Genomic DNA, 57,671 nt, shown 5'->3' on the forward strand with positions numbered 1-57,671 from the left:
AACGCCGTTGGCGTAGAGATCGAAGTAGCGATTTGCCGATCCATTCGAGTTGAACCGGCAGTTTAGCGCAACATCATCACTTGCGCGTCGTGCTGTTGGTGATGGTCGGCGCATAAAAAAACTCTGCGGTTGAGCGCCGAGGGGGCTCAAGCACGCAGAGTCTTGATGTGCCGGTGAAGGCTGGGAACAGGTCGAACTACTTCAGTTCAACGCTACCGCCAGCTTCTTCGATTTCGGCTTTGACCTTTTCAGCGTCTTCTTTGGAGACGGCTTCTTTCAGGGTCGCGGGGACGCCTTCCACCATCTTCTTGGCTTCCATCAGCGAAGCGCCGGTCAGGTTTTTGACGACCTTCACAACGTTCAGCTTCTTGTCGCCGAATCCGGTCAGGATGACGTCAAATTCGGTTTGCTCGACAGCTTCGGCAGCTCCGCCGTCGCCACCACCAGCAGCCATCATGACACCACCGCCAGCGGCGGGCTCGATGCCGTGGACATCTTTCAGGTAGTCGCTCAGCTCTTTGGCTTGCTTGAGGGTCATTTCGGCGATCTTATCGCCCATTTCTTTTGCTTCGGCACTGAACTCAGCGACCGCAGTGGCTTCATCAGACATGACAGGTTTCCCTTAAAAAACGAATGGTCGGTTGTTTGTAAAACGATTTGGGGGTTCGATAGCTGCGGCGGCCGACTACTCGTCGCCTTCGCTGATCTTTTTCAGCTGGCTGTTCAGCATCTTCCCAGGTCCCAGCATCGCGGCGGATAGCGTGGATCCTGGTCCGAGAATCTGTCCGACAAGAATCGAGACTTGTTCTTCACGGCTGGGCCATTTACTGACCGCTTTGACACCATCGGCATCAAGCTGTTCACCGTCCATGACGGCGCCGCTAGCGACAAAGTTCTCGTACTTCTCGCCGTCCTTGTCCAAACGGACAACTTCCTTGACCAGCGACACAAAGTCTTCGCCGCCGTAGCAAACTGCCACGGGGCCACTGGCGCCTTCGAAGGCCGGAGCCAACGAAGTTCCCTCTGTAGCGCGCCGAGCCAGAGAGTTTTTCACGATAAACATCGTGATGTTCTTCTCGGCCAGTTCGCTACGAAGTTCATTAGTCGTGTTCGCGTCCATCCCGACGGTGTTGACCAAAACGGCGTCTTGGACACCATCAAGCCGCCGCTGGATGTCGCGGGTCACGAGTTGTTTGACGTACTTACTCATCAGATTGATTCACTGGATTGAATGTTCGAAATCGCCGACTAGCAAGTCACTCGCACACTCGGGCTCATTGTCCCGCAGATAGCGACGCCCTTGAGATAGGTGCCCTTGACGGCTTGCGGCTTCATGCCGTTGACGAAATTGACGAATGCATTGATGTTGTCGACTAGTTTGTCGGCATCAAAGCTCATCTTTCCGACCATTGCATGGACGTTGCCACCCTTGTCATTACGGAACTCGACCTTCCCGGCCTTGTATTCCGCAACCACTTTGCCGACATCCGGCGTGACCGTTCCGGCGCGAGGACTGGGCATCAGGCCACGCGGGCCGAGCACACGTCCGAGCGGGCCGACTAGGCCCATCATGTCGGGAGCAGCAATACAGACGTCAAAGTCTGTCCAGCCGTCTTTGATCTTCTTGGCCAAGTCGTCTTGGCCGACTTCATCCGCACCGGCTTCTTCGGCCGCTTTGGCCGCGTCACCTTTCGCGAAAACGACGACACGTTGCTTTTTTCCGATTCCATGCGGCAAAACCAGCGAACCACGAATGATTTGGTCAGCTTGGTTGGGATCAACTCCCAATCGCATGTGGACTTCGACCGTTTGATCAAACTTGGTCGAGTCGTACTTCTTCAGCGTCTCAACAGCTTCCGACAAAGGAAGCGGATTGGCTGGTTGTTTTTCGAGTGCGGCGCGATACCGCTTTGATTTCTTACCCATATGGTCACGACTCAAAGGAGGTCGGGTGGTGTTAGCAAAATCACCGGGCCCGAGGCATTACGAACCTCGGCGGCAAATTCTCCCACTTCTCAAAAACCTAATCGGCTTTCGAAGAGTCGAGAATATTGAGAAACTCGGCGAAATCGTCAACGCCAATTGTGCAACTTGCCAAGAAGTTTTTTTTAGCTGCCATGGGATCGACCCGGACAGCCCCCGTCGGTCACTTGTCTGTGGCACCGCGGCGGAGCACCCGGACGAGCGTGTCGATCACCGCCTGAGCCGCCTCGCGTTGACGTCCGACGCGTTTATTGGCCTTCAGCTCCAGCTGCCAGGTCCGCGGCGACTGGCCGCGAAGCCCGACGCCTAAGAAAAAGACCCCGTCCATCCCCGGCGGCGCATCCGGTCCAAGGTGACCGGTCACCGCGGCGGCAATGCCAGCCTGCGGCGTCTGGTGCAACGCGCCGCCCACCATCTGATGGGCCACCGGCGCACTGACCGACGTGTGCCGCTCGATGATATCGGACGCGACGCCCAGCCATTTGACCTTGGATGCGTCTTGGTACACCACCATCGAACCGCTCAGCCACTGGGAAACCCCCGGCACCGTCGCCAAAGTCGCCGCAACCAACCCCCCGGTGCAGCTTTCGGCCAGCACCAGTTGCTGCTGCTGTGCCGCCAGCAGTTCGACCAATTCGACCGCAGCGCTCTCTAAATCCATTTCAATTCTTTCTCGACGGAATCACGATCGGGTGAAAAATATGCGTTGACGAAAACCCGTGCCAAAGTGTGTGCCTTGCTGGCTCTTCTGAACAGCACCGGCAAAAGATTTGCACGCCGAGTGGTTTGTCGCACCAAAATCCCTGCGTTTGCGACCAAAGGATTGACGCATCCGGTGTATCCTGCGGTGCTCCACTGCGACCCTGTTTTTTGGTAACCCGACGCGTCACTTCAACGGCGCTGGTGTGGAGGATTTATCCGACTCGGGTGAGGGTTTTCTGCGAAGAATCAGGCCGGTCGGATAAATCCTCCACACCAACTAGCGACCGGCTAATTAAATCAACAGCCCGGTCGGGTTACCATAAAAGCGCAACTTCAAAACGCACACAGCGCCGCCTGCTTTCCATGCAACACACCGCGACAGCCCCCCACGCCACAACACAGCACGCCACACCGTCACACCACTTGGCGACGATCACGCCCATCGCCGATCGCGATGCCGGCCAAGTCCTGTCGTTGGGCTGGAAACTGTTTCTGAACGCTTGTCTGTTGCTGATCCCCACGCTGCTAGTCGGTTCGCTGATTCCGGTGCTGGGCGTCGTGTTTTGGTTCGCTCCGGTTCCCGCGCTGTGGCTGTTGGGTATCGGGTTGGTGTTAGTGCTGGTGGTGCAAGTGCGCTGGGCGACGGCTTATCCCGAATGGCCGATGAACCGTGTCCTGGTGCGGCGACTGCGGTCGGTGTGTAAATCACGCAGCGGCCAGTCCTGGATCGACAACGCCCGCCTGGTCGAGTGGGTGCCCCGCGAGAACTGGGCGGCGAGCAAGCTAGAAACGGCGGAGGACGTGATGTTGATCCGAGTCAGCGACGATGGCATTGAAATGGAAGGCGACTTTGCTCGCTACTGGTTTCCGCCGGAGTCGATCATTGATGTGGAGACCGAATCGGTGCGTCCGGCTGGCTGCGTGCACGCATTGCACTATGTGATCTTGGTCGTTCGCACCAGCGATGGCCCCCAAGAGTTCCCGTTGTCGTATCGCGATCTGGGGCTAGGCCAACTCTCGTCCACGCGACGCTATCGCCAGACCATCGAATTGGCCCATCAGATCCGTGGCATCGCCCGCGGCGGTGATCTGACCTATGGCGACCCGGCGGCGCGAAGTCACCCAGCGCATCTCCAGGTCAGGCCACGGGCGCGCTCTCAGGTCAATCCCTATGCGGCCCCGCGAGCGGTTTAGGAATCCTGGCCGGCGACCGCTAAACGCGATTGAATTGCTGGTCGACGGAGTCGTCGACCGGGTTCGGGTCGGGAACGGCGCCGTTGGCTTGCAGCACGGTTTGGACCACATCGACCAATTGATCCAGCCGGAAGGGTTTGAACAGTTTGGCTTTGGGGTGCAGTCCGTTTTGCAAAGCATTGACGATCGAGTGCCCGGGGTCATAGCCGAATCCGGTCATCAAGATCATCGGCACCGGGTCGATGATGGCTTTGAGCCGCATCATCAATTGAAACCCGCTGTATTCGGGCAGTTTGATGTCGCTGATGATCACATCGTACTGGCTGTCATCACCGGCGTTGCGAACCATTAGAACGGCCTGATCGGCGCGCTGCGCGGTTTCGACGATTGCCCCGTAGCGTTCCAGCAACGTGTGCGCGTCTTCGCGAACCGTGCCATCTTCGTCAACGACTAAGATCCGTTTGCCTCGCAACATCGCATGCTCGTTCGATGCGATCCCCGGCGGCACCGCTTCCAGTGGCGTCATCCGCTGTCCGATTTGTTGGATCGTTTGTTTGATGTCGCGGGCGTTGCGCAAGATTCGGCGGATGCGATCGACCATTTCCGGCGAATGGCCGATGTAGTCTTCCATGACATTGACCGCGTCGTTCAGGATCTCGTCGACCGGCATCGCCACGGCACTGTGGATTGCATTGCAGCTCTGTTGAGCGGTGTCGGCTTTTTGGGCGACCAGCAACTCCAGCGTGTTCAGTGCAAAGCTGATGTCGCGGGCAAAGATTTCTAGAAACTGCAGGTCGCTTTCGCTGAACGCGGCCACGTCGGGGCTTTCGACGTTGATCGTGCCGAGCACTTGGTCATTTAGAATCAGTGGCACAGTCAACGAGCTGCGCGAGTTGGCCACGCCGGGCAGGAACAAGGGGTCGTTGACGACGTCGTAGCACAGGTAGCTGGTTCCACTTGAAGCGGCATAGCCGGTGATGCCATTGCCCTGTGGGTGGGCAAACAATTGTCGGTCGGCGGCTTGTTGATCGATGCCGACACTTAGCAGCGGCACCAGATTTCCGCTGGCCTGTTCCAGCAAGCGAATTTCGATGACGTCGAAATTCAATAGATCGGTTAGATAGTGACGGATGTTGTCTTTGAGCAGATCGATGCGTTCGTCGACGCCCATCTGGTAGATTTCGGTGGGCCGCAGATCGGCCAGTTCGCGCCCCGCGCGGTGGATCGCCGCGAGCTTCTGTTGCTGCAGGATTTCTTCGGTGATGTCACCGACGGTGACCACCAACTGCGTGGCCGGTGAGTGGTCGCCGACCGGCGCCGCACGGACTTGAAAGAATTGGCTGTCGGAGGTCTGGAAGGTGCCGCTGGTTTCTTCGCCGGTCGACAGGGCGGTCTGGAAGGGACAGGAATCGGATCCCATGACACCCGGATTACCGAGTAGTTCGTAGATCGTTTCGCCGACCGGATCGTCATCCAATTTACCGGCCCAGCTCTTGAGCCGGCGGTTGGCCCACAGCACACGGAGTTTTTGGTCAAGTAGCGCAGCGCCCTCGGGCAGATCGCGCAGCATCAAACCGCTTTGGCACAGCCCCCGCAATTCTCCCAATTCGGGCAGCAGTTCGCGGGCAATCCAGACTCCCTCGATGGCAGGGTCCGACAACTGATCCAAGACCGTTTGCGACGAATCGAGCAAAAGCACGTCGTCGTCGGAGAACCCCCGCGGCAATGTCTCGGCGGGGCCGACACAAATCAATCGCTTTGACTGCTCAGCCGAAGCGGAACCACCGGATAGGTTGCCGGTGCCGGAGGGATGAGTGGATCGAGTCATAGGACGTCTCTGACCACGAAAGTAAAAACGGGTTGAAACGGCTCGCCTTGGGCCGTTCCTGAGTGTTCACCGATCAATCTGTCTGCACAACACGGGTGTTCATCGGCAAGACTCCACTTGGAATCATACGAGAAAACGCGTGATCAACCACCTTTACTGCGCGCCAAAACATCGGTTTCCTCCGCCAAACCGGTTCAGCTGCCTGTCAACCCACATTGTGGTCCGTTCATCTGCCCGTAGTTCGGGCGGTGCGATCGCAGTCCAACGCCTCCATTCGGGCCCGAAGCCCATTGTTGACCTCCGCGGCGTGATCCGGCTTTCTTTTTTGGCTGCCAAGATTAATGCGACAGCCAGCCGGAAATACCGCAACAATTCATCTTTATGCATGCCAGCGAAGTAATCTTCGCAAATTACCCAATCTGTAACAGGCGGATTGTTGACAGGGGTATGCGCAGGTCTAAATTCAAGGGGCTGGGCCGTAGCCCAAACTACGCAGCCGTTAAAAACTCTCTCGTATTTCCATCGCTGGCTCACTGGCTGTGAGACTAAAATTGGAGGACTCCCTCGAATGACTACAAACATGTTTCGATCCATCGCAGGACTGTGCGCCGCGCTCCTGTTCGCGGCTAACGTTTCTGCCGGATGTGGCGAATGCGGCGGCTGCGCAAGCGGTTCTGGCTGCGTCTCCGGTGGCGGTGTCGCCAGCGGTAGCGGCAGTGGCGCCGTTGTCGACGGTGATTGTGGTGCGGCCTGTGGGCCGACCGTGACCTACCAAACGCAAACCGTCATGCGACCGCAAATGACGACGGAAACCCGCATGGTTCCGACCACGACCTATCAAACCGAAACACGCAGTCGTATGCGTTCGGTAACCCGACGCGTTGCCAAAGTGCAAACCCGTCAACAGACCTACACGGTCAACGTACCGACGACTCAGACCCGTACCGAGTCCTACCAAGTTCAAGTGCCCGTCGGCTACACCGAAGAAGTGCCTTACACGGTGCAGGTCCCGGTGACGACCGAGGTCGAACAACAGTACAGCGTCTGTGTTCCTTACACCGACACCGTCGAACAGACCTACTGCGTGCAAGTTCCACAGACGACGGAAGTTCAACAGAACTACACCGTTTGCGTGCCTTACACCGAACCGCAAACCTACACGGTCAACGTTCCTTACACCGAACAAGTGCCGCAAGAGTACACCGTTTGTGTGCCCGTTCAAAAAACGCGAACCGAGACCTACGACGTCCAAGTTCCGTACACCGAGCAGGTCGAACAGCAGTACACCGTTAGCGTGCCCGTTCAAAAATCGCGGACCGAGACCTACCAGGTTCAAGTTCCTTACACCGAACAGGTCGAACAGGCCTACACGGTGTGCGTGCCGGTCACCTCGACCCGCACCGAAAGCTACCAAGTCTGTGTGCCCTACACCGACACGGTGACGCAAACCTACGCCGTTCAAGTGCCTCGCACCGAACAAGAAACCTACACGGTCCAGGTCCCTTACACCGAACCGCTTGAGCAAACCTACACCGTTTGCGTTCCTTACACCGAGCAAGTGACGCAAGAATACACTGTGCAGGTTCCTTACACGGAACAGGTCGAACAGACCTACACCGTGCGTGTTCCGGTTACACAAACACACACTGCCACTCGCAGCGTGACCAAGTGCGTGCCCGTGACGACGATGAAAACCGTCACCGAAGACCACGGTAGCTACCAATGCCAAGCCGTCACCAGCAGCCCCGCTGTCAGTGCCGGTGCCGGATGTGGTGGTGACGCTGGTTGCGGCGGCGGATGCGACGGCGGATGCGGTGCTGCTAGCACTGGATGCGGCGGATGCGGTGCTGCCACTAGCGGCTGTGGCGGATGCGACAGCGGTTGTGGTGGATCGGCTGGTATCGTCGGCGGTGCCGGCTGCAGCAGCCCCTGTGCTCCGACCGTGAGCTATCGTCAGGTTTACGTGCCGAACTTGGTTTGCAAACAAGTTCCTGTCACGACCTACCAACAACAGGTCACGCAAGAGCCGTACACCTACACCACGACCAGCTACACCTGCGAAACGAAAACGCGAATGGTGCCCGTCACCAAGTGCCGTACCGAAACTCGCACGCGTACGATCAACGTCACCAAGTACCGCAACGAGCAACGCAGCCGAACCGTGCAGGTTCGAAAGTGCCGCACCGAAGAACGTACCCGTGACGTCACCAAGTACAGCACCGAAACTCGCACCCGCGAAGTCCCGGTTCAACGCACTCGCATGGAAACTCGCACCCGCGAAGTCCCCGTGACGACCATGACCACCGAATCGCGCACCCGCACGATCAATGTTCAAAAGTGCCGCACCGAAGATCGCACCCGCGAAGTTCCTTACACGGTCATGACCACCGAAACCCGCAGCCGCATGGTTCCGGTCACCAAGTGCCGTACCGAAACTCGCACCCGCGAAGTTCCTTACACCGAAATGAGCACCGAAACCCGCACCCGCATGGTTTGTGTTCAACGGACTCGTCAGGAAGAGCGAACTCGTAACGTTACCAAGTACCGTAACGAAACTCGCACTCGCACCGTTCCGGTCACCACCATGACGACCGAAACCCGCTCTCGCAGCGTCCCGGTTCAACGGACTCGTATTGAAACCCGCACCCGCATGGTTCCCAAGACGACCTACACGACCGAGCAACGCACCCGCACGGTGAACAAGACTCGCATGGAAACGGAAACCCGTCAGCGCGAAGTCAGCTACACCGTTTGTGTCCCAGAAACTCGCACCCGTACCTACAACGTCACCGTTTGCGAAAACGTGACCGAACAGGTTCAGGAAAACTACAACGTCTGCGTTCCCGTGACGACGATGAAAGAAGTTCAAGTGCAAGTGTGTCGACAAGTTCCGACCACCATCCAAGTTCCTGTGTGCAGCTACGGCACTTCGGTTGTCGCACCAGCAGCAGCTGCTGCCCCGATGGCGACCGGCGCTGGATGCACCAACTGCGGAAACTAATCTGGTCTCCGATCGCCGACCCAGACGATCGACGACAGTGAAACGAAACGGCCCGCGCGAGGAAACTCGTGCGGGCCGTTTTTTATTGGACTCGCGGCAGATCGGGATTTGGTATCTTGGTGACTCTTGTCCACCGATACCGTTGAACCAGCTGACATGTCTGACCCCGTCGCAGCCGAACCGATCCTGCCAAAAATTTCGCTGAGTGGGTTGATCGGGTTGGTCACCGCCAGCGCCGTCGCAATGGGGATCGTGCAACAGGCTGTCACCAACGGCCAGACCTGGGCCGTGCTGACGACGATCGCCTTGGCTGCAATCGTGGTCCCCGTACTGATGTATGTTGGCACGTTCTCTGCCGCCAGCTTGTTCTCGACCATCGGGTCCGCAGCAATGGGACCCGACGCACCACAAGTCGTTTACGTCCCGACCGCCGTCATGCCGGTCCGCAAGATCGTCGGCGACGGTGATTCCGACACTGATTCCAATGCCCCTGGCGCCGCATCCGTCCAAGCCATCCCAACCGACGAGACCAACGAATGATTCGAGTATGGGTGCTGGTTGTTGCGGGGATCTGGATGACAGCCTTGCAACCGCTGCGTGGTGAAGAGATTCAGCTTGGTGTGGCACCCTCGAATCCCGCCGCCGCTGGATTTTCGATGTCTGTGTTAACCGAACGTTTGGGCAACGAAGGTTTTCAACCGGTCACCCTGCGATTCAATGCGATCGGCAAATCATTTTCTGCCCAGCGGCAACTGCGGATTCAATTTCGACCGCGGACTCAATATCACACCGAACTGGATTTTCAGTTCACCTGCGACGTGACCGTTCCTCAAGGCGTCAAAACCCATGACGTTTCAATTTTGGTGCCACACTTCTATCGCTGGGAATCCTGTTGGGTCGAGATTCAGGAAAATGGACGGCGGGTCGGTAAATTCCCTTCGTCGATGGGGATTTCCCAGTTGGCCAAGGATTGGGGCCAACACGTGTCGATCGGGATCATTGTGCCGCGCGACGCAGCTAGTTCCGGCCAACCCTGGGCCACGTTCCCCGACGTCCGCTCGATCGTGACTGTCATCGGCGGCGGACCGATCGACGACCAGGCGGATGTCAAACGCTTGGACGACAAACAGTCGCGGGACTACATCGACAAACTCAAGCACAGTTGGGTCCGCTTTCGAATTTTAGACGAAGACGAATTGCAAACGTCATGGTTGGGATACAGCCAACTCGATCTGATCCTGGCTCCGTTTCCTGTGTTGAAGCGAATTCAATCCGACCAGCCCCGGCACAGCGATGCGCTGCAGCGATGGGTTTCCGCAGGCGGCCAGATTTGGGCCTACGCCGCACCGCCGCAATCCACTGCGACAAAGTCATCGGATTGGTTGACGGTCACCGACAAGCAATCCAGCGCTGCATTGCAGTTCCCGGTAAAACCCGCACGCAATCTATCGCTGGGGACCAACAACGACACCTCGCCGATCGAGTACCAACCGTGGAGCTATGGCAGCTACTACCAAAACTCCTATGCCTATAACGCGTCGGGCAATAACGAAACCACTCGCAATGCCGTCTACAAAGATCTGATGTCGGCAAAAAACCCGATGGTCGAAGTGCTCAAACCCGGCGAACTGCAAGCCAAAATCGGCGTCGTCTCTTATGGGCTCGGACGCGTCGTTTTGATCGACGATCCAGATCCGTTTCCCGGCTCGTTTCAACTGTGGCAGGGACTGGAAACCGATCAACAAAAATGGTCGCAGCGAAATGGCGTGGATTACTCCACCGGCAACGACAGCTATTGGGCTTGGTTGATGTCCGCGGTCGGCCAGCCACCGGTCACCGCATTTGTGATCTTGAACGGTTTGTTTGTGCTGGTGATGGGGCCCGTTCTGTACTTCACGCTCCGGCGACGGGCTCGATTGTACCTGCTGTATTTCCTTGCCCCGGCGATGGCTTTGGTCGTGACCTTGGGGTTGTTCCTATACGCGTTTCTGTCCGATGGATTTGACAATCGCGCTCGGGTACGGCAACTGACTTGGCTGGACGGAAAACACCCGACACAAAATGCGGCGGATGACCAGTCACATTATCCAGCGATCAACCAATCGCGTCAGACGTACTACACCGTCGTCGACAACCAACAAGGATTGCGTTTTCCCGACGACACGATGGTCTTACCGGTTCACCATTCGGCATTGATGAACAACTACAACTACAACGTCGCCAGTGGGCAGCGACCGGGCGACTACCTGATTCAACAACAGGGCGACCAGCGGATTTATTCGGGCGATTTCCTGCCGACTCGATCGCAGGTCCACTACTTAGTGACACAACCCAGCGAGCAAACGTTTCCGATCGACGTGCAATTCGATGCTTCCACGGTCACGTTGACCAACCGGCTGTCCACCCCACTGCACCGGGTGATGGTTCGCGATCCGGACGGGATTTACTGGCAATCCAATCATGTTCCGCCCGGTGCGACCGTACAGCTCAATCGCGAGAACAAGAATCTGTTCCCGCAGATCGCCAACGACGTGATCGATCCCAGTACGTCTGATTTGCCGGTGCCCTATCAGGCGCGCACCTCGCTGAATGATCGGACCGGGATGGAGACCAAATTCAGCGACTTTGTCCAAACACCGCCGACACGCTCGTTTGTCGCGTTGACCGATGTTGCGGCCGATCAGTTCGCACTCCGCCAATGCGTCCCAGAAGATTGTGTCCAGCTGATCGGAGGCATGCTGCCATGATCGAATTGGCCAACCCAACCGCCGAAACGGTCACGGCAACGCCGCACCTGTCTTGGCAGGGGCCGATGATTGAACTGCAATCGTTGACGCGACTGTTCGGTACGACCCGTGCGGTCGACAATGTGTCGTTCCTGGTACCGCGCGGCAGCGTGTTCGGCTACATCGGTCCCAACGGTGCCGGCAAAACGACCAGCATGCGAATCCTGGCAACACTGGAATTGCCGACCAGCGGCGATGCATTCGTCGAGGGGCTGTCGTCGGTCAACGATCCGGATCGCGTCCGCCGTCGACTGGGGTTCATGCCCGACAGTTTCGGTTCGTATAGCGACACCAACTGTGCCGAATACCTGGACTTTTTTGCCCGCTCCAACGGGCTGATCGGTCGCGAACGGACACGGCGAATGCGCTGGGTGATGGACTTCACCGGTCTGCGTTCGATGGCCGACAAACCGATCACAGGACTGAGCAAAGGAATGCGCCAGCGATTGTGTTTGGGCCGCGCGCTGATCCACGACCCATCCGTATTGATCTTGGATGAACCCGCCGCAGGCCTGGACCCACGAGCGCGCATCGAATTGCGGCACATCATTCGATCCTTGGCCGCCGATGGAAAAACGATCCTGATCAGCAGTCACATCCTCAGCGAATTGGCCGAGATGTGTGACCGCGTCGGCATCATCGAACAAGGCCGATTGTTGGCCGATGACACCGTCGCCGGTTTAAAGAATCGCTCGCAAACACACCGCGATCTGATTGCGGTCATCGACGGTGAACTGACACCCGCGATCGACGTCCTATCCGAATTGGATTTTGTTTCGGATGTGATCCAGGCCGAACACACGCTGCGATTTCGCATCACCGGCGATCGCCGCCGACAAACCGAAGTCCTACATCGCTTGTGTGATGCCCGCGTGAGCGTGCTGGAGTATCGGTTGATCGACGAATCGCTAGAGGATCTGTTTTTGAAAGTCACATCGGGGCGTGTGCAATGACCGATCACAATTCGTCCAGCCCGCCGCTGGCCGCCGGCGCAAATGGCAACTCCAGTGCAGCGGTCGCCGGCAGCGCCCTGGGCGACAGTTCCTTAGGGGGTGGTGGCGAATCGATTCCCTATCCCGCGCTGGCGCTCGATCCCGACGGCCACGGTTTCTGGGGCGGTGTCGACCGCATCACCGAGCGTGTGACACGCGTCTTGAACCCGATTCTGGTCAAGGAGGCCCGTCAATCGCTCAAGAGCAAACAGTTTTTATTCACCTTCTTTTGTCTGCTGGCTGCGTCTTGTGCATGGACGATCCTGGGGATCGTTTTCAACGCGCCTGATGTCTACTACATCCCCAGCGGCGACACGTTGATGATCGGTTATTTTCTGATCTTGTCGGTGTCGATGTTTGCCTTTGTACCGATCGTCGCCTTTCGTTCGCTGGCTGCCGAACTGGACGAGGGCACCTACGAGATGCTGGCGATCACGCGTCTGTCTGCCTGGCGAATCGTCTCGGGCAAAATGAACAGCGCCGTGCTGCAGATGATGATCTATTTTTCTGCCATCGTGCCCTGCTTGGCGTTTTGTTATCTGCTGCGCGGCATCGGGCTGTTGACCATCATCTTGGTGGTGGCGATCGTCTTCATCGTCGCTCTCGTGTTGACGTCGCTGGGACTGTTGCTTTCGACACTGGCGACTGGTCGCACCCTGCAAACATTCCTGTTGGTCGGGCTGATCGCGTTCATCACGTTCGTCGAATTCACCTGTTGTGGAATGGTGTTCTCACTGGTGTTGCCGGAGGACTGGAGCGGTACCTGGTTCGGATTTCTGATTTCGTTTGTGATGGCCGGTTCCTTTGTGGTGCTGTTTCTGTCGGCTGCAGCGGCCCGCATTGCGCCGATCACAGAGAACCGATCCACACGGTTGCGGGGAATCCTGTTCGCGCAGCAAGTGCTGTGGATCATCACGATTTCCTACGCCGCTTGGTCGACCGGCGAACCGGACTGGGCCAACGTCGGTGCGATGCAGTTGGGGATTTTCTGGTTGTTCGTCGGCATCTTCATGTGTGGCGAATCCCCTGAACTCAGCCCCCGTGTCCGCCGTGGTTTGCCGTCGACCTATGCCACACGGATGTTGTTCACCTGGTGGACACCGGGCCCGGGGACAGGATTCATGTTCGTCGTCGCCACCGGCATCGCTGGGCTGATGGTGCTGGCCGGTGTCGGTGCCATCAGCATTCAATCCGGGCTTGGCAATCGCAGTTCAGCGGACACGCCGCCGGTGTTTTTTGCAGCGATCATGGCGGGTTACTTGTTGGGTTACCTTGGTGTGATCCGCTTAGTGTCGATGCCGTTTTTGAAGCGATTCGGCCCCTCCTTTGTCGCGCCGCTGCTGGCCGCCACCCTGGTTTTCTTTGCCGGAATCATTCTGCCGGCGATCTTTGATGTGGCCATTCAAGGCCGCGTGCCCAACAACTACACGGTGGTGCATGCGAGCAACTGGATGTGGACGTTAAGCGAGGCGTTTAGTGGTGGAGTCGCCGGCGAGATTGCAATGCTGATTTTTGCCGTCGGCCTGTTGATCCTGGCGATCAATCTGATTTCGCTCTTTCGCGAATTCCGCATCCGTCGCATCGCCGTGCCACGCCGGGTCAGCGAAGACCGCGCCCAGGCCTAGCCCGCCAGGATTCAACGCCTTGCAGCGGCTGATTCGCCACCATGGGACGCGATTTGGTGACGGTTCTTTTTTTCGTCGAGTGTTAGCGGAAATCTCGGGAGCGAATCGTCAGCCCTTGGACCTGGGTCGACAAATCGGTGATTCGCCCACAGATCACATGGATCACGCCTTTCTTGTTTTCCAATTTTCCGTCGACCAACCAAGCATTGCTGGTCTTGGCAACCTTGAAAAAACGCTCCCAGACTTTGGGGAATAGCACCAGATTGATCGGCCCGGTTTCATCTTCGATCGTCACAAATGTGATCCCCTTGGCCGTGCTGGGGCGTTGTCGCATCAACACCAAACCGGCCACTCGCACGTGACGCCCGTCACGCAAGTCCGGCAGTTCTGCGGCGGTCGCACAGCGCAGCCGAATCAATTCTGGGCGGGCAAACGAAATCGGGTGGGCCTTGAGACTCAGCCCGGTGGTACTGTAGTCGGCATAGACTTCCTCCAGCGGTGACATCGGCACCAATTCGTCCGGCAGCGGTTCGTCGTCATCAACGGCATCCAGCAGCGGCGTCTGGCCGGGGTGGGTCGCTTGCCCCAACGATTGCCACACCGCCGCACGGCGATCGCCCGCAACACTCGACAGCGCGTCGGCGTCGGCCAACAGTGCGATGACTGCGGCGGAGCTGCCGCTGCGCCGCGAGAGGTCTGCAATGTCGCGAAACGGGCCGCTGGTCTGTCGTGTCGCCACGATTCGCTGGGCCGATTCGTTTGCCAGCGAGTGAATCGTACCCAGGCCCAATCGCACCGCCGGGCCGCTGCGGTTCGGGTCCGGTTCGAGCGTCGATTCGACATCGCTATGATTGACGTCGACCGCTCGAATGCGAACGCCATGAGTTTTGGCGTCGGTGATCAACTGTGCGGGGGCATAAAATCCCAGTGGCTGGCTATTCAGCAGCGCGCAACAAAACGCAGCCGGGTAGTGACACTTCAGATAGCACGAGGCGTACACCAGCAGAGCGAAACTGGCGGCGTGCGATTCGGGAAATCCATAATCGCCGAAGCCACGAATCTGGTTGAAGACCTGTTCGGCAAATTTCCCGGTCAACCCGTTCTGTTTCATGCCGTCCAACAATTTGACGCGGAATTGATCGATCACGCCGGGGCGTCGCCAGGCGGCCATGGCCCGGCGCAACTGGTCGGCTTCGCCAGGGGTGAACCCGGCGGCAACCACGGCCAGACGCATCGCTTGTTCTTGAAAGATCGGCACACCCAGCGTCTTTTCCAACACGCTGCGAATCGCTGGACTGGGGTAGACCACCGCGTTGGGGTTTTCTCGCGCCGTCAGAAACGGGTGCACCATGTCACCCTGAATCGGTCCCGGGCGAACAATCGCAACCTCGATCACCAAATCATAAAAGCAGCGTGGTTTCAAACGAGGCAGCATGCTCATCTGCGCACGGCTTTCGATTTGGAACACACCCATCGTGTCGGCGCGACAGATCATGTCGTAGGTGGCCCGGTCGTCCGGCGGCAATGTCGACAGGCTCCAGTGGTCGCCGTGATGTTCGCGCACCAAGTCGAAACAGCGGTGCAGCGCCGACAGCATCCCCAGGGCCAATACATCGACCTTGAGTATCCCCAATTCGTCCAAGTCATCTTTGTCCCATTGGATCACCGTGCGTCCGGCCATCGCGGCGTTTTCGATTGGACAGAGTTCGCACAATCGCTCGGCCGACATCACCATCCCGCCGACGTGTTGCGACAAATGCCGTGGAAATCCGACCAGCGTGCGGACCAAATACTCAAACCGCTTGCCGACGTCGGAATCCGCCTCCAGCCCGCATTCGCCCATGTCGGCGGTCAGCCCCTCCTGGGATCGATGGCTGCCGGCGATCTTGGAAAGTGAATCGATCAGGTCCGCCGACAATCCCAACGCTTTGCCGACTTCGCGAATCGCACTCTTGCTGCGATAGGATGTCACCGTCGCCGTCATGCCCGCTCGATCACGCCCATACTTTTGATACAGATATTGCAGGACCTCTTCACGCCGCTGGTGTTCAAAGTCGACGTCAATGTCAGGTGCTTCGTTGCGTTCGCGGCTGATGAATCGCTCGAACAACAATTCGTTCTGACTGGGGTCGACGCTGGTGATGCCCAGGCAATAGCAGACGGCCGAATTGGCCGCACTGCCGCGACCTTGGCACAGAATGTCACGACTGCGGGCAAAGCGAACGATGTCCCAAACGGTCAGAAAGTAGGCTTCGTAATGCAGTTCTTCGATCAGTTGCGTCTCGTGTCGCAACATCTCAATCACGCGTTGCGGCACGCCACCAGGCCATCGCTGTTGGGCGCCTTCCCATGTCAATCGCTTGAGATGTTCGATCAATGACATCCCCGCCGGCGCGATTTCTTCGGGATACTCATACCGCAATTCGGACAGGCAAAATCGGCATTGGTCGGCGATCTCAATCGTTCGTTCGATCGCGTCTGGGACCGTGGCAAACAAACGTTGGATGTCATCCAGACTGCGCAGATGATGCTGGCTGTTGGAAAACCGTTGCTCGTGGACTCGGTCGATCGTGGTTCCGTTGCGGATCGCTGTCACACAATCGTGCATCAGCATCCGCTCGGGCGTGTGGTAGTAAACGTCACCCGAGGCGACCAGCGGCACACCGGATTGGTCAGCCATGTTACACAACCGCGCGAGTTGCCCCCGGTCGTCGACGCCCTGGTGAAGCGAACCGAGCAGGTATCCGGAGTCACGAAACAGCTCGCGGAACGGGCCGCGCAAGAATTCGGCCTTTAACGAGGGCCGATTGAATTTGTCAGGCGGATCTGCTTTTGGGATCGCCTGCTCAGACGACTCATAGGCACCGGCCAGCATCCCTTGGCTGAACTCGGCAACGTCATCCCAGTGCAATTCACATTGGCCCTTCTCGACTCGCTGGCGGCCGCGAGAAAGCAATTGGCAAAGGCGACCATAAGCGGCTCGATCGGTCGGCCACAGCACCAACGATGGCGCATCGGTCGGATGGATTTCCGCACCGACGATGTATTTGAAATCCAAGTCGCGGGCGGCACCAAATCCACGCACCACACCGGCCAGCGTTTCCGAATCCGTGAGCGCAATTCCGCCGTACCCCAGCGCGGCGGCGCGGCGGACCAGTTCATCGGGATGTGAGGCCCCGTGCAGGAAAGAAAAATTGCTTTTGCAGTGAAGTTCAACGTAGCGCATGACGCAACGTTAGACAGTTATCGCCGACCGGGCAACTCGCTAGCGGATGTCCTGCAGCACGCTTTGCGCCCGCTCGGTGAAATCCTTTTGGTCGATCAATCGCAATACCGTTTGGCTGCTCATCAGACGCACCAATGATTCGCGGTCAAGCGGTCTGCCCTGTGCGATGATTTCTTTAAAATCTGGATCCTGCTGCAGCTCCTCGATCGCCGACTGGATCTGAGGATCGTCACGCAATTCGGCAATCTTGGGATGGTGCAATAGCTGCTCCATTTTTGCCGGATCGCTCAATTGCCGCACGGTTTCGCGATAGCTGCCGACTTGTTTGAGCGCTTCGACGCGCTCAAACGGATTGTATTTTTTGGCGATCGGGCCGAACGCACTCTGACGCGTCTCGCTGGCCCAATGGTCAATTGCCACGGCAATGCGATTGGGGGTTTGGTTGTCGCCACGTTGCCACTGCTGGACACTCATCAATCCACCACAGATCAACAGGGCAATTGCACCGCCCTCGACCAGCCCGATCGTGAATCCGCAGTAGCTGTTCAGGACGTTTAACTTGCGGCGTTTGGCTAACACCATTCCGCTGGAAAGCGAGATCACAAGCGTCACAATGAGGGAGATCATCAGGCCGATGGATCCGATGCACAACAAGCGATTGGTCAACCCGGTGGTGCCGAACTGTGCCGAAAATTGGTCTTCATAACGAAGCCCAATCCAGGGGGCGATCGCCACTGCCAAGATGAACGCGACCACCGTGGCGACGATCCGACCCAATCCCATTTTGAAACCGCTCCAACCGAACATCGCAATGCCGATCACGGTCACCGCAGCGACGGTGTCGCCACTGCGATAAAACGCAAAGCCCGAGGCCAAGGCGGCGGCCCAGAGTGGATAGAACAGCCAAATGGGCATCGAAATCCGATCGCCGGGATCTGGCGCGTGTGGATGAGAAGCGGGTTCAGGTGGTCCAGGCATGATGGATTCATCGCGAATCGAGTTGCGCCAACAATACAGCTTGTCTGCAGTATAGGTTGCAAAGATTCAGCAGGACGCCGGTTTTTTCAAAGTCCAGCGAGGCAATCCATCAACGCGCCAAATCCCTCGCCGACCGGGCCGTTGATTTAGTGAGCGAGACGCGTGAATCTTGAAGCGGTGTTTTTGCGTGGGGCATTGGTTTTTGGTCACCCGATGCGTGAGTTTTGAAGTTGCGTTTTTGCGTGGGGCATTGGTTTTTGGTAACCCGAAGCGTGAGCGAGGGATCCCGTTAACACCCTAAATCCCTCGCTCACGCTTCGGGTTACCGTAAAAGCGCAACTTCAAAACGCGTGAGCGAGGGATCCAGCGAACACCCTAAATCTCTCGCTCACGCGTCGGGTGACCATTCCCGCGCTAATTTGCCTACGAAGATTGACGCAACAGCTCGTGATGGGTTGGGTCGCGACAAAAGCGCAACTTCCCAAACGGCCAAGTCGCGTCTTGCCCCCATTTCGAACTAGGCGATCAAAGGCGTGACAATGTCGGTGCTGTCGGCAAAGCGATCGATTTCCAGTCCCATCATCCGCGCTTGGGTCAGCCATAGATTGGCCAGCGGTGTTCCGTCTGGCAGGTTGATGTGCTGGCCCGATCGGACCCGTCGTCCGCCGCCGGCGACAATGATTGGCAGATCGTTGTACTGGTGAGTCGAGCCGTCACCCAATCCCGATCCATAGGTAAACAGCGTGTTGTCCAACAGTGTCGTGCCGTCCGGCTCTTGGATCTGATCCATTTTTTCGACCAGATAAGCAAACTGTTGCATGTGAAAGCGATCAACCTTCAGCAGGTCGTCGATCATTTTGGTTTGGTTGTGCGACATCTGGTGGTGGCTGCGCGGTGTGTCGAACAAGCCTTCGAACTGATACGGTGTATCCCAGCGTTCGGGACCGACCATCAACGTGGTCACGTTTGTCAGTCCGGTTTGCAAGGCGACAACCATCAAGTCGCCCATCAGGCGGATGTATTGGCCACGCGGCAAATAGGCTTCTGGGGGTTCTTCAAAACTGACGTGTGAAAGTTCCGTCTTCATCGTTTCCAATCGATCCATCTGGGTTTCGATGGTGCGGATCGACTCTAAATACTCGGCGAATTTGTGTTGATCCGCCTGGCCAAGATCTCGCTTTAGTTCAGCAGCATCCTGCAGAACCAAGTCGGTGATGTCTCGGTAGCGATCGATTTCTTGTGTCGAGAACAGACGCTGGTACATTTTCCGTGGGTCGCGAATCGATGGAGCCAGGTGGCCCGTTCCGTACCAGGAAATGTTGTCAAAGTAGATCGATTCTTTGTTGTCACGGTGACTGTTGCAGCTGAATTCCAACGTGGCGAACGGCGTTGTAGTACCGATCTTGTCGGCGACCAAATGATCCAGTGTTCGATCGAGTGGCCATGCCGAACCGCTGATCGTGTACGGCACCGCACTGCTTAGATAGCAGGATGCACATTGGGCATGAACATCGGTGCCTTGCTGGAACGTGCGGTCCATCCCGGTGATCAAGTTGATTTTCGATTTCAGGTTTTCCAGCGGTTGCATCGTTGGTGTCAATTCTGACAGCGGAGTGACGCTGTAGAACGGGTTTTGTTTGCCCAGCGATTTCATCACATTGCCCAGGTTTCCTTTGGGGATCACATGGTCAGACTCGCCGGGAAAGAACCCTCGTCGGACGACTCCGATGGGCACATAAAAATGCGCCATTCGCTGGGCAACGGTGGTCGGCGCGGCGGCAACGGCCAGGCTTTCCAGCCACGGCAACGACAGTGTCGCGCCGCCGATTCCACGCAGGAACGTTCGTCGTGTGGAAGTCATTGTCATCGTCAATCACTCGCCCGCCATAGATGGGTTTGATTTACTGAGAAAAGGTTCGCTAAGTGCAACCTGTCGGATCAGCGTTTGCATTCGGTAGTCGTCCGCCGCCGTGGCGTCGACGATTTTGTCCAGTGCGATCTGGTCGGCTGCCCCCAGGGGACGTGCCAATGCGAACGACAGTAAGTGTGCTGCCAAGCCGCGTGCGAAGCGATTCTTTTCGGCCAAGATCGCATCCTTGAACTCGACGACGTCATGAAACGCGTGTTTGCGGAACAGGGTTCCCGACATGTCGACTTGGCGGCCATTCTCGTACGTCTGTCGCCAAACCCCGATCGGATCATAGTTTTCCAGAGCGAACCCCAGCGGATCGATCTGTTCATGGCAGCCTTTACAGTCCGATCGCTCGCGGTGTAGCGATAGACGCTCACGCAGCGTCAGGTGTTCTTCACCAGCCACCGGTTTCTCGTCCAATGCGGGGACGTCGGCCGGCGGTGGTTCGGGTGGGTTGTTGAAGATAACGCCAGCCATCCAGGCTCCGCGCGTGATCGGTTGCGTTCGCTTTGGCCCGGATGTCATCGTCATCACCGCGGCGTTGGTGATCACGCCTCCGTTGCGTCGATCCGTGACCGGGAAGCGATAGAACTTGATGGGGCCGACGGCGCCTGATCGCCCGGTCTGTTTTTCGACAGGTCGATTGTCCAGCGATTGATAGGCGTCCTGCAATTGATTGGAACGATAGGTGAAATCAGAATCGATCAATTGGGTGATCGGCTGGTTTTCGATCAAGACGGTTTCGAAAATCAGCAAAGGTTCCAACATCATGTGCATGCTGTTGCGATACTTTGCAAAATAGAAACTTGCGTATTGGTCGCGATCAGGCACCGATGAAATGATCCGTTCCAATTGCAGCCACTGAGATGGGAAACTGTCGCAAAACCGTTTTAGTTTTCGATCTCCTAACATCCGCGTCAATTGCTGCTGCAACGTATCGGGATCAGTCAGTTCGCCATCAGCCGCGCAGCGCAGCAGTTCGGTGTCTGGCAAGCTGCCCCACAAAAAGAACGACAATCGCGAGGCCAACTCAAAGCCATCGATCGGCTGCGCGGACGCGTCGTCGCTGTCACGGTCATACAAGTACAAAAATTTCGGTGACGAAATCGTAGCGGCAGCAATCGATTTCATGGCGTCGGTGAACGTAGCCCCGGATTCGATTTGCCGGAGCACATAATCCGAATAACGGTCGAGTTGGTTGCTGTTGACCGTCTGCCGGAACGCCCGCGAAAGGAACGGGTCGAGTCGGCGATGGATCTCCGCTTCCAACTCTGCCGATTGCTTCGGCGGTGCGAAAAATTCGTTCCAGCATCCCACATTGCGAGGTCCGAAATCGGGGCTTTGCGTGATCGACTGTCCGAGTTTTAAAAACGACTCCATCAACAGCGGCGAGAGCGAAAGATGATCACCTTGATTGTCAAATCCGTGTTCGGCACGCAGGTCCTGGGGGAACGCCGCGACGCCGGCGAGTCGAGGTTCGATCATTTGCGATTTGCCAAGCGGCCGACTGCCGACCGTCACGACGTCAGCCATTTTTCCTGACGCCGGTTGAAAGTAACCGTTGTGCTCTCGCATCATCCGTTCGGGCAACGTGAACACGATGCAGCGCAGATCAAAAAGATCGATGACCGCATTGTTGTATTGGAAACGGTTCATTCGCCGCACCGGCGCGTGCGGAAAAGACTTTTGATGTCCAATCGATTGCCGCCGTATCGTCTTCAACGATTCAACCAGATGGCGGCGCAGTGCGGGTTCCAATGGCGGCTGGTCTTCGGGCGGCATCGCTTCGAAATCCAAGGCCTCGATCAGACGCTGCACCAGATCGGGATCCTTTTCCAATCCGGCGTGACTGATTTGGTCCAACGACAAATCGGATTCGGCATCGCCGCCGGATGAGTGACATGCTGAGCAGTGCGTTTGCAGTGCTGGCAAGATGCTGTTGGCAATCGATTCTCCCGAGGCTGTGTCGCCGCCACACACATTCGCTGACAGGGCCAACATCGCGCACAGGAAAACGGCACAGACTGTGTAGCAGAATTCAGAACGACGGCCGGTTGGCATCCGGTTTAACATTCAAAATCGACGCGGGGGGGCGGGAAAGCGGAAGGCGGGAAGTCACTTGAGTATAAAGACCGGGTGGCCTAACAGGTCGATTCAATCTTCGATTTGGCGGCGTTTTCCGTCGCCCGCGGTTGCAATCCGCGGCTTCAAGCAGCTTCGTCCGCTGGGCCAGTCCAGCGCAGGCATTCTGGATGTGGGTTGCATTCGCATCCGGAACGGCGAAACCCGTCACCGCCGCTCGATGGTTCTGGTTGACGGATTTTTGACAGGATTTTGGCGGTCAATTATGCTACTGACTCAATCGCGATCACCTGCTTCATCATTCGCCGAGTTGATGTTGTCGTGCCGGGTGGGGGTGTTCTACTCGCGCGTGCCAGAGGCCATCGCAGTGAGCCTTCTACAATCCGCAATCCAGGGAGATCAACATTGAAGGGTTTCCGAAATCATCGTCGAATCTCGCTGGAGCGTCTCGAGTCACGCTATGCAATGGATGGGACCGCGGGTTCGTTCGAGAATCTAGACGACACCCTTAGCGGTCCGTTTCTCCCCGCGCCGGAAGTCAGCGATTGGCCGATACCGACCGACGTCAACCAGGATGGACGTATTTCCCCACTCGACGCGTTGATTGTGATCAATCAGCTGGGGCTAAACGGAGGCTCAGATCCGGCCGTGCTGCAGTGGGAAACCGACGTGAATGCCGACGGGGTGGTCACTGCCAGGGATGTACTGGTCGTGTTGAACGAGTTGGCGAGCCCTCAACGTGACACCGCGATCGCACTCTCGGAAAGCTTTCTAAAAGAAAGGGAGTTGGATTGGGAGTTTGAGTCCGTGTACACACCAAACGGCATCCACTATTTGGTGATTTACCAGACGCCGATGCGTGAAATTGCATTGGTGGGACCCCGTGCCACGGAAGTGGATCTGTCGGCTGGAACGGTGCAACTGATGGCTCGGGAATGAAGTGCACCATTCGAGTGCGCGTGCAGTGAATCATCGGCCTTGCTTCCATTTTGATGTCGGGCATGCCGACCCAACAACGGACCTGTGACCGATGACACTCGAATGTTTCGTCAAATGCTTCGCCGTCCCCGCTGTTGCAGCGATACCATTCTGGATTCTCGGTTGGCTGCTTGGTTTCACCTGGCCTACTGTTAGTAGACGTCGCGTTGGTAGCGGTTGGTCTTGCGGAGATCTTTGATGTAGTCCGCTGCGGCTTCTTCGGACAATCCACCGACCGAACTGGCGATTTGGTGCAGGGCGCGATCGACGTCACCGGCCATGCGGGCGGCATCGCCACAGACATAGAAGTGCGCGCCTCGCTGCAACCAATTCCACAGTTCTTGGCCTTCTTCGAGCATCCGATTTTGGACGTAGATCCGTTGTTCTTGGTCACGCGAGAATGCCGTGCTCAATCGGTTCAGTAGTCCTTCGGATTGCATTTGCCCCAGTTCGTCTTTCAATAGATAGTCGGTCGAGGCGTGTTGGTCGCCAAAGAACAACCAGTTGTCGCCGCCTGCACCAGCGGCGCGGCGTTCGTGCAAGAAAGCTCGAAATGGTGCAACGCCGGTTCCCGGCCCGACCATGATGACCGGCGTATCGGGGTTTTCCGGCAATCCGAAGTGGTGACAGGGCTGGACAAAAACAGGTACCGGTTCGTGTCCGATCATGCGGTTGGCCAAGAACGTTGATGCAACGCCGTGACGCTGTTGGCCGGCGAGTTGGTACTGAACCACTCCCACCACCAAATCGACTCGATTGGGGTCGACCAAGGGAGACGATGCGATGGAGTACAAACGTGGTTTCAGCGGATCGAGTGTCTTGATGATTTCGGTCAGCGGCATTTTGATGTCGCGGAAGCGAGCGACGACATCGATCAACCGCGGTTGTGGCGGCAGCCCTTCTACCTCTTCATCCTCCAAGCATTTTTCCAACAGCTTTTTGGTTTGCTTGGAATCGGCCAGTCCGATCATGGATTCCAGGAACGCATCGGACGCGGTTTTTAGATCACAGCAATCGCTGAGGGCACCGCGGAAGGTCGTGCTGATCCCGTCAGGGGTTCGCACCGGTTCCGAACCGTCGTGGCCGAACAGATTGATCAACGCTTCGACTTGGTCTTTGCCGTTTTTAGGAAACACCCCCAAGGCATCACCGACTTTGTATCGCAGTCCACTTCCGGACAATGACATCGAGATCAAACGAGTGTCTTTTGCGGAACCGTCGCCTGTCAATTTTTCAACCAGCACGGCGGGCGCTGGGAACGGGTTTTGGCGGCTGTAGGCGATCTGTTGGCCCTCCGCAGTGCCGGGAACCGCAGCGGGCGCGGCGACCGGCTGGCCATTCGTCGCCGCGGCGGCGGCGGGTGCAGTGTCAACCGGCGTGTTGACGACGACCGCTTGGCCGTTGGTTTTGGTTGCTTCCTTTTGCAGTTGCACCAACATGCGTGCCGTTTTTTTGCCACCGGGCACGCATTTTTTGAGATCGGTTTCTTCACCGGTCTCAATCGCTTTGGCATAGGTCCGGCATAGGTAGTCGCACTGGCCGCAATTGAGTTGGGCCATCGCGGCCATCATCTTCAGTTCCAGCGGTTTGCCTTCAGCGGCGCTCATCCGATCGTCGATGGAGAGGGCGGAGTCGTGCCAAGGGTACTGGGCCGGATCATCGCTTTGGACGTCTTTCCAGGACTCTTTTTTCGGTTGTTCGGCTGCGGGTGCGGCCGGAGCAGTGGCGGCGCCGAGCGCCGCACCGGCTGGAATCATCGCTGGCGATCCGCCGCCGGTTTCGATCGCACCGGAACCGACTTGCCCGGTCGAAACCAGACCGGCGAAAAAACCGTTCAGCCAAGCGCGTTGTCCGGTTGTGAAAGGCGCATTGGCGGGGATAGTGGGGACGCGTGTCACGTGTTGGGTTTCCATGGATCTCTAAAGTTTTGCCTGTGTGTTGACGAGCCTCGACTAAACCGGTTGCAGTTCGTTTAACTGGCACAGTTCGACGAGTTGATCGATTTCATGTCGTCGGCAGAAATCGATGAAGCGTTCGGATTCGTTGCGGTGTTGCATGTAGGCTTGAACGATCTTTTGCACGACCAAGGGGGCCTGTTCGGCGGGAACATCTTTTTGAAATTCCCGACCGATGCCTTGGTGTTCGCCAAATCCACCGCCGATCAAAATGTGGTAGCCCTCGACTTCTTCGCCTTCGTCATCCGCGTCGTCCGTTTGTGTCGGCTGGGTGCCACCAATCGAAACGGTCGGCACCTCGACTTTGGCAGCGATCAAACCGATGTCGCCGATATAGTGTTGGGCACAGGAATGGTGACAGCCTGTCAGGTGGATGTTGATCGGTTGATCTAGCTCCACGACTTTTTCCACTCGTTCGGCGATTTGAATCGCGTGGCGTTTGGTATCCGAAGCCGCGAACTTGCAACCGGCGTTTCCAGTGCAAGCGACCAGTCCGGCACGGATGTTGTGGAGTTGCCAGTCCAGACCGGCCGCCTGCAATTCCGTCTTGACCGTTTCCACGTCGCCCAAGTCGATGTGTGGGATCAAGACGTTTTGCCAGCAGGTCAGTCGCAGCGTTCCTTTGCCATATTGATTGGCCATTCGCGCCAAAGCTCGCATCTGGTCCGACGTCAGTTTGCCGACCGGAACGACGACACCGACAAAACACTTGTCTTCTTGGGGTTGAGAATGAAAACCGATGTGAGAACCAGGGATTGGGTTTTCGGCTGGCGTACAGTTTTCCAGCGGCCACTCAATCGGTTCAAATGGCAATTGTTCGCGGACAGCGACCAAGAATTTGTCGACGCCCCATTTGTCGATCAAGTATTTCAATCGGGCCTTTTTGCGATCGGTGCGATCCCCGTGGATCACAAAGGCGCGAACGATTGCCCCGGCGGTCTCGACACATTGATCGGGGCGAACCAGCCAGCCGCAATCGGAGGCAAATTGGCGGTGGCCGGTGATCCCAGCCAACTGGACACGAAAGTAGACTCCCTCGGGAACCTGGTCGGTGGCCTGTTCGGCATCGATCCGCACGGCGGCAAAACCGATGTCGTTGGTGTCGGCCAAGGTCGTGATTAAACCGCCACCATCGAACGAGATATTGAACTTGCGCGGCAGATGGTACATCTCCCGATGGTTCAAAATGTAATGATGCATCTCGCGGGCCAGGGCGTAGGAATCGTACAATTCCTGTGGATCAAACCCGGCGGTGGGCGATGATGTGATGTTTCGCAGGTTGTCTCCACCGGAGCCTTTGATGTTGATCCCCAGATCCGTCAAACGCGTCAGGACTTCGGGTGGCGCATCGACGGGGATTTCCCGTAGCTGCAGATTGCCACGAGTTGTCACATGCGAGTAACCGCCGGCTAGATCGTCTGCGATATCGGCGACACCGGCCAGTTGATGGCTACTGATTTCGCCCCCTGGAAATCGCAACCGACTCATGTAGCTGTCTTGGGCTGGTGCGACATAGAACATGCCCAGCGTCTTGGCCAAAAAGACGTCGATGCCTTTCGGAAACTCTTTGGCGCGGGCTCGGTCGACCACCTCGGACCAACGATCGAGCGGATGGCGTTCCGCCTTGGCCTTCTCTTCATTGACCAGCGACCCGCCGTCGGCGACTGCGGCCTGTTGAGCTTCGATCAGCAATCGGTCAGGCCCGGTCGCTTGGATTTTTTCGGCGGTGGATGAACCGCCGCCAGACGTTTCCGGAAGGGCGCCGGAGGTGCTCAATCCCGCCCCCACGGTGAATCCGGCTAGATATTCTTTTTGCTCGTCGTTAAGAGTGTCCAATTCCATCTTGTGCTACCTGGTAGTAATCGTCGCAGGTCGAAGAGAAGACGCCGCCATATGACCTCTTTCTGCCCTGAACCAAATCCGAGGTAGCAACTTGTGTGCCGGACGCTGTTTTGGGACCCCGCGCAGCGGTGTTCCGCCAGCGGCCAGGTGTTGTGGAAGACGCGTTTTCGCCGTTTCAAAGCACTTCAGTGGGTCCTTAGATGGATTCTAAAGTGGTGTTAGATGCCCTTGATGGCAAATGGAAGATGCTTCCCCAGATGACTCAAGCAGCGCGTTTTTATCGGCGTTGCGAGTTCGGGTTGGGGGCGTTGCATAGATCTTCAGCAGCCTGAGAACGCAATTGCCTGTGATTTGCGCTGGCCTGCGACCCGTCCTCCGGGAAGTCGTGGCTGAACCGTGATGAGTCGATCAGCGGCGTGACGGTTTGGTTCGGAAACCGATTTCCGCCAAAGTCGTTTGAACCTGTTCGGCATGATCGCCTTGCAGTTCGATCAAGTCCTGTTTCGGTTTTGTCGTCCCGCCGGTGCCACAAGCCGCTTGCAGTCGGCCCAGCAGTTCGGGCAGGTCGTTTGCCGTCGCGCTCAAGCCTTCGATGACCGTGGCGGTGCGTCCGCCCTTGCGCTTTTGCACACTGATGCGAGCGGTTTGTTGGTCCGGTGGTAGACGTGCCGCTTGCTGCGCCCGCAGAGTTTCAGCGGCGGCTTTTTCAGCCGCACTGCAAATGCATTCGGATTCGAGTTGACCGCAATCGTCACACTTAGGCGGGATGTCGAAGGGGGTACCGGCGAACAGACGTGACATGGTTCAGAAAGAAACAGCGAGTGAGAATTGGAGAGTTTAAATAGCGATCAATCGATACGTGATGACTGCGGCGATGCTGCCGACGATCGGTCCAAAGAAGGGCACCCATGCATAGCCCCAATCACTGTCGCGTTTTCCAGGGATCGGGAACAGGGCATGCACCAATCGCGGTGCAAAATCCCGCGCCGGATTGATCGCGTATCCGGTCGTTCCGCCCAGTGACAATCCGATTCCAAAAACCAACAGGCCAACCGGCAGCACACCTAGCGAACCGAGTCCCAGGATCGGATCGGTTTCGCTCGGTTGACCGTTTTGAATGAAGCTAGGTGTGACCATCAGGAAGACCGGCAGGACTAGCGCAAACGTCCCCAGTGCTTCACAGAAAAACGCTTGGGGAAGATTGCGAATGCTGGGTGCCGTACAGAAGCAACTCAGTTTCGCATCGGCTTCGTCGGTGGCGTGGAAATGCTCTCGATAAAACAGATAGACCAACATCGCGCCACAAAATGCGCCGGTGAACTGCGCCGCCATGTAGCCGATCGACATGGTCCCCGAAAGTTCATCGGCCAAATACATCGCAACCGTGACGGCGGGATTCAAATGCGCGCCGCTAAAATCAGCTGCGCAAAACGCACCGATAAAGACGGCCAAGCCCCAACCTGCGGTGATGACAATCCAGCCACCACCATTGCCGTTGGTTTTCGCCAACACCACATTGGCAACGACGCCGTTTCCAAACAAGACCAGCAGGAGTGTTCCAATCCATTCCGCAACAAATGGGTGCATCGGTGTGTCTTTCTTTACAAGGGAGGCAGGATCAAGCGGGAAGAGTTTGTCGGCAGCCAGTTATTGGGGCTGCCAAGCGGCGGGACCGTTGGGTTTGGGACGCAAGAATTTTGCGTCAACGGTTTGATACCAAGCGTGTAGTTGTTGGCGCATCTGTGACACACGGTCGGGATGATCGCTGGCAAGATCCGTTGTCTCGCCGATGTCATCGTCCAGGTGATACAGTTGCGTCTGGCCATCTTCATAACGCTCGACCAATTTCCAAGGACCGACCCGGATCGCGCCGCCGGGAAAACCACCTTGGTTGCTGTAATGGGGATAGTGCCAATAGATTGCATCACGATCCAGGTTCGAGTCGCCCTCGAGCAAGGGACGCAACGAAACGCCGTCGAGATGTTGTTCGGGCAACATCGGTGATCCGGTCAGATCCAACAGCGTGGGATAAAAATCGGTGCTGACCACCGGCACGGCGGATGACTTGGCGGTCTGTGCAATCATCGGGGCGCGAATCATGAATGCTTCACGGATGCCACCTTCGTACACCCAGCCCTTGCCGCCACGCAGCGGCAGGTTACTGGTCGGTGATCCTTCGGAAGTCGAGAGGCCGCCATTGTCGCTAGTCAGGCAAACGATGGTGTTGTCGGCTAGACCGAGCTGGTCCAGTGTATCGAGCACGTTGCCGACGGCGCGGTCCATCGATTCGACCATCGCGGCATAGGTCGCATGGGCTTGCAGTGTGCGGACACGTCGAGGTTGTTTGGCGTTCGGCCAAACCTGTTCTTCTTCAGCAAATGCGGGCTGGTCCGACAAGCCGAGTCGCTTGGCTTTTTCGGTGTACTTGTCGATCAACTCCTGGGGCGCCAGCAGTGGAGTGTGAACGCTGTAGAAAGCCAGGAAGGCAAAGAACGGTTCGTCTTGATGTTGATGAATGAAGTTCGATGTTTCTTTGGCCAAACGAATCGGCAGGTGTTCGCCATCGGGGCCATCTTGCAAGCGCGGATTGCCGTAGGGTGAAAAGTACTTTTTGCCTCCATAGGGACCACCGCGACTGTAGCCGCCAAAGTTCAGGTCGTAGCCTTGCTTGGTCGGCCAGAATTCCTCACTGGGTCCCAAGTGCCATTTGCCGGCGAACATCGTGTGATAGCCCTGTTGCTTCAAGGCCTCGGCCAGCGTGACTTCAGCCAATGGCATGCGATCGATCAGTTTCGCCGGCAAAAAACGTCCGGCACGCTCGCCAGAAAAGAAATTGGTGGCATCGACGCGACTGGGGTAGCGTCCGGTTTGGATGCTGTATCGTGTCGGGGAACAAACCGGGTTTGCCGCATAGCCGTTGGTGAAGTTCGTTGCCGATGCGGCCAGTCGGTCGATGTGGGGCGTTTCGTAAAAGGTGTTGGGATTGTTCACCCCGACATCGGCATAGCCTAGATCGTCGACCAAAAAGAACACAATATTTGGCGGCGACGCGGCCGGCGTTCGGCGCGGGCTCAACAGCGGTCCCACTAGTCCCAGGGCGATGCAAAGGGGCGCAAACAGGGATCGAAATATCATTTCTGAGTGCATTGAGTCAGGGGCGAAACGAGGTGGACAGGCATGCGCTAAGTTGAAAGTGCCTTGTAAGGGCGTGTAGAATAGCGTAATAGGTCCTGAGTGTGCGCAGAAGCCCTGCTTGCGCCTCGCAACCCTGTTTGCGGGCGTCCCGAGCATCTTACGACTCAAAATCGATCCTTCGTCAGCGAATCGTTGCTTCGATCTAGCAGCGGCACTGGGGTTGGAGATTCTTGCTGCGCATCAATCTTTTCTACTCGTACTGATTGAGCACGTTTTCATGCAAAAACCGTGGATCGGATTTTTCTGCGTCGTTGCGCTTGTTGTCGCGGCGGGCTGCGCTCCCAGTGGTCCTCCACAGCCGGTGACGGCAGATGAGGATGAAATCGCCGCCTATGAGCGGATGCTCGCTGGTGAAGGGGAAGAAAGTGGTGACGAACGGTAGGCCACTACGATTTGAACCCAGCGCGATTGATTTGGTTTCTTACTAATTCGGAGTTTTTTTATGTTTCGTAAACGAACGGGTTTCACGCTCGTTGAACTGCTGGTGGTGATTGCCATCATCGGCATTCTGGTCGGGCTGCTGTTGCCTGCGGTCCAGGCTGCGCGTGAAGCGGCACGGCGGATGAGTTGCAGCAATAATTTTAAAAACATTGGTCTGGCGATTCACAATTATCATTCGGCCTACAAACAGCTTCCCAATCACGGAACGGGGGCGACCAGTGAAACGAACGACAACTGGAATGACGCTGACGATCCGGGGACAGCCGGCGCACCGGGCGGATTCACACGGCATCAACTGGGTGCCTTGGTCGGTATTTTGCCATTCATGGAACAACAGGGGATGTGGAATCAAATCTCCAACCCACTGGTGGAACCCGACGGCGAGGCCTGGTTTGCGATGGGGCCGGCTCCCTATGCGATCCGTTATCCGGCGTGGGCCAGTGATGTTCCGACCTATCGGTGCCCCAGCGATCCTGGAGTTGGGTTGCCCGCCATTGGCCGGTCCAACTATGCGGTCTGCACCGGTGACGCGGTGGCGCGTTCAAACGTTGGCGTGTCTCGGTTCAACGGTGGCCAAGGTCGCTGGCGCTATCAGGACGAATCGTGGTTGATTCAACAGGTCAACGCATCGATGCGAGGGATGTTTGTTCCTCGCAAGCCGATGAAGTTCCGCGACACGCTCGATGGGCTTTCCAACACGATCATGATGGCGGAAATGATCAGTTCGCTGGGTGATCGTGACATCCGTTCGGTTGGCGCCCGGAACCAAGGCGGTCGCTGGGGCAATGGTATTTATGCCAATCCCAGCATCTGTGTCGACAATAACCAAATCGACCCCGAACGGCCTCGATTCTGGTTGCCCTCGACCGATTTGCCGGGTGCGGCAACTCAGCGTGGAAACCGTTGGGCTGACTTTCGTCCCCAGTACTCGCAGGTCAATGCCATCTTACCGCCCAACCGAGAAATCTGTTTGGCGTACGGCGATCATGGCGGCGAAGCCATCGTTCCACCCAGCAGTCAGCATCAAGGTGGGGCTCATATTCTGATGGGTGATGGCGCCGTGATCTTCATGACCGATTCGGTCGAGGCGGGGAATTCGCGGGCCGAAAACGTTTGGCGGCAGAACAACAACAACCAAAGTGCGATCCCGCCTGGATCGGCCAGCCCCTATGGGTTGTGGGGTGCCTTGGGGACGCGTTCTAGCAGCGAGACGATTCAAGAGTCATTGAATCAGTGACCACCTGGTTGAATTCGCCTGCGAATTGATTCCAACGCACGACGCCTCGCCCGAAACTGGTTCGGGCGAGGCGTTTTTATTTCAACGTGCGAATAGTTCCAGGTCATTTTCCAAGACCAGGTAGCGAGCGTCGGCAGTCACATCATGAAACACGGATGTGTTCCCGCTGGGCCAATTGATTTCCAGACGGTCGACACGCCGGTGACCAACCACCGCGATGTCCACGTAGCTTTCATCGCTGCAAAAGTATCCGTCACCGGCGGTGATCCACTGTGTGATTTTCAGATCGCCCGCGGTCAGACTGATTTTAGCGCCAATCGCATCGCGTTCGCTGTCGGTACCAATCAGCTCCAACATCAAGTGATGACGGCCCGGCGTTTCTGTCTGGTTCTGCAACAGTGCGGTTGGGGCGTCGAGGTGTCCGATCACCAGATCCGTTTGTCCATCGCGGTTCCAATCGGTCATTGCCATCGCCCGGCCCAAGTATTCGCCGTCCCAGTAGCCACTTGAATCGCTGACGTCGGAGCGCCGAAACCCGCTGCCGTCCAAGAGCATCAGTCCAGGCGACATTTTGTAGCCCTGGTTCATGAATCGCATGTCAAAGATATGCCCATTGGTCACCGCGATGTCCAGCCAACCGTTGCGGTCAAAATCCAAGGCCTTGCTACCGAACGTGACCAGGGGGATCGAGAGATCAGCCAATCCCCGGCCCACCGCTTGATCGACGAAGGTGCCACTGGGGTTTTGCAGGAATAAATTATCGGATTCACCGCGATAGTTTCCGATATGCAGATCCATGGTGCCGTTGTTGTCAAAATCGCCCGTGGCAATCCCCATGCATCCATTGGCCAATCCATGAGATCCGCTGGCAACACCACTGATGTGCGCTGCATCGGTGAAGTGACCGTTTTGAAAACGCAAGTAGTGGTTCTCGCGCAGGTCATTTCCGACCAGGATTTCATTGCCGCGCTGTCCATCGATCTCGCTGACGATAATCCCTAGCCCGCTGGCCGGTTGAATCACATCGGAATCGATGTCGGTGCTGGAAAATGACCCGTCGCCGGCAGCCCGGTGAAAGCGGTCGCTTTGCGCATAAAACAGCAAGGGTGATGGCAGTTCGTAACGACCATCGGCACGTTGCTGGGGTTGCTCAAAGGCACCCTCCAGTTCGATGTAGTTGACGTCGAACAGGTCGGGCACCGCATCGCCGTCGATATCCGCGATCGCAACCGAGGATGTGAAGCGTGGATCCCGATCTGCCAACGTTTGCGTCGCGTCGCGAAAGCTGCCGTCGCCGTTGTTGATCAACAGCCGGTTCATTCCGATCGCACCCAGGTACAAATCAGGAAACCCATCTTGATTGACGTCGCCCGCGGCAATTCCGCTGGAGTATTGGTAGTCTTCCGCGCCGGCCGGTCGACTGACATCGGTGAAGAATGCCTGTTGATTGCGGCGCAGTTCACTGCTGCGTGTCGTTGGGGTTTGCAGCGGCTGGCCGCCACCCTGGGCGAAATACAGATCGGGCCAGCCGTCCAGGTCATAATCCAAAACGGCGATGCCGCCACCGACCGATTCATACAACGGGATCGTATCGAGTTGGATTTGTCGGTCATGGTACCACTGAAAATCAGCACCGTATTGGTGCGCGACGTTGACCAGTTTGGGAGACGTTGTGGGGGAAAGTGGTTCGGATTGAGGTTCGCTCTGTCCGGTCACCGCGGATTTCTCGGCGAGTTCCGCCAAGGCGTTTTCCAGCAAGAAGTCGTCTGGGGAAAGTCCCAACAAAGCTGTAGTGGATGGGATGGAATCGCTTTCGGGCATGGCAATGATCTGACGTCGTTGCTGATCCAGCATCGCCAGTTGCGGCGTGGCAGAGCGGGGGATCAAGCTGCGTGTCCATTGCAGCATTTCCAACGGGCGGCCGAGTTCCAGCAGCGATTTTGCCAAATCCGTTTGGGCCGCGTCGAGTCGACCATTTTCTTGGATCCGCCTAGCAATGGTTTCCGTTTCTGCGATCTGCAATCCGCGATAACGAAACTGGTCGGCGTCGTCGCCGCGATCGAGTGCACGAAAGCATCGTGAAAGTCGTTGAAAGGCAAGTCGCATGGTGGGATCAATTTCAACCGCCTTCAGCAATGCACCGGCCGCGGACTTGTACTGCGATTGATCAATCCAGTGTTTACCGAGCGCCGCCCAGTAGTCGGCGAACGGTGTCATGTGCGGTCGATACCGGAGTTCGATTTCCACAAAGGAATCACTTTGTTGTTCCGACAGAATTCGTAACAGCAGTGCAGCGGCCGATCCGTCGAGCGACCAGCCGCCAGCCGAGGCGATTTCCGCGGCGTTGCCGAGTTGTTGCTGGGCTTGGTCATAGTGTTGTCGTGCCAGATACCACCTCGCTTTCGCTTGAGGGGGGAACCCGTCGAAACCGGGCGGCAGCACATCGGAGTGTGGAAATGGGTAGCTCTCATTGCGGCGAACGATTGACAACAATTCGTTGGTGGTGGATTTTCCCATCCGATTCAATCGGTCGACCTGGCGACTGGCTTCTTGCCGCCGGCCTTGTTGGTCGAGCCATTTCCAGTAGGAATGTCGCCACGAGGCCGTCGTCGGGGCGCGGTGAATCATCGTCTGCAGAATTGGTTCAATCAATTCCGGTCGCCCTGCGGCGGCGGCATGATCGACCATTCGTCGTGCCGCAGCGGCAGCCTGGGGCGAAGTCGTTAAATCAATTTGCTGTAGCAACTCGATCGCCAACCGGGGCTCACCGCGCGCCAGTTCGCTGTCGGCAGCCTGTAGTATTAGAACGTCCTGTGGTTGGGCCGCAGTGTTAGGCGCAGTGTTAGACGCATTGTCAGGCGTTGGCGTTGTTTGCTCGGCTGGATCCGGCGGATTGTTTTGACAACCCAATGTGCCCAAACAGATTGCGGCGATCCAATACCAACGGGTCCTGGGTGAATGCGGCCGTTTCTTGTGCCCTGGAACGATCGTGTTCACACACGCGGTGAAACCGAACATCATCGGTCAACTGCAGGTATGCGCGGTGATGATTTTAACGATATCGGCAACGTGATCGTTTTTGCGAAAATCGAACGTCAGTGGCTCCGGGGTGCTGGAAAGCCATAGTTTCAAGTCGGAATCAAGGTCAAATGTTCCGGCGCTTTCGATCGAGTAGCGAACGATACTGCGATAGGGAATGGACAGGTATTCTGTCTTGCGTCCGGTGACGCCCTGTTTATCGATCACGATGATGCGGCGATTGGTCAGTACGATCAAATCGCGGATTAATTGATAGGCTTGTTCGATCGATTCCTGGTCGACCATGATCGAAGCGATTTGTTTTTCGACTTTGTCCAGGTTGGCCTCGGAGGCCGATCCCATGATTCCCGAGAAAATTCCCATGAATGATCCTGTGAGGCGGCGTGATAAGGTAGTCGTTCCATCCTAACAAATCGTGGCGTCTGTGTTGCCGCGGACGATTCTGCGGGGCTCCGACGGACGTTAGAATAGGAAACCACTCCGGCGTTCGGAGACGGATTCGTTTCACAGCTATGCATGGATTCAATGCCCACTGATCTCGCGCAATCGACCAGCCAGCCGCAGCAGATCACCTGCCAGTCCTGTGGCGCGAAATTGGTGTTGGGGGCAAACATGCGATCGGCGCTCTGTCCCTATTGCGCGTCGCCGTCGATCGTCAGTCGGCCACCGTCGACCGATCGCCCCAATCCGGCGTTTCTCGTTGGCTTTGTCGTTGACCACGATCACGCCACCAAAACGGTGCGGAAATGGATTGCCGGTAGTCACATGTTTGCCCGTTCGGATTTCAAAGCCGCGGTGCCTGAATTGACGCGCGGCGTCTATCTGCCGGCCTATCTCTATGGCGCCGTTGCTCATACGGATTATGCCGCTGACATCGGTGAAAACTACACCGAAACCGAGACTTACACGACAACGGATGCCAACGGCAAACGTGTCACACGGACCCGAATCGTGACCAAGACGGAATGGCGCTCGTTGCGCGGCAACCACAGTTGCTATGTCGTCGATGTGATCGTGACGGCATCCAAAGGGGTCACCAACACCGCGCTCGATGCGATTGAGCCGTTCGATCTACGTTCCTTGCGGCGGTATTCCGATTCGTTGATCGCCGGTTGGCTGGCCGAAGAACCCTCGCGATCTCCACACGAGTGTTTTCAATTGGCGCATGACGAAACGGTTGAACAAGTCAGGTCGATGTTAAGCCGGTTTATGCCAGGCGATTCGTACAGCAATCTGCAGCACCGTGTCGAGCTTTCACAAGAGGTGATTGATCTGGTACTGTTGCCGGTCTGGTCGTATGCGGTTCGCTATGCCGATGATCGGCCGCCGGTGCAGATCTTGGTCAACGGCCAAACCGGGCGGGTCGGCGGCAAGGTTCCGGTGTCGGCGACCAAGGTCACGATCGCGGTCGTCATCGGTTTGATTCTGATCGGCGGATTGCTGTTACTGATGGCAGGGGCATCCCAATGACGAATAGCGTTTCCGATCTCTCCACGCACGATGGGCTGGTTTGTTCGCGCTGTGAATCGCCGTTGGAACCGGGGGATTTACGTTGTGCGATCTGTGGTCAGGCTGCGCCGGTCAAGGACGCTGCGGCACCACACACCGTGACCGTCACGATCTTGCGCTGTACCGGTTGTGGAGCGGCGGTCCGCTATGATCCCAAACACCAGGCACCGATGTGCCCGTTTTGCGGTGAAGCGGTCAAGGTCGAATCGATCGAGGATCCGCTGGAGCAAACCGAGCATTACTTGCCGTTCACCGTCACGCCCGAACAAGCCCGGGACACTTTGCGAGAGTGGCTGGGATCACGCGGTTGGTTTCGTCCCGCTGATTTATCGGCTTCGGCGCAATTATTGGAACTCAAACCACTGTGGTGGGTGGCATGGATGTTTGATGCCGAAGCGTTGATCAGCTGGACGGCTGATTCGAACGCCGGCGCCGGGCGTTCGTCGTGGGCGCCTCATTCCGGTCAGAACGATGTCCGTTTCGATGACATTTTGGTCTCGGCGTCACGAGGCCTAAGTGATCATGAGGTGTCGGCGATCCGCGGTGGATTTGATTTGAGTGTGCTGCAGGACACTCCGATCGGTGGCGGCGAGGACGCCACGTTGGAACATTTTGACATGCACCGCTCACAAGCTCGACAGTACGTGTCGTCGGCGATCGAACGTTTGGCGGCGGATCGAGTCCAACAACACTCGATACCGGGCAGTGTGTTTCGAAATGTCAACGTGGCGGTGGTGGTTCGAAAACTGGTCACGCACCGGATCTCGTTGCCAGCGTATGTATTGGCCTATCGGTACCGGAACGAACTGTATCGGGTTGTGATTTGCGGCCAAAACCAGCGACTGGTCATCGGCACGTCGCCGCTGTCGATGCCCAAGGTGGTGTTTGTGGTGATCCTTGCCATCGTATTGATCGCGTTGTTCTTTGCGGCGGCCAGCTAAAACGTTGCATTTTCGGTGTCGATCACCGACAATCGCATGCTCCCGCCTTTCCCCCCGCCTTGTTTCGGTCCCGCCTGGATGATTGCAAACGCCGACTGCCGATTGGGCACGCTGTTACTGGTGGTCGTTATCAACGTTGGTTGGGTTTCCCGATCGCGAGCCGGCGAGTCGTTGCCACCGGGTATCGGGAACGATTTGCAATCGTTCGTGGTGGATCATTGCCTGGACTGTCACTCCGGTGATTCAGCCGCTGGCAATCTGGATTTGGAGAACCTGGCCGAGCAAACGAATCCGCTGGGGCTCTCGGATCTCGAATCGATGCGACGTTGGACTCGAGTGCATGATCGCGTTGCCGCCGCCGAGATGCCGCCGCCTGATTCGCAACCGATTGATCCCACGGTGCGGCGGAATTTCGTTGCCCAGCTCTCGGATACCCTGATTCGGGCCGATCAAATGCAGAACGACGTCGTGTTGCGGCGATTGAATCGTTCGGAATACGAAAACACGGTGCGTGATCTATTTGGTATCACGCATTTGGACATCCGGTCGCTGTTGCCTAGCGACAATTCAGCGGCAGGGTTTGACAACGTCGGCGACGGACTAGCCTATTCGCCGGAAGCGGCCGCGGCCTATTTGCGAGCCGCCGACGCAGCGATTGATGCGGTGTTGGGGCCGGACCAACCGCCCCAGCGAATCGTGCATCGAACCAATTTGCGCGACCAGAAAACGCACGACGGCAAACCGGCGCTGGCCAAGCAAATCGGCAAAATGTTTCGCCAGACCGATCGCGGGCTCGTGATTTTCCAATCCGGATATTGCCCCACGAACCTGGTCGAATTCGCTCGCCTGCGTGCCCCGCAAGGCACCTACCGCGTCTCGCTGCAGGTACGTGCGATCCAAAGCACGACGCCGGTCACGCTGCGGATCTATGGCGGTGACACCATCGTCAGTCGTCGTGAAAAACACCTGGTCGGCTACTTTGATGTACCACCGGACGAGTGGACGACGATCGAATTCGAAGACCGATTGGTGGAGCCTGGCGGGACGTTCCAGCCCAAGTGTTATGGCACCAAAGACACTCGCAAGGACGCCGACACCTATCCGGAGCCCGGCATCGAGATCGGCGACATCACGATCGAGGGACCGCTGGAAGCTTGGCCGCCGCCCAGTCGCAGTCGACTGTACGGTGACATCGATCTGGCAACCGCCGGATTGGCGGAAATCCAACAGATTTTCCAGCGGCTGATGCCGCGTGCGCTGCGTCGCCCGCTGGCAACCGGTGAGATGCAGCCTTACCTGTCACTCTGTGAAACCGCACTCGCCGATGGTCGCTCGTTTGACGATGCACTGCGAATCGGTCTGAAGGGGATCCTGTGTTCACCGCAGTTTTTGTATTTGGACGAACCGACCGAGCCGCAAACCGAAGAGGTGATTGATTCGTATGCGCTGGCGAGTCGACTCAGCTATTTTCTATGGTCCTCGATGCCTGACGACGAATTGTTGTCGCTCGCTCGTCAAGGAACGATTGCCGAACCGGCGGTCTTGCACCGACAGGTCGAGCGGATGTTGAACGATCCCCGCGCCGCTGCATTGACGGATAATTTTGTCGGCCAATGGCTGGATCTTCGTGAGATCGATTTCACGTCGCCGGATGAGAACCTGTATCCCGACTTTGATGAATTGTTGCGGGTCTCGATGGTCAAAGAAACCGAGTTGTTTTTCCAGTCGGTGCTGCGTGAGGATTTAAGCCTGCTGAATTTTGTGGACTCGACGTTTACGTTTCTCAATCAACGATTGGCCGAGCATTACCAGATCGAAGGCGTGCAGGGCCAAGCCATGCGCCGCGTCGAATTGCCAGCCGATAGCGTGCGCGGCGGCGTCATCACTCAGGCAAGCGTGTTGAAGGTCACCGCAAACGGCACCACCACATCACCCGTGCTGCGTGGAGTGTGGGTGTTAAAGAAGTTGTTGGGCCAAGAGGTTCCGCCACCGCCGTCGAGTGTGTCGGCGGTCGAGCCTGATATTCGTGGCGCGACCACACTGCGAGAACAATTGGCGAAACACCGCGACTCGGAATCCTGTGCCACCTGTCATCGCAAGATCGATCCTGCCGGTTTTGCACTGGAAAATTTTGATGTGATCGGTGGCTGGCGTGATCGCTATCGCACGTTGGGTGACGGTCCACGGCCGAAACAATCACGTGATCCGCACACCTTTGCTTGGGTCCGATACCGAATCGGAAAACCGGTCGACGCCACGGGGCAAACCGAAGACGGCAAAGCGTTTACTGACATCACTCAATTCAAACGCTTGTTGTTGGAGGATCAGCGGCAGTTGGTCCATGCGATGACCGAGCAATTGGCGACCTATGCACTCGGACGCAGAATTGGATTTTCGGATCGCGACTCGATTGACCAGATTGTCGATCAAGTCATTGCGCAGCAGTGTGGGTTTCGATCGTTGGTGCACGCCATCACGCAACATGAACTCTTTCAACAACCATGACCATGAACCGCCACCTCTCACGACGCAGTTTGTTAAAGGCATCTGGAATTTGTATCGGATTACCGATGTTCGAATCGATGCGGCCTGCGATTGCCGCCGCATCATCCGTGACCGTGCCGCGGCGAATGGTGGCTATCAATGTCGGATTGGGACTGCATGGGCCGAACATGATTCCTGCGCAGGCGGGCCAGGATTACGAATTGTCGCCCTACCTGGAACATTTGCGTGATCACCGCAAACAGTTCACTGTGATTTCGGGGTGTTCGCATCCGGAGGTCGGCGGCGGTCACTTGTCAGGCAAATCATTTTTGACAGCAGCGCGCAATCCCAATAGTTCCGGATTCAAAAACACCATCTCCATCGACCAGTTGGCTGCGGAACAGATCGGGGAGCAAACGCGTTTCCGGTCACTCTCACTGAGCAGTTCCGGGCCTGGATTGTCGTGGTCACGATCGGGTGTCGAAGTACCCTCTGAAACGCGACCTTCGGAGGTTTTCTCGCGATTGTTCTTGGAGGGTAACCCACGACAGAAGGCCCAGCAGATTCAACGACTGCAAGACGGCCAAAGCGTCTTGGACACAGTCTTGTCCGGCGCCGGGCGGATGCGACGTCGATTGACCGGGCGTGACCGTGAAAAAATGGATCAGTATTTCGAAGCGGTCCGCGAAGCCGAGCGACGTTTGGTTAAATCGGAAAGCTGGGAACACCGTCCCAAACCTTCGGTCACACAGCGACCGCCCACCGACGAAACCGACCGCACGCGAATTATCGAGCGGTTGGAATTGATGTATGACATGATGCATCTTGCGATACAGACCGATTCCACCCGTCTGATCACGTTCTATCAAACCGGCATGAACGCGGTGCCATCGATCCCCGGCGTGGACACGGATTATCACATGTTGTCCCACCACGGCAAAGACGAAACGAAATTGGCCCAGTTGGCAATCGTCGAAAGTGAAGTCGTTAAACAACTGGGCAAATTCTTGGACAAGCTGACGGCTTTCCAAGAGGAGGGAGACACGTTGCTGGATCGAACGATGGTGTTGTTCGGTTCCAATTTAGGAAACGCCAGCAGTCACGACACCAAGAACATGCCAATCGTATTGGCCGGCGGTGGTTTCAAGCACGGCCGGCACTTGGCATTTGATCAACAGAACAATTACGCACTGCCGAAGCTGTACGTCAGCATGCTGCAGCAGCTCGGATTGGAGGTCGACCAATTTGCCGACACCTCCGGGACGATGACGGGACTGATTTAAGATCGCCACCCAAATCGTCGTGCCGTACGGTTTCCCCAGGTGACCGTGGGTTAACGCCCGTCGGCTGATTGTTGGGGTGCTGTTTGTTGATTTGCAATTTGCTGGATGGGTTTTGATGGGACGCATATCGGCCGTGACGCGCTGGTGTCCGGTCGTGGTTTTGTTTGGTTGTATCGGGGCCTTTGCGCGCTTCGTCGTCACTGATTCGGGTTCTGTTGGGATAGAGCTTCTGTCCCAACCCCGTTTCGGAGCACCAATCCGATGTGCACTGCACCTACAGATTCAACGCCTGCGGCGGCGAATCCCTCTCTCTACACGCTGTTTTGCTCGCTGGCGTCCTTGATCTGTTTTGCCACTGCCGGTCAAGCCGGCTACACCGTGCTGTCGGGAGCTCCCGTCACGCAGGGGCAAATGCAGATTGCCGAGGATGATCTGCAGCGATTGAATCCTGCTCAGCCCCCATCGGGTCGCTGCTTCACCCTGAAAGAAACCCGTGTGCAAGCCGACATCTCGGGTGTGTTGGCTCGGGTCCGGGTTTCCCAAACGTTTCAAAATCCGTATTCGGACCGGCTCGAGGCGCAGTACATTTTCCCCTTGCCGGAGGACAGTGCGGTGGACGCGTATTCCTTTCAGATCGGCGAGCGGGTGATCGTCGGTGAAGTCAAACGCAAACAGGAAGCGCGGCGTGAGTACGAACAAGCCAGGGATCAGGGGCGGAAGGCTGCGTTGTTGGAACAGGAACGCGCCAACGTGTTTTCGCAGGGTGTTGCCAACATTCCGCCGCACGGGGAAGTCACCGTGCACATCGAGTATGTGCATCCGTTGGAGATTGACCAGGATCGATACCTGTTTCGGTTCCCAATGGTCGTCGGCCCACGTTATATCCCCGGGCAGTCGGTCGGTCGGCCCAACGTTGGTCGCGGCTGGGCGGATGATACCGACCAAGTGCCGGATGCATCGCGAATCACGCCCCACTTTTTGCCTGAAGGACAGCGAAATGGGAACGATGTCTTTATCTCGTTGAACATCGACGCGGGGATGCCGATCCAAGAGCTGGTCCCGGTGACGCATCAGATGGAGATTCACAATCAGTCGGAAACACAAGCCAGCGTGTCACTGAAGAATCAATCGACGATCGCCGACAAAGACTTTGTGATCGAGTATCGACTCGCAGCCGACGATAGCATGCTTGCATCGCTAGCCCATCGCGAAACAGAGCAATCCGATGGCTATGTGATGTTGGCCCTGCAACCGAAGTGGTCGATCGAACCGACTGAGATCACGCCGCGCGAAGTGGTGCTGGTGTTGGACACCAGCGGGTCAATGAACGGACCGGCGATCAGCCAACTGCGTCTGTTTGCGGATCAGGTATTGGAGAATTTGAATCCTCAGGACGAGTTTCGCATCATTGCATTCAGCAACCAGCCACGTGCCTTTCAGACGCAACCGCTAGCGGTCAACGCTGCCAACGTGCAGGCGGGAAAACAATTTGTCCGCAGTCTACACGCCGGTGGTGGCACCAATCTGTTATCCGCACTGCAATTGGCTTTACCAGTGGTCGATGACGAATCGGCACGCCCGCGTTACCTGGTGCTGATGACCGATGCCCTGGTCGGCAACGATGACTCGATTTTGGGATACCTGCAACAACCACAATTCCAGGACACGCGGGTGTTTCCGATCGCGTTCGGAGCCGCGCCGAATCACTACATCATCGGTCGTGCTGCGGAGTTGGGGCGAGGGTTTGCGATGCAAGTGACCAACCAAGACAACGCGCCGGCGATTGCCAAACGATTCAACGAGCAAACCAACAGCCCCTACATGACCGATTTGCAAATCGACTGGGGCGGCCTGGTTATCAACGACCAAATCCCGTCAAAGCTTCCCGATCTGTATGCCGGCAAGCCCTTGTTGGTGCTCGGACGCTACGACACGGTTGGCTCCGGAACCGTGACACTCAGAGGAAACGTGTTGGAGCAGTCCGTGCAGATGCAATTGGATTTGGAACTGCCCCAGCAGCAGTCCGAGCACGACGCGATCGCCCCGGTTTGGGCGCGTCAACGCATTCGACAAATCTGGAATCGAGACGTTGGAAAACAAACACCGGAGGGTCGCGATGAAATCACCGCGTTGGGACTGACCCACCAACTGATGACTCACTACACCTCGTTTGTCGCAGTCGAAAAAGAACTCGCTGAACCGGCCGTCGGCAAGATGATCACCCAAGACGTCTCGGTGTTGATGCCGGAAGGGATGAGCGAACAGGGTGTGGGCCGTTCGCGAGCGGGCAATCGCACGCATTCGGTTCGATCCACCCCGGCTGGCACACCCACCCAAAGCGATGCCGCATCGGCACCGTCCCAGTTCGATGCGCCGGCACCTGTGTCGGCTCCCGCATCGACTTACCAAGCTCCATCCGGTGGTGGCGGTCGTACAAGCAGTGGTTCGGGTGGTGGAGCGATCGGACCGTTCACCGCGCTGTTCTCGATCGGTGGTCTGGGCGCGGCAGCGATGTCGCGTCGTCGTCGCAAAAACGGCAGGGCAGGGACCGCGCGATGAGTTGCAGCGAAATGATTCAGGCAACATCGGATCAGTCGTTGACGGTCCAGCGTGATGAACTCGCGCGTCTAGCGCGTCGGCTGTGGCAACAAAGTCGTGTGACAGCCATCGTTACCGCGATGGCGTTGGTGGCAGTCGGTTCGCCGACCGTGACGGCTTGGTTGCAACTGGATATCGCGGCGGTCGCCGATGGACAGTGGTGGCGACTGATCACCGGTCACGTCACACACTTTGGCACCGAACATCTGTTCTGGGACCTGTTGATGTTTATTGGTCTGGGGCTGGCCTGTGAACGCCAGCATCCGCGGCATTTTGCGTTGGGGCTGTTGTCGATGTCGCTGGGCGTTTCCGCTGCGGTGATGATTTGGTGCCCCGACGTTTCCCAATACCGTGGACTCAGCGGGATCGACACGGGACTGTTTGTCTGGTTCGTCGTTGACCAGGTCCGCCAAAGCCTTGCTGGACGCGATCGGGCGATGGCGCTGGTGTGGACCGCCGCCGGATCGTTGTTGGTGGGAAAGCTGATCTATGAATGGTTCAGCGGCCAGATCCTGTTCGTCGATGCATCGGCGTTCAAACCGTTGGTGCAGTCACATCTGGCCGGGGCCGCGATGGGCATCGTGTTGTCGTGCGGGGGATGGCGACGCTAGCGGTCACTCGGTTTCGGCCATGTCGCGGGCGTGATAGCTACTGCGGACAAACGGTCCGCTGGCGACCTTTTTGAAGCCCATGCTTTCGGCGATCTCGGCGAGTTCATCGAACTCTTCCGGTGGGACATACCGCACCACCGGCAGATACTTCTCGCCGGGTTGCAGGTATTGACCGAGCGTCAGGAAATCGACGTCGTATTCACGTAGGTCGGCCAGCGCGTCCAGCAGTTCGCCACGCTCTTCGCCCAGCCCCAACATCAATCCACTTTTGGTTTTGACATTGCTGTCATACTCTTTGACCTTGCGCATCATGCCCAGCGTCCACTGGTAGTCGCTTTTGGGCCCACGGACGCGGCGGTACAGTCGCGGGACCGTTTCCATGTTGTGATTGAACACGGTGGGTTGGGCATCAATGACACGCTTGAGCGCGTCTTTGTTGTGCACAAAGTCAGGCGTCAGGACTTCGGTGGTCGCCCCGGTGCGTTCGCGGACGGCAACCACACAGCGATAAAAGTGATCGGCGCCGCCGTCGGGCAGATCGTCGCGGGTGACGCTTGTGATCACGACGTGTTTCAGTCCCAGACGTGCGGCGGCTTCGGCCACGCGATCCGGTTCGTCGGATTCCGGCAATTGCGGAGGCCGACCGCGATGCACGGCACAAAAACCACAGGGCCGCGTGCAAACATTGCCCAAGATCATGAAGGTCGCGGTTTGCTGGCTATAGCACTCCATCCGGTTGGGGCATTTGGCATTCTCGCACACCGTTTCCAATTTCAGCTCGTCCAACAGACCGGCGGTCATGTGGTTGGAGTTGCTTTTGGGAATCGGCCGCTTGAGCCACTTGGGCAGCCGGCCGCTACCGCTGAGAGCGGTGCCGGCGGGGATTTCAGGGTCTGCGACGACGGGTAAGCGAAATGCCATGGAGCAGGAACGGGTGCTAAAGCGCGAACTAGATGAACCATTTAGAGTCAGACATTGTAGTGACTCTGTCTATACAGCAAGTAGGAAAGGATTGCCGCAGCCGACCGGGGTGAGCTTCTCCCGCGTAGGCCGGCATGCCTTGCCAGGATACAATCCTCCCACCATGGCGAAGAAAAAAACAAAAAAGAATGACGCTGCGGCGAAGAAGAAGCCCGACGCGGGCTTTGTGATCGTCTCAGAGAACCGTAAAGCACGGCATCGATACGAGATTCTCGATTCCATTGAGTGTGGAATGATGCTAATGGGCAGCGAGGTCAAGTCGATGCGAGAGGGCAAATTGTCGCTCGATGAAGCCCACATCCGCGAAAAAAATCACGAACTGTGGCTGATCGGCGCCGATATCTCGCACTACAACAACGCCGGGATGTGGAACCATGACCCGCGGCGGCCACGAAAACTGTTGCTGCATGCGCGTGAATACAGCAGTTTTGCCGGCAAGGCCCACGAGCGGGGGCTGACGTTGATCCCGCTGCGGGTTTATTTCAACGACCGTGGGTTGGCCAAATGTGTGATGGGCTTGGTTCGCGGCAAGAAAATGCACGACAAGCGTGAAACGATGAAGAAGCGTGACACCGACCGCGGCCTCGCACGCGCCATGCGAGGCCGTTCTTGATGCATATAAGTGGCCTCTGCGAGGCCACTTGCGCCGGTTGACTGCAACGACGATCAGGACGACCGGGCGCTCACAGAACCCCGGCTACAGAAACTCCATCCACTCCCAATGACCGTGACTGAAACTCCGACAGCCACCCCTGCGGCCGTGCTTCAAATCACCGATGTGATCAAGACCTTTGATCAACCCGGCGGTGGCAAGTTGACGGTGCTCGACGTCCCCCAGCTCACCATCGCTGAGGGTGAACCATTGGCATTGGTCGGTCAAAGTGGTGGTGGTAAAACCACGCTGCTACATTTGATCGCCGGATTGCTGACACCGGATTCGGGCAGTATTCGTGTCGCCGGGGTGGAGCTGACAAGACTTTCTGAACAGGGCCGCGATCGTTGCCGTGCCGCCTCGATCGGCTATGTCTTTCAAACCTTCAATCTGTTGCCTGCGTTTTCGGCGATCGAAAACGTGCAGCTGGGGATGGTGTTTGGCAATCGGCCGGTCGATGAAACCCGAGCCTTGGAGTTGTTGGGCAAAGTCGGCTTGGCGGATCGAGCCCACTATCGCCCGAGCCAATTGTCGGTCGGCCAGCAGCAACGCGTCGCCATCGCCCGCGCCTTGGCGGGGCGGCCAAAATTGTTGTTGGCGGATGAACCGACGGCAAACGTGGATCCAGCGAGTGCCGATTCGGTGCTGGATCTGATCATCGGTTCCTGCCGTGACGAAGACATCGCGCTGTTGATGGTGACTCACTCGATGGACGTGACCAAGCGTTTTGAGCGGGTGGAGCAGTTGGAACTGATTAACCGTGCGTTCCAAACGGTCTGACAACGTGCGGACTTTCCTGATCGAAGCTTGACTCGAATTAGATTTCTAATATGTGGCTGTTGCGAATCGCTTGGCGAAACTTTTGTTACCGTTCCCTATCAAGCATCCTGACGACGATTTCGTTGGCGTTGGGGGTGGCTTTGGTGGTGATGGTGTTAGCCGTCACGGGGATCGTCAGCGAAGCGTTTTCGCGCAATGCCCAAGTCGGTTACAACTTGGTCGTCGGCCCCAAAGGCAGCGCGCTGCAGTTGACGCTCAACAGCGTCTACTATTTGAGCCAGCCGATCGAAAACCTGCCGTACACCGAGTACATGGAATTCTTTGACGCCGACGCCCGAGCCGAAATGGTACGTCGCTATGGCGGCGACCCGGCACTGGGAGAGCGGACCGGCAAGTACGCCGCCTATGTCGTCGGCGGCTATGCGATACCACTGGCGCTGGGCGATTACTTGGGTGAATTTCGGGTGGTCGGGACCACACCGGCGTTCTTTGAAAAACTACGGCACGGTCCGACGCTGGAAGAACCATTTGCCTTTCGCGACGGCCGAGCGCTGAAGTCCCATACGCCCGGGCATGGCTATTACGAAGCCGTGCTGGGGTGGCGCGTCGCCGACCAGTTGGGGTATTCCGTCGGTGACCAATTCAGTTCCACGCACGGCAACCCGGACGGCAAGGGGCACGGCAAAAAATTCAATGTCGTGGGGATTCTGGCGCCGACCGGTACACCCAACGACCGCGCGGCGTTTGTCAATTTGGAAGGGTTTTACCTGCAGGAAAACCATGCCAAACCGCTGACCGGGGAGGAGACGATTGAGCCGCCAACCGAGGCGCCTGAGGATGCCGACGGGAACCTGCCGTTGACGATTCCCGAGCGCGAGGTCACATCGATTTTGGTCCGCAATGGGAATCCGATGTTTGCCCCCGGTATGCAAAACCAAATCAACGAAAGTTTGCAGGCCCAGGCGGCGGCCCCGGTTGGTGAGATCGCCAAACTGATGGGCGCGATCATCGGCCCCATGCTGACGGCATTGTTGGTGATCACATTGATCACTTGTGTGGTCGCCGCGGTGGGTGTTTTAGTGGCGATTTACAACTCAATGAACGATCGCCGCCGAGATATTGCCGTGATGCGCGCCTTGGGGGCTCGCCGGGAGACGGTGACAGGGGTTATTTTGCTGGAAAGTTTGCTGATCGCGGTGATCGGTGCGGTGGCCGGATGGTTTCTGGCTCACGCATCAATCTGGTTTTTCAGCGGTGAAATCGAGGAGCGAACCGGCGTCCAGGTGGGAATCCTGACGACCAGTTCGTACGAAGGTCTGATTTTCCCGCTGGTGTTGATCCTGGCTCTGTTGGCCGGTTTCTTGCCCGCGTGGAGCGCCTATCGGACCGACGTGGGATCCAATCTGTCGGCTTAGTGAAAGCCGCCCGGGAGAATCCGCCTGTGAACCATTTAATGATCGAAGTACATGAACCAGTCTGAGCCGAATGATTCGTCCGGCAACGAAAACGATCAGCCCACCGGCGGACCCACCCCCACCTCAATCAATGATGCCTCGAATCTTGGACGACCCGCAGGTCGCCAGCCGGGGATCCTGTTCATCTGGATCACGCTGTTCATCGACATCCTGGGGATAGGCATCGTGATTCCGGTGTTGCCGGGGTTGGTCGAAGAATTGTCGGGGTTGCCGGCGTCGGGGACCGCGTTTTACTACGGCGTGATCGTTGCGTCTTATGCGACGATGCAATTCCTGTTCGCGCCGATCTTGGGTGGTCTGTCCGATCGATTCGGCCGCCGTCCGATTCTGCTGTGCTCGCTGTTCGGACTGGGCGTGGATTTTGTGATCCAAGGTCTGGCCAGTAGCCTGTTGATGCTATTCATTGCACGCCTGATCTCGGGCATCTTTGGTGCCAGTTTGACCACCGGAAACGCTTACATCGCTGACATTTCGACCGATGACACACGCGCCCGAAACTTTGGGTTGGTCGGCGCCGCATTCGGACTGGGGTTTATTTTTGGACCGCCGTTGGGTGGTTTATTGAGTGCAACGTTTTCGCTGCGGGTTCCGTTTTTTGTCACCGCCGGATTGGCGCTGGTCAATTGGTTGTATGGCTACTTCATTCTGCCGGAATCGCTGCCGCCGGAAAAACGACGCCCGTTTTCGCTGAAGAATGCCAACCCATTCAGTTCTGTGACACGACTGCGACGCTACCCACTGGTCGCCGGATTGGCCGTCGTGTTTTTGTTGAAAGCGTTTGCGCAGCGTGGACTGGAAAACGTGTTCGTCCTGTTTTCAGAATTCAAGTTCGGATGGAATCATCAAACCGTGGGCTTGTTTCTGGGTTGGGTGGGCGTGACCGCGGTGATCGTGCAGGGCGGGATGGTGCGACCGATCGTCAAACGGTTCGGTGAGCGCCGCGTGTTGTTAATCAGCGCCTTGATTTCAGCGGCTTCCTTTATCGGCTATTCCATGGCCAGCCATGCATGGATGTTGCCGGTGATTGCCGTCGTCGGCGCTCTCGGTGGCCTTGCCGGTCCGGCAATTCAAAGCCTGGTGACCAAGACGGTTGATGAAACCGAGCAAGGCGAAGTCCAAGGGGCACTGACGTCCTTGCAAGGGCTAACCAGCATCGCCGCGCCGTTGGTCTTTACCAGTGGTCTGTTCGGATACTTCACCAGTGAACAGGCCCCCTTCATCTTCCCCGGCGCACCTTTCCTGCTGGGCGGGATTTTGATTTTTATCTCGTTCTTGGTGGCACTGGTTGTGTTTCGCACGTACCCCGAAAGCAAACCTTCGAACTGAACAGGCACGGGCACACGGTCACCGGTTGCGCTAGCGACGACTAGACGCAAGGTCATCCAAGTACCACCTGATCGCCCGCACAGGGTTTCCGGGTGGACCGGACGTTCTCTATCGTGTTGCGGCTGGTTGGGCGGACGTGAACCCAGGATTGGCTGGCAACCACTTCCTTCTATTCCACGCTAGCAAACAACCGATTCGGTGTGGTTCTCGTTTGGGAGGGGCGCGGGGAATTGGTACTGTGTCGCTTTGGCCTTGAATCCGTTTGGAAATTCCCAATTGCTGGGTGCTGGGGAAATTCTAAGATTTAGCGTGACAGTTCTGCTGTGTCTTGGCCGTGCGTAATAGGGAGCGATCCGTGACGAATTGTGTTGGACTCCAGGAGCGAGGTGATCTGCTGCGCCGCGCCGTCGCCGGCGACCGGGAAAGTCTGGATCGGCTGCTTGAGAGCTATTCCGGATACCTGCACGTCCTTTCGCGTGGGCAACTGGACAAACGGATTCAACAGCGCGTCGACCCGTCGGACATTGTTCAGGAAACGCTACTTGAGGCCCACCGCGACATCGCGAGCTTCCGGGGCGCGGAACTGCACGAATTCACCGGTTGGCTCCGCCAGGTCTTGGTTCACAACATCGCAAATGCCGTAGGAACTCATATGTTGGCCGCGAAACGCAGCGTCCGGCGGGAACAGATTCTTGGCAGCCTGTCGGCTTCCATCGATCAATCGCATCAACGCCTCTCAGCGTTGACCGCGGGTCATCGTTCACCGGCGTCGGAGGCGGACCACCAAGAAACACTTTCAGAATTAGCATCCGCACTCGAACAGCTGCCGGCTAACTATCGGACCGTGATCGTGTTCCGGCATTTAGAGGGACTCGATTTTGCTGAAATCGCATCTCGTATGGCTCGCTCTTCCGGGGCTGTGAGGATGCTTTGGCTGCGAGCGATCGAGCAACTTCGTTTGGCCATGGAGAAACAATCTTGTTAACGCAGTACCCCATCGAACGCTCTGAAGAGATGATCGCCGAACTGCTCGACGAGTATGCCACTTGCCTGGAGGCCGGTGATCAAGCCGCTGCATCACACATCTTAAACCAACACCCTGAATTGGTTGAAAGATGGGGCGATCATCTGCGAATGTTGCAGACGCTCTGTCGCGCCAGCGATAGCGCCGAAAAAATTCTGGGTCAAAACTCGGAAATGCAAGCCAGCGGATCGGTATTAGGCGACTACCGTCTGAATCGCGAAATCGGGCGTGGCGGAATGGGGATCGTCTACGATGCGACCCAGCTTTCGCTGCGCCGCAATGTAGCCTTGAAAGTGCTTCCCTTTGCCGCGGTCCTGGACAAGCAGCAAGTCGCTCGGTTTCGTAATGAGGCTCAGGCGGCCGCCTCCTTGCACCATCCAAACATCGTCCCGGTTTATGCGGTCGGTTGCGAGCGCGGCGTTCACTATTACAGCATGCAGTTGATCGATGGCCAGACGCTGGAACAAGTCGTTCAAAATCCAGAGTGGGTTGCTGCGGCAAAGTTTCGCCAGGCAGACCGAGACGATACCACGCTTGAGATGCCAGTTCCTTCGCAGCCGGAAGCTTCGGCAACACAGACCAATGCGCTCGGTCGAACAACGCGAACGGGTTGCTCCCCCGACAGCAGCACCGTTCGGTCGATTCGTGGCCAGGACTACGTCCAAAGCACCGTCCGTTCCATTATCCATATCGCTTCGGCATTGGATTTTGCTCACCAGCAAGGTGTGGTCCATCGAGACATCAAGCCATCGAACTTGTTGATCGACTCCGCTGGCAAAGTCTGGGTAGCCGATTTCGGACTTGCCCGAGCGCGCGGACTGGCAAACTTAACTGCCGAAGGCAAAGTGATGGGGACGGCTCGCTACATGAGCCCCGAACAGATTGCGGGTAAACCCCAAGAGGTGGATCATCGAACCGACATCTATTCCCTGGGAATCACGCTGTATGAATTGCTGACCCTTCAACCGGCCTTCCAAAATGCCAGTCGTGAAGCGATGTTCGCCGCCATCGAAAGCGTTGAACCTGTGCTACCACGACGCCTGAATCCATCGATTGCGATCGATCTGGAAACGATCGTGCTGAAAGCGATTGCGAAACGCAAAGAAGATCGGTACGCGACGGCTGGCGAATTTGCCGATGACCTGCGTCGGTACCTGGATGGCGAACCGACACTCGCCCGACGTCCTACGCCGGTACAGCGTGTTGTAAAGTGGGCAGCACGTCGTCAGCGGTTGGTCGCTTCGGTCTTCTTCGTCCTGCTGTTGGCCGTCGCCGGGCTGACCACTGCCACCTGGATGATTTCCCGGCAGAGCAAACTAAAGGATCAAGCGAACGCGGAATCACGACTGCACCTCGATCAAGCTCATGCGTTGGTGGATCGGTTCGGCGGGTTGATGTCGACTCGGCTCGCTCGCGTGCCGGGTGGCGAACAATTGCGCCACGAATTGCTAAGAGAGGCGGAGCGTTACTACCGCGATTTCTTGAAACACGCCCAACACAATCCATCGCTCGCCACGGATCTGGCGAAGATCCAGTACCGGCTGGCCGCAACCTATGCCCAAATGGGCGACAGCGAACAAGCCGAGCGGAAATACCGCGAGGCGTTGGACCGATACGAACGGCTTCGCAGTTCATCCACTTGGAACGATACTCATGCCGCGGATATGGCATTGTGTCTTCACAACCTGGCCGCGTTGCAAAGGGAACACGGGCGGTATTCCGACGCCATCTTGCACTATCAGCGGGCCGTGCAATTGCAACAGCCGCTCGTGGGCAAAAAATCCAGCGAGCTGCGTTATTTGCAGGAGTGGGCAATGACGCAAAACAATCTCGCCCTCTTGTTCTGGGAAAGTGGTGATTCTGCAAAATCGATGGCATGCCTACAGGAAACCAGATCCCGTCTGCAAGCCGCGTTTCAGGATTCACCGGAAAGCACCGAACTGCAGTGTTTGCTGATCGAATGCCGCAATTCGTTGGTCGCAACTTTAATGGAACACGACGCCGCCGAAGCAGAGTCGCTGTTGCGAAAGAATCTGTCGGAATTGAAAATTCTACTCACCATGCAGCCCACCGCGGATTCGCAGGATGAACTTGGCGGATCGTTGACCAAAGAGCAAACCCTGGAATGCCAGTTGGCCGTCACGCAAAACAACTTGGCCAACTTGCTCAGCCATGACGGCAGACAAGACGAAGCGATCCAAGTCCTTCAACAAACAATCCCCTTGTTGCAGAAAGCCTGTGCAACCGACCCAATGGATTTTTCGTTGAAGATGCAGCTCGCAATGGCACACAACAACCTGGGCCAAGCTGTCTGGTCGGCGGCGACGGGCAACGATCCGTCGAAACGAGATGCTGCGCTCGATTCGTTTAAGACCGCCGAGGCACTGCTGCGACTTGAATTCGATGGTGATGATCACCGCCATCAATTGTTAAGCCAGCTGGCAGCGGTGCTACACAATCTTGGCACCGTGTCTGAGCAACAGGGCGCACAGCTTCCGGCGCTGGAGCATCTGACCGAAGCCCTGGAGATTCAGGCTCAAGCGGTCAAGCAGGCTCCGTTCAACCAGGGGTATCGGATCCAGTTGGAAAAACATCGCGAACGATTGGATCGAATGTTGAGTCAATTGAGAACGGCTCGGGCATCTCAGCGGTCAACCGTCGCGGTGACGAACACCGCAACGGCTGCTGATGAGAATTAGAAAGGAGTGGACCAAATGCTGCATCACACGAAGACACTTCAACGCCACATTGCTGCCCAAAATATCCGCGCCATCCTTGGCGTGGAACGTTTGGAATCGCGCAACTTGCTGGCAGGGCTGATCAATGTCGGTGACACCATCATCGAGACCGATCAGAATTTGGGATCATTGGTCCCAGAGTCTGGCGAAGTCTGTCACGACGTCGGCTCTGCAGTCGCCGGTCGACCGGTGGAAACCGAGCACCCGCCCGTTGATGGTGATCCGGTCTACCCGCTCGACGGCGACCAAGAGGATGGCGGATGTCTGGAGACCGAGCTGGAGACAAGCGAGGCTGACGGTGACCCGTCGCAGCCGCTGCAAAGTGGAGCGGATGACGATCGACCGGAACCTGCGATGTCGACTAAGTCCGCCGGTTCGTTGATCGCTCCGCTGGCCCTCCCATTGAATCAGAGTTATTTGGATGCACCACAGGCTCGCCCGTTGCTGCTGTCGACAACCAATGCGTTGGAAACCGACGCATCCTCGTTTCACTACTTTTCGATAGGCAAGGTTGCTGTTCCGGAAGAACAACCGAGTTTGGACAATGAACCCCTGGTCCACGATGCCGTACGAGAGACCTTCTTCGCGAATTCATTGCTAACGCCATCCGAACGCGAGCAGTCGACGGTTTTCCCCGCAGATGCAACAAGGACGGTCGTCCCATCAATGACTGCCGGTCAGACGATGCGGAATCGGCCTGAGAACAGCCAGGGCGGGAATGCAATTGCAGCATTGCAACCGGAGGAACGGGAGGTCGCTGTGGCAGTTGCATTGGCGGAAGCGATGCTGCGCAGCGTTGATCAGGTGATTGGATCGCATGACGAGGCAGCCATCGATGCGGCGCTTGTGCAGGTAGTAGACGAAGCGAACGATGCTGCGATCGCCTTGAATCCACCACGCACCAATGCGGATGAACCTCGCACCCCATTCGTCCTTGATGGCTGGCAGATCGGACTGTTCAGCCTGATTTCCATGATGGTATCCACTCGAACGTTTTCGATTCGACACACCGGTTCTGATCTGATCAACCACACTCGCTCCAGGGGAGAGAACCAATGTTAAAGCGTCGTTACCTGTTGGCGGCGTTGTACGCGTTTGCTGCGCTGGTTTGCGTTGCTCCGCAGGCGTCAGCGGAGCAACCGGATGTCAAAGCACATTTCGAAGAAGGTTTCGTCGAGCCAAAGAATCGTCGCCAGCAGCAGTGGGGCGGTTGGTATTTGGGCGTCTACGGGAGTTACACCTCAACCGGTCTTTACCTGACAGAGGTTTACCGCGGGACCGCTGCCGCGAGAGCCGGGTTAGAAGTCGGCGACCGAATCATTTCCGTCAACGGTCGCCAAATCAGTTTGCTCTATCCACTGAACCTGGCACTGCAGTCAACCATCAATGGCCGCGTCATTCTGTTGGTCCAAGATCGCCGAACCCAACGATTGATCAACCTTCCCGTCCGGCTCACCCGCAGTCGCATCCACACCTGACGCTTTTGACTGTGGTCGCCCTCGCAATCTTTCGCATGGACATTCGAGAGCGACGTCAGGTTGGGCGCGTGTGGCACGCTTGTCCGTCACGATCAACAGGGCAAAAGTCGTGGATCGCTCCGGCGATCCTGTGTTGTGCCATGATCGAGAAACAAAATTTGCTCCAGGCGGGATGCTGGTTTCAAAGTGGGACCGGGACGTTAGAAACTGCTGACGCCCAGGGTCAGCCAGCCGTCTTGGGCGTCGAAGTACGTGGGCTGGAAGGTGCGACCGCGAAGGCCGTCTGATTTGACGGTCGCGGGAACGGTCCACGGTTGGTCCATCAGCACTGCGGGGAAGGCGTCTGCCAAATTTTGCTTGATCGAACTTCGCAGCCCCGTTTGCGCGATGCTCAACCGTTTTGTGCCAGGGAAATTGACTTCGGCTTCGCCGATCCGTTCGAGGACGATTTTGCCCGATGCCGTTTTGGTTGGCTGGTAGGCCGCGGCGATTTCGAGTGGTCGGCGCAGTTCACGACTACCCTGGGTGAAGCGGATGCCACGGATGCCGATTCGCAGTTGGCCGTCACGGGCTTCGAAGATAATCGGGCGACTGCGATCGAATTCGATCTCAAATGGTTCTTTGGATTCTTGATCGGACGGGTCGGCGTCGGCCGGCGGGTCACGTCGTTCCAGACCAGCACTTTCGGCCAGCGACTTGAGCTCGGCTTCGGTCATTTCGCGACCGGCGAAAAGTGCGCCCAGCGTGTTGTTGATCGCCGATTCGTGCAACTGCACAGTGGCTTCGTTGGCCATCGCGATTGCCGGTGGAGGCGCTGGGGCGGCCAACTGGCTGCCTTTGCGAAGCGTGGCGTTGAAGAAGATGGATTCCGAGGTGGATCCGATCAGACGCTGCGGTTCGGGAAAGTTCAGTCGGTTGAGGTAGGTACGAGCCTGGCCCAGGACATCGGTCGACGGTTGCGCCGTCGTTCCCTCGGTTTCTTCGGCAAACGCAGTGGAGAGTTTGTTAATGAATTTGCGGTGTGAAATCTTGTCGGCCAGCGGTTTCTGCTGCGCCGCACGTTTTCTGGCGATTTTGCGAACCAACCGCAGGCGGTGTTCGATCGCATCGATTCGCGTGTCGAGAGCTCCCGAAGCGGCGACCGGTTCAAATTCCAATCCAGATTCATCGATCGTGGCCACACGCGTCGCATAGGCTTGGCCGACGCCACTGGTGCGCAGTCTTACCGGACCGTTGTATCCCATGTTGTTGCTGACGATGTTTCCTTGCAGTGCGATTTGCACGCGCACGCTGCCGACCGAGGGAAGCAATGTTGCGGTGACGTTGCCGGTCAGCAGTGCGTCGCCGATGATACGGGTTCCAAGAATGCAATCGTTTACCGGCGAACATTTACGGACGCTGCGATTGATCCCACGTTGCACCAGTGAGTCGTCAATCGTCAGATGCAGGTTGGGCGATGAAAACAAACTTTGGGATTGATCGAGCAGTGGAACCTGTTGCCCGGTTCGTTCCAACAAGTCCAAGACCACTTGTAGCATCGCAATTTCATCGGGCGTGGGCACAAAGTCGTCTTCTGCCCATTTCTGTGCGCTGCGCTGGAGTTGTCTGGCCAGCAAATCGGTCGTCCGCTCTTTGCGGTAAAAACGCAGGCTGTTGCTGAACGCTTCGGATTCGCTGCGCAGCTTGCGGACCGCGGGAACCTCCAGCCCGGGGTGCAGCCCGGTGGCTTGTTGTGAAATCCGGATCGTGTCGGTCGCCAACACGGCTTCGCTGGCACCCGATTCCAATCCGTTTAAGACCGGGTCGATTTCCAAATAGTTCAACCAGGCCTGGGCGTTCTGGTCAGTGGCGGTACGGCCGAGGTGTTGTCGCAAGCCATCGACAGCGGCCAAAAAGTTTTGTTTGGCGGTGTCGACGTCGGCGATTTTGCTCGGGTCGAGTTGTTCGGCCGATTGCTCGGCAGCAGCGGCGATTTGCGCGATCGAAGCGGGCGGAAACTCAGCTCGTAGTGACTGCCAGGGAAGTGTACAGACGATGCCGAGTGCCAAGCTGACGGTCTGAATCGAGGTGCGGCAAACTTGCATTGTGTTTCCGAAAGACGGTGAATCATTGACCCCATGCGGAGCGGTGCTGCTGCGAAGATAGTGAAAACGCGCAGAATTTGCAGGTGCTATCGCCTCGGATCGTCGGAAAATCCGTCGCACGACCCGAATGGGAATCGCTAGGAGGGGTGAATCGAATTGGCGAGTGCTGCAATCGGGCCGGACTGGTAGTCGGGCTGGTCGGTTCGGGCACCGATTTCGTACAGCTGGATCAATAGCTCGCGTTCCCCACACAGACACTTGCCGACATGCATCCGCTGCGGCCAAGCCGGGCTTTTACGCGGCGAGGCCCAGGTGATCGTGACGGCGTCGTACAGGATCGTCTGCACCTGGATGCGAAAATCGCTGGACGGCCCGAAATCGATCATGGCGCTGTCAGCGTCCGCGGGGGACTCCCCCGCGGGGGATTTGATTTGGATTGAATCGCCAAAGTCGCTCGGTTGCGGCGGCCAGTTCTGTTTCTCTGGGTCGAAGGCCTGGATTCTGCCCACGATCCGATCGTTTCGATTGATGAACGCGACGATCGCATCGGCCTCGCTCGCCTGTGGCATTCGCACCGAAAAGTAATCGTATCCCTGGGCGGGTTCCAGTTTCATTCCGATCGTCGGCAATTCGAGGCGTTGTTTGGCCAAGCGATCGATCTGGGGGCTGGTCCACGACCCGAATGCATGGCCGGGGGCATCGGTGTGCCGC

The 57,671-nt window shown here is 57.2% G+C and carries 42 protein-coding genes (1 of these 42 running past the window's edge); 23 read left to right on the top strand and 19 right to left on the bottom strand.

The window, feature by feature from the left end; all coding sequences use genetic code 11:
* Positions 1–196: 196 nt before the first annotated feature.
* The 4 genes from rplL to NHH03_RS24825 form a co-directional block, all read right to left on the bottom strand.
* Positions 197–610 carry a 50S ribosomal protein L7/L12 gene (gene rplL, locus NHH03_RS24810; RefSeq protein ID WP_253160850.1) on the bottom strand — a complete coding sequence of 138 codons (414 nt, stop codon included), beginning with the start codon at positions 608–610 and terminating at the stop codon, positions 197–199.
* Between the two features lie 75 nt (positions 611–685).
* Entirely contained in the window at positions 686–1,210 is a 525-nt protein-coding gene (gene rplJ, locus NHH03_RS24815) for a 50S ribosomal protein L10 (RefSeq protein WP_253160852.1), read from the bottom strand.
* 38 nt (positions 1,211–1,248) lie between these two features.
* Positions 1,249–1,926 (bottom strand): 50S ribosomal protein L1, encoded by a 678-nt coding sequence (gene rplA, locus NHH03_RS24820; protein WP_253160854.1) that lies wholly within the window; start codon positions 1,924–1,926, stop codon positions 1,249–1,251.
* Positions 1,927–2,146: 220 nt separating this feature from the next.
* Complete coding sequence (locus tag NHH03_RS24825) at positions 2,147–2,644, bottom strand: CinA family protein (protein ID WP_253160856.1); 498 nt, start codon at positions 2,642–2,644, stop codon at positions 2,147–2,149.
* 404 nt (positions 2,645–3,048) lie between these two features.
* Here NHH03_RS24825 and NHH03_RS24830 point away from each other — a divergent pair, with 404 nt between their 5' ends.
* Positions 3,049–3,879, top strand: a complete 831-nt coding sequence (locus NHH03_RS24830) for a hypothetical protein (protein ID WP_253160858.1) — start codon at positions 3,049–3,051, stop codon at positions 3,877–3,879.
* Positions 3,880–3,898: 19 nt separating this feature from the next.
* Here the strand turns inward: NHH03_RS24830 and NHH03_RS24835 are convergent, their stop codons facing one another.
* Positions 3,899–5,707 carry a response regulator gene (locus NHH03_RS24835; protein WP_253160860.1) on the bottom strand — a complete coding sequence of 603 codons (1,809 nt, stop codon included), beginning with the start codon at positions 5,705–5,707 and terminating at the stop codon, positions 3,899–3,901.
* 580 nt (positions 5,708–6,287) lie between these two features.
* On the opposite strand from NHH03_RS24835, the gene NHH03_RS24840 reads away from it, so the two are divergent.
* The 5 genes from NHH03_RS24840 to NHH03_RS24860 all read left to right on the top strand — a co-directional run bounded on the left by NHH03_RS24840 (position 6,288) and on the right by NHH03_RS24860 (position 14,111).
* Positions 6,288–8,708, top strand: a complete 2,421-nt coding sequence (locus tag NHH03_RS24840) for a hypothetical protein (protein ID WP_253160862.1) — start codon at positions 6,288–6,290, stop codon at positions 8,706–8,708.
* 156 nt (positions 8,709–8,864) lie between these two features.
* On the top strand, positions 8,865–9,248 hold the full coding sequence (locus tag NHH03_RS24845; RefSeq protein WP_253160864.1) for a hypothetical protein: 384 nt from the start codon (positions 8,865–8,867) through the stop codon (positions 9,246–9,248).
* Positions 9,245–11,455 (top strand): hypothetical protein, encoded by a 2,211-nt coding sequence (locus tag NHH03_RS24850; protein WP_253160865.1) that lies wholly within the window; start codon positions 9,245–9,247, stop codon positions 11,453–11,455. Before NHH03_RS24845 ends, NHH03_RS24850 begins: the two co-directional genes overlap by 4 nt.
* A 65-nt stretch (positions 11,456–11,520) precedes the next feature.
* Positions 11,521–12,447: an ABC transporter ATP-binding protein gene (locus tag NHH03_RS24855; protein WP_253160952.1), complete on the top strand. Its 927-nt coding sequence runs from the start codon at positions 11,521–11,523 to the stop codon at positions 12,445–12,447.
* Positions 12,444–14,111 (top strand): hypothetical protein, encoded by a 1,668-nt coding sequence (locus NHH03_RS24860; RefSeq protein ID WP_253160867.1) that lies wholly within the window; start codon positions 12,444–12,446, stop codon positions 14,109–14,111. The genes NHH03_RS24855 and NHH03_RS24860 overlap by 4 nt, the downstream gene beginning before the upstream one ends.
* 82 nt (positions 14,112–14,193) lie before the next feature.
* On the opposite strand, the gene NHH03_RS24865 is transcribed toward NHH03_RS24860, so the two are convergent.
* The 4 genes from NHH03_RS24865 to NHH03_RS24880 all read right to left on the bottom strand — a co-directional run bounded on the left by NHH03_RS24865 (position 14,194) and on the right by NHH03_RS24880 (position 22,300).
* Complete coding sequence (locus NHH03_RS24865; protein WP_253160869.1) at positions 14,194–17,337, bottom strand: error-prone DNA polymerase; 3,144 nt, start codon at positions 17,335–17,337, stop codon at positions 14,194–14,196.
* A gap of 39 nt (positions 17,338–17,376) precedes the next feature.
* Positions 17,377–18,252 (bottom strand): hypothetical protein, encoded by an 876-nt coding sequence (locus NHH03_RS24870; protein ID WP_253160871.1) that lies wholly within the window; start codon positions 18,250–18,252, stop codon positions 17,377–17,379.
* A 580-nt stretch (positions 18,253–18,832) separates the two neighbouring features.
* Positions 18,833–20,176 carry a DUF1552 domain-containing protein gene (locus tag NHH03_RS24875; RefSeq protein ID WP_253160873.1) on the bottom strand — a complete coding sequence of 448 codons (1,344 nt, stop codon included), beginning with the start codon at positions 20,174–20,176 and terminating at the stop codon, positions 18,833–18,835.
* 12 nt (positions 20,177–20,188) lie between these two features.
* Positions 20,189–22,300 (bottom strand): DUF1592 domain-containing protein, encoded by a 2,112-nt coding sequence (locus NHH03_RS24880; RefSeq protein WP_253160875.1) that lies wholly within the window; start codon positions 22,298–22,300, stop codon positions 20,189–20,191.
* Between the two features lie 414 nt (positions 22,301–22,714).
* Between NHH03_RS24880 and NHH03_RS24885 the strand changes: the two genes are divergently transcribed.
* Entirely contained in the window at positions 22,715–23,248 is a 534-nt protein-coding gene (locus NHH03_RS24885; protein ID WP_253160877.1) for a dockerin type I domain-containing protein, read from the top strand.
* 191 nt (positions 23,249–23,439) lie between these two features.
* Here NHH03_RS24885 and NHH03_RS24890 read toward each other — a convergent pair whose 3' ends face one another.
* The 5 genes from NHH03_RS24890 to NHH03_RS24910 form a co-directional block, all read right to left on the bottom strand.
* Positions 23,440–25,200 carry a sulfite reductase subunit alpha gene (locus NHH03_RS24890; RefSeq protein WP_253160879.1) on the bottom strand — a complete coding sequence of 587 codons (1,761 nt, stop codon included), beginning with the start codon at positions 25,198–25,200 and terminating at the stop codon, positions 23,440–23,442.
* Between the two features lie 39 nt (positions 25,201–25,239).
* Positions 25,240–27,084 (bottom strand): NirA family protein, encoded by a 1,845-nt coding sequence (locus NHH03_RS24895; RefSeq protein WP_253160881.1) that lies wholly within the window; start codon positions 27,082–27,084, stop codon positions 25,240–25,242.
* A 408-nt stretch (positions 27,085–27,492) separates the two neighbouring features.
* Positions 27,493–27,885, bottom strand: coding sequence for a translation initiation factor (locus NHH03_RS24900; RefSeq protein WP_253160883.1), 393 nt, complete (start codon positions 27,883–27,885; stop codon positions 27,493–27,495).
* Positions 27,886–27,921: 36 nt separating this feature from the next.
* Positions 27,922–28,671 (bottom strand): MIP/aquaporin family protein, encoded by a 750-nt coding sequence (locus NHH03_RS24905; protein ID WP_253160885.1) that lies wholly within the window; start codon positions 28,669–28,671, stop codon positions 27,922–27,924.
* Positions 28,672–28,731: 60 nt separating this feature from the next.
* The gene (locus NHH03_RS24910; protein ID WP_253160886.1) at positions 28,732–30,219 is read right to left on the bottom strand and encodes a sulfatase; all 1,488 of its coding nucleotides are present in this window, start codon (positions 30,217–30,219) and stop codon (positions 28,732–28,734) included.
* A 220-nt stretch (positions 30,220–30,439) separates the two neighbouring features.
* On the opposite strand from NHH03_RS24910, the gene NHH03_RS24915 reads away from it, so the two are divergent.
* Together NHH03_RS24915 and NHH03_RS24920 are read left to right on the top strand one after the other, a co-directional pair.
* Entirely contained in the window at positions 30,440–30,661 is a 222-nt protein-coding gene (locus NHH03_RS24915) for a hypothetical protein (protein ID WP_253160888.1), read from the top strand.
* 60 nt (positions 30,662–30,721) lie between these two features.
* Positions 30,722–31,957: a DUF1559 domain-containing protein gene (locus NHH03_RS24920; RefSeq protein WP_253160889.1), complete on the top strand. Its 1,236-nt coding sequence runs from the start codon at positions 30,722–30,724 to the stop codon at positions 31,955–31,957.
* 81 nt (positions 31,958–32,038) lie between these two features.
* Here NHH03_RS24920 and NHH03_RS24925 read toward each other — a convergent pair whose 3' ends face one another.
* Positions 32,039–34,978, bottom strand: a complete 2,940-nt coding sequence (locus tag NHH03_RS24925; protein ID WP_253160891.1) for an FG-GAP-like repeat-containing protein — start codon at positions 34,976–34,978, stop codon at positions 32,039–32,041.
* A gap of 3 nt (positions 34,979–34,981) precedes the next feature.
* On the bottom strand, positions 34,982–35,359 hold the full coding sequence (locus tag NHH03_RS24930) for a PH domain-containing protein (RefSeq protein WP_253160893.1): 378 nt from the start codon (positions 35,357–35,359) through the stop codon (positions 34,982–34,984).
* Between the two features lie 162 nt (positions 35,360–35,521).
* Here NHH03_RS24930 and NHH03_RS24935 point away from each other — a divergent pair, with 162 nt between their 5' ends.
* From NHH03_RS24935 to rrtA, 6 genes are all read left to right on the top strand, one after another.
* Positions 35,522–36,466, top strand: coding sequence for a hypothetical protein (locus NHH03_RS24935; RefSeq protein WP_253160895.1), 945 nt, complete (start codon positions 35,522–35,524; stop codon positions 36,464–36,466).
* Positions 36,463–37,446 carry a hypothetical protein gene (locus NHH03_RS24940; RefSeq protein WP_253160896.1) on the top strand — a complete coding sequence of 328 codons (984 nt, stop codon included), beginning with the start codon at positions 36,463–36,465 and terminating at the stop codon, positions 37,444–37,446. The genes NHH03_RS24935 and NHH03_RS24940 overlap by 4 nt, the downstream gene beginning before the upstream one ends.
* Before the next feature lie 78 nt (positions 37,447–37,524).
* Positions 37,525–39,951, top strand: a complete 2,427-nt coding sequence (locus NHH03_RS24945) for a DUF1592 domain-containing protein (RefSeq protein WP_253160898.1) — start codon at positions 37,525–37,527, stop codon at positions 39,949–39,951.
* A gap of 2 nt (positions 39,952–39,953) precedes the next feature.
* The gene (locus NHH03_RS24950) at positions 39,954–41,213 is read left to right on the top strand and encodes a DUF1552 domain-containing protein (RefSeq protein ID WP_253160900.1); all 1,260 of its coding nucleotides are present in this window, start codon (positions 39,954–39,956) and stop codon (positions 41,211–41,213) included.
* Between the two features lie 261 nt (positions 41,214–41,474).
* A complete protein-coding gene (locus tag NHH03_RS24955; protein WP_253160902.1) occupies positions 41,475–43,772 on the top strand; it encodes a VIT domain-containing protein in 2,298 nt (765 codons plus the stop codon).
* Positions 43,769–44,422, top strand: coding sequence for a rhombosortase (gene rrtA / locus NHH03_RS24960; protein ID WP_253160904.1), 654 nt, complete (start codon positions 43,769–43,771; stop codon positions 44,420–44,422). Before NHH03_RS24955 ends, rrtA begins: the two co-directional genes overlap by 4 nt.
* 3 nt (positions 44,423–44,425) lie before the next feature.
* Here the strand turns inward: rrtA and lipA are convergent, their stop codons facing one another.
* A complete protein-coding gene (gene lipA, locus NHH03_RS24965; protein ID WP_253160906.1) occupies positions 44,426–45,343 on the bottom strand; it encodes a lipoyl synthase in 918 nt (305 codons plus the stop codon).
* Positions 45,344–45,434: 91 nt separating this feature from the next.
* Between lipA and smpB the strand changes: the two genes are divergently transcribed.
* From smpB to NHH03_RS25005, 8 genes are all read left to right on the top strand, one after another.
* Positions 45,435–46,016, top strand: a complete 582-nt coding sequence (gene smpB / locus NHH03_RS24970) for an SsrA-binding protein SmpB (RefSeq protein ID WP_253160907.1) — start codon at positions 45,435–45,437, stop codon at positions 46,014–46,016.
* 108 nt (positions 46,017–46,124) lie between these two features.
* Positions 46,125–46,835, top strand: a complete 711-nt coding sequence (locus NHH03_RS24975; RefSeq protein WP_253160909.1) for an ABC transporter ATP-binding protein — start codon at positions 46,125–46,127, stop codon at positions 46,833–46,835.
* A gap of 50 nt (positions 46,836–46,885) precedes the next feature.
* Positions 46,886–48,250, top strand: coding sequence for an ABC transporter permease (locus tag NHH03_RS24980; RefSeq protein WP_253160911.1), 1,365 nt, complete (start codon positions 46,886–46,888; stop codon positions 48,248–48,250).
* 51 nt (positions 48,251–48,301) lie between these two features.
* Positions 48,302–49,636: a TCR/Tet family MFS transporter gene (locus NHH03_RS24985; RefSeq protein ID WP_253160913.1), complete on the top strand. Its 1,335-nt coding sequence runs from the start codon at positions 48,302–48,304 to the stop codon at positions 49,634–49,636.
* Positions 49,637–49,991: 355 nt separating this feature from the next.
* A complete protein-coding gene (locus NHH03_RS24990; RefSeq protein WP_253160915.1) occupies positions 49,992–50,621 on the top strand; it encodes a sigma-70 family RNA polymerase sigma factor in 630 nt (209 codons plus the stop codon).
* On the top strand, positions 50,615–53,359 hold the full coding sequence (locus NHH03_RS24995) for a serine/threonine-protein kinase (protein WP_253160917.1): 2,745 nt from the start codon (positions 50,615–50,617) through the stop codon (positions 53,357–53,359). Before NHH03_RS24990 ends, NHH03_RS24995 begins: the two co-directional genes overlap by 7 nt.
* Positions 53,360–53,374: 15 nt before the next feature.
* Entirely contained in the window at positions 53,375–54,460 is a 1,086-nt protein-coding gene (locus NHH03_RS25000) for a hypothetical protein (protein WP_253160919.1), read from the top strand.
* On the top strand, positions 54,454–54,876 hold the full coding sequence (locus tag NHH03_RS25005) for a PDZ domain-containing protein (RefSeq protein ID WP_253160921.1): 423 nt from the start codon (positions 54,454–54,456) through the stop codon (positions 54,874–54,876). Before NHH03_RS25000 ends, NHH03_RS25005 begins: the two co-directional genes overlap by 7 nt.
* A 200-nt stretch (positions 54,877–55,076) precedes the next feature.
* On the opposite strand, the gene NHH03_RS25010 is transcribed toward NHH03_RS25005, so the two are convergent.
* Positions 55,077–56,960 carry a hypothetical protein gene (locus NHH03_RS25010; protein ID WP_253160923.1) on the bottom strand — a complete coding sequence of 628 codons (1,884 nt, stop codon included), beginning with the start codon at positions 56,958–56,960 and terminating at the stop codon, positions 55,077–55,079.
* Between the two features lie 137 nt (positions 56,961–57,097).
* Positions 57,098–57,671: the 3' portion of a hypothetical protein gene (locus tag NHH03_RS25015; protein ID WP_253160925.1), read on the bottom strand. 68 nt of this gene lie beyond the right edge of the window; only the last 574 of its 642 coding nucleotides appear in the window; its start codon lies beyond the right edge, outside the window — the gene reads right to left on this strand; its stop codon occupies positions 57,098–57,100.

The sequence above is a fragment of the Stieleria tagensis genome (genome assembly GCF_024129865.1).
GTDB classification, from domain to species: Bacteria; Planctomycetota; Planctomycetia; order Pirellulales; family Pirellulaceae; genus Stieleria; species Stieleria tagensis.

Coding starts and splice junctions, on each gene's coding strand:
- NHH03_RS24895 (WP_253160881.1), bottom strand. CDS start 27,084: ATGGAATTGGACACTCTTAACGACGAGCAAAAAGAATATCTAGCCGGA.
- NHH03_RS24935 (WP_253160895.1), top strand. CDS start 35,522: ATGCCCACTGATCTCGCGCAATCGACCAGCCAGCCGCAGCAGATCACC.
- NHH03_RS24975 (WP_253160909.1), top strand. CDS start 46,125: ATGACCGTGACTGAAACTCCGACAGCCACCCCTGCGGCCGTGCTTCAA.
- NHH03_RS25000 (WP_253160919.1), top strand. CDS start 53,375: ATGCTGCATCACACGAAGACACTTCAACGCCACATTGCTGCCCAAAAT.
- NHH03_RS24945 (WP_253160898.1), top strand. CDS start 37,525: ATGATTGCAAACGCCGACTGCCGATTGGGCACGCTGTTACTGGTGGTC.
- NHH03_RS24980 (WP_253160911.1), top strand. CDS start 46,886: ATGTGGCTGTTGCGAATCGCTTGGCGAAACTTTTGTTACCGTTCCCTA.
- rplJ (WP_253160852.1), bottom strand. CDS start 1,210: ATGAGTAAGTACGTCAAACAACTCGTGACCCGCGACATCCAGCGGCGG.
- NHH03_RS24910 (WP_253160886.1), bottom strand. CDS start 30,219: ATGATATTTCGATCCCTGTTTGCGCCCCTTTGCATCGCCCTGGGACTA.
- NHH03_RS24825 (WP_253160856.1), bottom strand. CDS start 2,644: ATGGATTTAGAGAGCGCTGCGGTCGAATTGGTCGAACTGCTGGCGGCA.
- NHH03_RS24920 (WP_253160889.1), top strand. CDS start 30,722: ATGTTTCGTAAACGAACGGGTTTCACGCTCGTTGAACTGCTGGTGGTG.
- NHH03_RS24845 (WP_253160864.1), top strand. CDS start 8,865: ATGTCTGACCCCGTCGCAGCCGAACCGATCCTGCCAAAAATTTCGCTG.
- NHH03_RS24950 (WP_253160900.1), top strand. CDS start 39,954: ATGAACCGCCACCTCTCACGACGCAGTTTGTTAAAGGCATCTGGAATT.
- NHH03_RS24925 (WP_253160891.1), bottom strand. CDS start 34,978: ATGATGTTCGGTTTCACCGCGTGTGTGAACACGATCGTTCCAGGGCAC.
- NHH03_RS24855 (WP_253160952.1), top strand. CDS start 11,521: ATGATTGAACTGCAATCGTTGACGCGACTGTTCGGTACGACCCGTGCG.
- NHH03_RS24875 (WP_253160873.1), bottom strand. CDS start 20,176: ATGACTTCCACACGACGAACGTTCCTGCGTGGAATCGGCGGCGCGACA.
- NHH03_RS24850 (WP_253160865.1), top strand. CDS start 9,245: ATGATTCGAGTATGGGTGCTGGTTGTTGCGGGGATCTGGATGACAGCC.
- NHH03_RS24865 (WP_253160869.1), bottom strand. CDS start 17,337: ATGCGCTACGTTGAACTTCACTGCAAAAGCAATTTTTCTTTCCTGCAC.
- NHH03_RS24870 (WP_253160871.1), bottom strand. CDS start 18,252: ATGCCCATTTGGCTGTTCTATCCACTCTGGGCCGCCGCCTTGGCCTCG.
- lipA (WP_253160906.1), bottom strand. CDS start 45,343: ATGGCATTTCGCTTACCCGTCGTCGCAGACCCTGAAATCCCCGCCGGC.
- NHH03_RS25010 (WP_253160923.1), bottom strand. CDS start 56,960: ATGCAAGTTTGCCGCACCTCGATTCAGACCGTCAGCTTGGCACTCGGC.
- NHH03_RS24985 (WP_253160913.1), top strand. CDS start 48,302: ATGAACCAGTCTGAGCCGAATGATTCGTCCGGCAACGAAAACGATCAG.
- rplL (WP_253160850.1), bottom strand. CDS start 610: ATGTCTGATGAAGCCACTGCGGTCGCTGAGTTCAGTGCCGAAGCAAAA.
- NHH03_RS24900 (WP_253160883.1), bottom strand. CDS start 27,885: ATGTCACGTCTGTTCGCCGGTACCCCCTTCGACATCCCGCCTAAGTGT.
- NHH03_RS24940 (WP_253160896.1), top strand. CDS start 36,463: ATGACGAATAGCGTTTCCGATCTCTCCACGCACGATGGGCTGGTTTGT.
- NHH03_RS24860 (WP_253160867.1), top strand. CDS start 12,444: ATGACCGATCACAATTCGTCCAGCCCGCCGCTGGCCGCCGGCGCAAAT.
- NHH03_RS24840 (WP_253160862.1), top strand. CDS start 6,288: ATGTTTCGATCCATCGCAGGACTGTGCGCCGCGCTCCTGTTCGCGGCT.
- NHH03_RS24955 (WP_253160902.1), top strand. CDS start 41,475: ATGTGCACTGCACCTACAGATTCAACGCCTGCGGCGGCGAATCCCTCT.
- rrtA (WP_253160904.1), top strand. CDS start 43,769: ATGAGTTGCAGCGAAATGATTCAGGCAACATCGGATCAGTCGTTGACG.
- rplA (WP_253160854.1), bottom strand. CDS start 1,926: ATGGGTAAGAAATCAAAGCGGTATCGCGCCGCACTCGAAAAACAACCA.
- NHH03_RS25005 (WP_253160921.1), top strand. CDS start 54,454: ATGTTAAAGCGTCGTTACCTGTTGGCGGCGTTGTACGCGTTTGCTGCG.
- NHH03_RS24890 (WP_253160879.1), bottom strand. CDS start 25,200: ATGGAAACCCAACACGTGACACGCGTCCCCACTATCCCCGCCAATGCG.
- NHH03_RS24835 (WP_253160860.1), bottom strand. CDS start 5,707: ATGACTCGATCCACTCATCCCTCCGGCACCGGCAACCTATCCGGTGGT.
- NHH03_RS24930 (WP_253160893.1), bottom strand. CDS start 35,359: ATGGGAATTTTCTCGGGAATCATGGGATCGGCCTCCGAGGCCAACCTG.
- NHH03_RS24905 (WP_253160885.1), bottom strand. CDS start 28,671: ATGCACCCATTTGTTGCGGAATGGATTGGAACACTCCTGCTGGTCTTG.
- NHH03_RS24880 (WP_253160875.1), bottom strand. CDS start 22,300: ATGTTAAACCGGATGCCAACCGGCCGTCGTTCTGAATTCTGCTACACA.
- NHH03_RS24830 (WP_253160858.1), top strand. CDS start 3,049: ATGCAACACACCGCGACAGCCCCCCACGCCACAACACAGCACGCCACA.